Genomic DNA, 57671 nt, shown 5'->3' with positions numbered 1-57671 from the left:
GTGCACCTCACCCGACTTCACCTCCAGATCGAGGCCGTCGAGGGCGAGGACGTCGCCGAACTTCTTGGTGAGTCCGCGGACTGAGATCGCAAGGTCCATCGGTCGAGCATAGGTGCGCACCGATCCGCTGTCCGACTCAGTGCGCGACAGCGGTTCAGGGACGCGAATCGCGGATCCGCCCCAGCGCCTTACGCACGACTTCCGGATCGGACGTCTCCCAGAACGGAGGCAGCGAGGCTCGCAGATACCCGGCGTAGCGGGCGGTGGCGAGCCGTGGATCGAGGACGGCCACCACACCCTTGTCGTCGACGCTGCGCAGCAGACGCCCCACACCCTGGGCGAGCAGCAGCGCCGCGTGATTGGCTGCGACGGAAAGGAACCCGTTTCCCCCGCGCGACTCGACGGCCTTCTGCCGGGCGACCAGCAACGGATCGTCGGGGCGGGGGAAGGGGATGCGATCGAGGATCACGAGGCTCAGTGACGGGCCCGGCACGTCGACACCCTGCCACAGCGACAGCGTGCCGAACAGTGACGTCGGCTCGTCGCCGGCGAACGCCCGGACGAGGGCGCCCGTCGAGTCGTCGCCCTGACACAGGATCGGGGTGTCGAGCCGGTCGCGCATCGCCTCGGACGCGGCCTTGGCGGCCCGCATCGACGAGAACAATCCCAGCGTGCGCCCGCCCGCCGCCTCGACGAGTTCGGCGATCTCGTCGAGATACGTGGGGGAGAGGCCGTCCCGCCCCGGCGGCGGGAGTTGCTTCGCGATGTAGATGATGCCGGCGCGGGCGTGGTCGAACGGGGACCCGACGTCGAGGGCGTTCCATTTGAGCGTGCCCGAATCGGACGGCGCCTCGGAGCCGGTGGCCATGGCCGGATCGATCACGACGGACGATTCGGCGGGAAGTCCCCAGTTGACCGCCAGACCGTCGAACGACCCGCCCACGGTCAGCGTGGCGGATGTCAGGACCACCGTCGATTCGGCGAACAACCGGGACCGCAGCAGCCCGCCGACCGACAGCGGCGCCATCCGCACCACCCGCCGGATCGACCCGCGGTTGTCGTCGGCGGCCAGCCACACCACGTCATGACGCTTGGCCGGATCCGGCTCGTCGAAGGCACTGAGAACGCGGACGGCGCTGTCGTGAACCTCCTCGACCGAAGCGAGTGCGGTGTTGCGCGCCGCGGCGGCCTCCGGGTCGCTCAACGCCATACCGGGACGGGACGGGCCGATGGCCGTGCGCAGCGACCACGCGGCGTCGCGGACCGCGGCGAGTGCGGGGGCCGCGCCGGGCGGCAACGCCTCCCACCGTTCCGGCCGCAACTCCTCGAGCAGGGCGGCCCAGCCCTCGCCCGCGGCCTCGAGACGGTCCGCGTCCTGCTCCTCGACGAGCTTCGCGCAGCGCCGCGCCGCGGCACTGATCGTCGACGCCGCCAGCTCCGCGGTGGCGACGTTCGTCACCCGGTCGACCAGTTCGTGCGCCTCGTCGATGACCACGACGTCGTGTTCGGGGAGGATCGCGATTCCGGTGATGGCGTCGATGGCGAGCAGGGCGTGATTGGTGACGACCACGTCGACCTGCGAGGCTTCCGCGCGGGCGCGCTCCGCGAAGCAGTCCTCGCCGACCGGGCACCGGGACTTGCCCAGACATTCCCGGGCGGTGACGCTGACCTGGCGCCACGCCTTGTCGCTGACTCCCGGGGCCAGGTCGTCGCGGTCACCGGTCTCGGTGTCCGAGGACCACTCGGTGAGGCGCTGGACCTCCCGTCCGAGCCGCGACACCGCGAACGGATCGAACAGCTCGTCCGTGGGAGGCTCTTCGGCGGATCCGGTGTGGATCTTGTTCATGCACAGATAGTTGTTGCGGCCCTTGAGGATCGCGAAGTGCGGTCGCCGGCCGAGCGAACCCTCGAGTGCGTCCGCGAGCCGCGGCATGTCGCGGTCGATCAGCTGACGCTGCAGTGCGATGGTGGCCGTCGAGACGATGACCGTCTTCCCGCTCTGCACCGCGTGCCGGACGCTCGGCACCAGATAGGCGAGGGACTTGCCGGTGCCCGTCCCCGCCTGGACAGCCAGATGCTCCCCGGTGTCGATCGAATGCGCGACGGCGGAAGCCATGGTCAGCTGGTTGGATCGCTCGGCACCGCCCAGCGACCGCACCGCCGTGCGCAACAGCTCGGGGACGTTGGGGAGGTTTTCAGGCACCCGAGCAGGTTACTCGGGACCTACGTCAGAAATCGTCACGCGGTCCGAGGGGGTGTCCGCGGCGCGGCCCACGAGGCGCACACCGGCGGCCCGCATCGCGGTGATCGCGGCCTCGACGGTCGCGGGGGCGACGCCGGCGGTGAGGGGGAGGTGGACGCGCGTCGGGAACCCGGCGGCCACGGCGTCGAGTGCCGTCGCGACCACGCAGTGATCGGTGGCGATCCCCACGACGTCGACCTCGGTGACTCCGGCCGCACGCAGCCATTTCTCCAGGCTCTGGCCGTCGGAGTTCCTGCCCTCGAAGCCGGAGTAGGCCGCCGAGAACTCGCCCTTGGAGAACACCGATTCGATGCAGTTCAGGTCGAGATCGGGGTGGAAGTCCGCGCCGGACGTTCCCGATTTGCAGTGCACCGGCCAGGTGTCGACATAATCCGGTTCCTCGGAGAAATGGTGGCCCGGGTCAATGTGGTGGTCGATCGTGGCGGCGACGGCGTCGTACTCGTTTGCGGCCAGGAAGCGGCTGATCGCGGCCGCGACCGCGGAACCGCCCTCGACGGCGAGGGAGCCGCCCTCGCAGAAGTCGTTCTGGACGTCGACCACGAGCAGCGCCCGCCGGAGGTTGGTGTCAGAGATGTCGGTCATGGTGCCCTCCGGGATTCGGGTTCGGCGAAGCGCACGGGGATCGCGGGCTCGCCGTGGGAGAGCTTCAAGCCCTCCCACGGAAGGCTGACGAGGCCCGCCGCCAGGAGGGATCTGCTGTCCTCCAGGGTAGTCGTGTCGCAGACGGTCTCACCGCCCCGCACCAGCGGGACCAGCAGTTCCCGCGCCTCGAGGCCGACTGAACCGGGTGCATCCGAGTGCGCCGAGTACACGACTTCCTCCACCAGGGTTCCGGTGTCACGGGCGAATCGCAACGCCCGCTTGGTGCCGCCCCGAGACGCCTTGTTACTGCTCCTCTTCTCGACAGGGATGCCGTCCACCTCGACGAGTTTGTAGACCATTCCGGCGGTCGGCGCACCGGAGCCGACGACGACGGACGTGCCGACGCCGTAGACGTCGACGGGCTCGGCCCGCAACGCGGCGATCGCGTATTCGTCGAGGTCGCCGGAGACGACGATCTTCGTCCCGGTCGCACCCAGGTCGTCGAGTTGCCTGCGGACCTGCCGGGCCAGGACACCCAGATCACCGGAGTCGATCCGGACGCCCCCGAGTTCGGGTCCCGCGACCTCGACGGCAGTCTTGACACCCTCGGTGATGTCGTAGGTGTCGACGAGGAGTGTGGTTCCGACTCCGAGCGCCGCGACCTGCGCGCGGAACGCCGCTGCCTCGTCCGGCCCGTCCGGGGTGGTGTGCAACAGGGTGAACGCGTGCGCGCTGGTACCCGCACCGGGCACACCGTGCCTGCGGACCGCCTCCAGATTCGACGTGGCCGTGAAACCCGCCAGGTAGGCGGCGCGGGACGCCGCCACCGCGGATTCTTCGTGGGTGCGCCGCGACCCCATCTCGATCATGGGGCGTCCGTCGGCGGCGCTGACCATGCGTGCGGCGGCGGACGCGGTCGCGCTGTCGTGGTTGAGAATCGACAGACTCAGCGTCTCGAGCAGGACACATTCGGCGAACGTTCCACGGACGGAGAGGATCGGGGAGCCGGGAAAGTAGAAGTCGCCTTCGCGGTAGCCGTCGATGTCCCCGCTGAAGCGGTAGTCACGCAGCCATGCGACGGTCGCCTCGTCGAGGAAGCGGGACACGATCTCGAGTTCCGGCTCACCGAAGCGGAAGTTCGACAGCGCGGAAACGAGTCGGGCGGTGCCACCGACGACTCCGTACCGGCGGCCGTCGGGAAGCCGGCGGGCGAACACCTCGAAACTGCAGCGCCGGTGGGCGGAACCGTCGGCGAGGGCCGCCGACAGCATCGTCAACTCGTACTGGTCGGTGAACAAGGCGGTGCTGTCTCTGGACACCCGGCCACTGTAAGCCGCGGTGTCGCCCAATGGAGGAGCGTCGTACCCTGGTGTCATGGCTCATTGCTCGACGACAGCTCCATTCGTGGATGCCATGCCGGCATCGCCGCAGGTCACCCCTGCAGAGTCGGAGGTCGTCGAGATCGATGAAGCCAATGATCGTCCCTGGGTCACCGTCGTGTGGGACGATCCGGTGAATTTGATGCACTACGTCACCTACATTTTCCAGAAGCTCTTCGGGTACAGCAAAGCCAAGGCCACGGAATTGATGATGCAGGTCCATTCCGAGGGGAAGGCCGTGGTGTCGAGCGGCTCCCGGGACAAGGTCGAAAACGATGTACGCAAGCTGCACGCGGCGGGCCTGTGGGCCACGATGCAGCGCGACGGCAGCTAACTTTCCGTTCGGACAGTAAGGAACTCGGTACACGACGTGCGGATGTGGAGCAGGAAGAACTCGCTCGGCGGTGTGAAGCTGCGTTCGGAGATGGACGCGCACGAGGCCACGGTGCTGCGATCGCTGGTCGCCTCCGTCCTCGGCCTCCTCGAGGAGCGGGCCGCGTCCGCCCCGGAGGACGAACTCGCGGCGCTCACCGGCATGCGGACGGGCAACACGGCGGCACCCGACGAGGAGGTCCTCGCGCGGTTGCTGCCCGACTTCCACCGTCCCGACATGGACGCCCCGGACGACGACGAGATCCGCGCCGAATCGAAGGCCGACATCAACGGTGCGCTGCGTGGACTCCACGAACCGGAGATCATCGACGCCAAACTGGCGGCGGGCTCGGTCATTCTCCACACGGTGCCCGAGAACGGCGGCAAGGTGCTGCTCACGCCGGAGCAGGCCGACGCCTGGCTCAGCGCTCTCAACGACGTCCGGCTGGCGCTGGGCACCAACCTGGGCATCGACGCCGACACGCCCGACGAACTCGATCCCGCCGATCCGCGCGCACCGCACCTCGACATCTACCATTGGCTGACCTGGATGCAGGACTCGCTCGTTCAGGCACTCGCGCCGTGACGACCACGACGCCGGGCCGCACCGATTCGCTCGTCGATGTGGTGGGCCTGAGCGTCGGGCACCACCACGAACTCGACGCGGACGCCACGCTCGGAAGTGGTGCCGCCACCGGGTGCACGGTGGTCCTCGCGCCACACGGCGCGACCGGTGCGGTCGACGTCCGGGGCGGGGGACCGGGCACCCGGGAGACCGATCTCCTCGACCCCAGTCACAGCGTCCGGAAGGTTCACGCGATCGTCCTGACCGGCGGCAGCGCCTACGGACTCGCCGCCGCCGACGGCGTCATGCGATGGCTCGAGGAGCACGGTCACGGAATCGCCATGGGGGAGCCCGATCAGGTGGTTCCCATCGTCCCCGCCGCCGTGATCTTCGATCTGCCGGTCGGCGACTGGCGAACGCGTCCCACCGCCGAATTCGGTTACCGGGCAGCAGATTCTGCATCGCACACCGTGCTCTCCGGTTCGGTGGGCGCCGGGGTCGGGGCGCGTGCAGGCGCGCTCAAAGGCGGTGTCGGAACGGCGAGTGTCGTCGTCACGGACGGTCCGGCGAAGGGCATCACGGTGTCCGCCCTGATGGTGGCCAATCCCGTCGGAACAGTGTTCGACCCGGCGACCGGACTGCCCTGGGGTGTCGCCACCGTGGGCGCAGCCGCGTTCGGACTCAGACCCCCGGTTGCCGCCGAGGTGTCGGCGGCGCGCGAGCTGATCGCCAAGAGCACCGTCCTCAACACGACCATCGGGGTCGTCGCGACCGATGCCGTCCTGGGGAAGGCGGCGTTACGCCGCGTCGCCGTGGCCGGCCACGACGGGCTCGCCCGCGCGATCCGGCCGGCGCATTCGCCGCTCGACGGCGACACGATCTTCGCTCTCTCCACCGGTATCCACCCGGTTCACCACCCGGCGGGAGTGCCCGACGCGTTCCCGCCCGATCTGCCCGTCGTCGACGCCGTCTGCACCGCGGCCGCCGAGGTGGTGGAGAAGGCCATCGTCGACGCCGTCCTCAGCGCCACCCCCGTCGCGGGAATTCCCACCTACCGCGAACTGTTCCCCTCTGCACTGCGTTCCTGAGGTACCGGCCGGTCGGTGGCCGACTCGCCGGTGCGCACCTAGGATGGCGCTCACGGAGGTGGATGACGTGCTGGTGATTCGATCGGACTTCGTCGAGGCGATGGTGGCGCACGCGCGCGCCGACCACCCGGACGAGGCGTGCGGGGTCATCGCCGGGCCGGACGGCTCCGACCGCCCCGAACGGCACATTCCGATGATCAACGCCGAGCGTTCGCCGACGTTCTACCGATTCGACTCGGGTGAGCAATTGACGGTGTGGCGGGCGATGGACGACGCCGACGAGGTGCCCGTCGTGATCTACCACTCGCACACCGCCACCGAGGCGTACCCCAGCCGGACCGACATCTCCTTCGCGTCCGAACCGGACGCCCACTACGTACTGATCTCCACCCGCGACCCCGACGCCCACGAACTGCGCAGCTACCGCATCGTCGACGGTGTCGTCACCGAGGAACCCGTCGACGTGGTCCAGAGCTACAAGTTCGCCCACACCTCCATTGCAGACGTCCCCGACAAGTGACGGCGCCGTCCCTCGCGACGGGCCCACGGCAGGTAAGACACCCACATCCCGAGGAGCCGAGCATGGCTGTCACAGTTTCGATCCCGACCATCCTGCGTACCCACACCGGCGGTGAAAAGCGGGTGGAGGCAACAGGTCCCACACTTTCCGCCGTCATCGACGACCTCGACGGCAACTACGGCGGCATCAAGGACCGCCTGATCAACGACGGCCGTCTGCACCGCTTCGTCAACGTCTACGTCAACGACGAGGACGTCCGATTCTCGGGCGGACTCGACACCGAGGTGGCCGACGGGGACTCCGTGACGATCCTGCCCGCCGTCGCCGGAGGCTGATCGCGGTCGTGGCGCGGTTCGATTCGCTGATCGACACCCTCGGCGACACACCCCTCGTCGGGCTGCCACGCCTGTCGCCGAGTTGGAACGGCGCTACGCCGGTCCGCCTGTGGGCGAAGCTCGAAGACCGCAACCCCACCGGTTCGGTGAAGGATCGGCCCGCCCTCCGCATGATCGAGCAGGCCGAGAACGACGGCACCCTGACACCTGGGGCGACGATCCTCGAACCGACCAGCGGGAACACCGGAATCTCGCTTGCGATGGCCGCGAAACTCAAGGGCTACCACCTGATCTGCGTGATGCCCGAGAACACGTCCGTGGAACGCAGGCAACTGCTGACGATGTTCGGTGCGCAGATCATCGACTCACCCGCACGCGGTGGCTCGAATCAGGCTGTGGCCGTAGCGAAGGAGCTGTCCGCGGAGCACCCCGAGTGGGTGATGTTGTACCAGTACGGCAATCCCGCGAATGCGCTGGCCCACTACGAGACCACGGGCCCCGAGATCCTGCGCGACCTTCCCGAGATCACCCACTTCGTCGCGGGTCTCGGCACCACCGGAACCCTGATGGGGGTGGGACGCTACCTGCGCGAACACGTCGACGGCATCGAGATCGTGGCGGCCGAGCCCCGCTACGGGGAACTCGTGTACGGCCTCCGCAACATCGACGAGGGCTTCGTTCCCGAGTTGTACGACGAATCCGTCCTCACCTCGCGGTTCTCCGTCGGCCCCGCCGACGCCGTCCGCCGCACCCGGCAACTGATCGACAACGAGGGCATCTTCGCGGGCATCTCCACCGGCGCGATCCTCCACGCCGCGCTGGGGGTCGCGCGCAAGGCCGTCAAGGCCGAACGCGCGGCGAACATCGCGTTCATCGTCGCGGACGGCGGATGGAAATATCTGTCGACCGGCGCATACGGCGGTACGGTCGAGGAAGCAGAAGAAGCACTGGAAGGGCAGTTGTGGGCATGACGACAGGGGTGTGTGGATCATGACTTCGTCGTTCGATTCCTCGCGATTCGACTCGCCGGTGCCGAGGGGTGGCGCATCGCCGACCCCCTCGTCGAAGTCGAGGCCGTTGTGGCTGCAGTCCGCGATCCTCGTCGGCACCTTCACGATGCTGCTGTACGTCATCGAGATCGTCGACGTGCTGTCCGACGAGCGACTCGAACAGAATGGCGTCGAACCGCGCTCGATCGACGGGTTGTGGGGGATTCTGTTCGCCCCGGTCCTGCACGACGACTGGGCACACCTCGTCGCGAACACCGTCCCACTGCTGATCCTCGGGTTCCTCGTGCTGCTGTCGGGCATCGCCCGCGGCCTCGCCGCCACCGGGATCGTCTGGGTGGTCGGAGGTCTGGGCACCTGGTTGACCGGTGGCTCCTATTCCAACCACATCGGCGCCTCCGTCCTGATCTTCGGTTGGCTCGCCTACCTGCTGGTCCGCGGAATCTTCGCCCGCAGCCTCGGTCAGGTCCTCGTCGGTGTGGTGGTGTTCGTCGTCTACGGCAGTCTGCTGTGGGGTGTGCTACCGAGCGCACCCGGTGTGTCCTGGCAGGGGCATCTGTTCGGCGCCGTCGGCGGTGTCCTCGCGGCCTGGGTGCTCTCCGTGGACGCCAGGAAACAGCGGGCACAGAAAGCGCTGGGACCGCAGTCGTTCGGGTGAGCGGCCCCCGCGCGGCGAGTGTGCGTTCACCCGGCGTGTACGCCGCATCCGACCGCTGAGCGTGCGGCCTGCTGGTAGGCTCCTCGCGAGATCCGGGCACCCAGGAACTGCGTAGTTCAGAGCTGTCGACAGTGTCGTCACGGAGGGCCGGTGGAGGTGGTTCGAACTCGCGGGTTCGCGCACACACCGTGTCGCCGACGTCCGGGCGTCCCCAGCGGCGGATCTCCGTCGCCGCACCCCACCGCACCCTCAGGAGTTGATCATGGCTGTCACAGTTTCGACCCCCGACGTCGACGGCGAGTGTCCGTCCGTTCACTGTGTAGTCACGGAAGGCTGATCGCTGCCGTGGCAAGGTTCGATTCGTACATCGACACTCTCGGGAACACACCTCTGGTCGGCCTGCCCCGGCTGTCGCCACGCTGGAACGGCAGCAGCCCGGTGCGGTTGTGGGCCAAACTCGAGGATCACAATCCCACCGGTTCGATCAAGGATCGCCCGGCGCTACGAATGATCGAGCAAGCCGAACGGGACGGCCGTCTCACTCCAGGGGCGACGATTCTCGAATCGACCAGTGGCAACACCGGTATCTCTCTTGCGATGGCCGCCAAACTCAAGGGCTACCAGCTGATCTGCGTGATGCCCGAGAACACGTCGATGGAGCGCCGCCAGCTGCTGACGATGTTCGGCGCTCGGATCATCGACTCTCCGGCCGCGGGTGGTTCCAACGAGGCAGTCGCCGTCGCGATGCGGCTGTCGGACGAGAATCCGGACTGGGTACTGCTCTACCAGTACGGCAACCCGGCCAACGCGATGGCGCACTACGAGACCACAGGGCCGGAAATCCTGCGGGATCTTCCCGAGATCACCCACTTCGTAGCGGGGCTCGGCACCACCGGGACACTGATGGGTACGGGCCGGTTTCTCCGCGAGCACGTCGACGGCGTCGAGATCGTGGCCGCGGAACCACGCTTCGGGGAAATGGTGTGCGGCCTCCGCAACATCGACGAGGGATTCGTGCCCGAGCTGTACGACGAATCGGTACTCACCCGGCGATTCCGGGTACGTCACGCCGAGGCGATCGAGCGCACCCGCGAGCTGATCGACGTCGAGGGAATCTTCGCCGGCACCTCCACCGGCGCCAATCTCCATGCTGCACTCGATGTGGCGCGGTCCGCCGTCGAGACGGGGCAGCGGGCCGACATCGCGTTCGTGGTCGCCGACGCCGGATGGAAGTACCTCTCGACCGGCACCTACGACCCACAGGTCCAGGTCCTCGAAGAGGCATGGGAACGGTAGCGGGGGCGGATTCACGGTAGATCGGCATGGTCAGGTCACAGTTCCCCATCGGTTGTGAGGTCGACTCGCCAATTCCGTCGGAAGCTTTTTCCGAAACGGGTCGTCGTGGCAGCATGGCGGGTATGCGCATTACCGTCCTGGGGTGTTCAGGGAGCGTCTCCGGACCAGACTCACCTGCATCGGGTTATCTGTTGACCGCGCCGGACACACCGCCGCTGGTGCTCGACTTCGGACCCGGTGTGCTCGGTGCGCTTCAGCGGTTCGCCGATCCCGGCGAGGTATCCGTCCTCCTCAGTCACCTGCACGCGGACCACTGCCTCGACCTCCCCGGGCTGCTCGTCTGGCGTCGCTACCATCCGCACCCGCCGAAGGGTCGCGCACTCGTCTACGGCCCGTCCGACACCGCCCGCCGGATCGGCGTCGCGTCCGCGGAGTGCGGCGGCGACATCGACGACATCTCCGACACGATCGACCTGCACCACTGGACCGACGGTGAACCGGTCACGTTCGGCGACCTCACCATCACCGCGCGCCGGGTCAACCACCCGCCCGAGGCGTATGGGTTCCGCGTGACCAACGGCGCCGGGCGCACCCTCGTCTACACCGGCGACACCGGCATGTGCGAAGAAGTGATCGACCTCGCCCGCGGGGCCGACGTACTGCTCGCCGAGGCGTCGTGGACGCACAGCCCGGATCGGCCGGAAGGGATCCACCTCTCGGGCACCGAGGCCGGTCAGGTGGCACACCGCGCCGGTGTCGCCGAACTGCTGCTCACCCACATACCGCCGTGGACGTCCCGCGAAGACGTCATCGCCGAGGCCAAGGCCGAATTCTCCGGCCCCGTGCACGCAGTGTCCGCGGGCGGCGTCTACACCGTCTGAAGCCGTGTGCCCGCGCCCCACACGAGGGCGACTAGGCTCTCTGCCGTGACCACACGAGAAGACGGTAGGGCGGACGACGAACTCCGCGAGGTCAAGATCACCCGGGGCTTCACCACTCATCCCGCGGGATCGGTGCTGGTGGAATTCGGAAACACCCGGGTGATGTGCACGGCCAGTGTCGAGGACGGTGTTCCCCGCTGGCGTCAGGGCTCGGGACTCGGCTGGCTGACGGCCGAGTACGCCATGCTGCCCGCCGCCACCCACACCCGCAGCGGACGAGAGTCCGTCAAGGGCAAGGTCGGTGGGCGGACCCAGGAGATCAGCCGGCTGGTCGGGCGCTCCCTCCGCGCCTGCATCGACCTCGCCGCCATCGGTGAGAACACCATCGCCCTCGACTGCGACGTGCTGCAGGCCGACGGCGGAACCCGCACCGCCGCCATCACCGGCGCCTACGTGGCCCTCGTCGACGCGGTGACCTATCTCCGCGCCGCCGGCCGTCTCGCCGACCCCCAGCCGATCTCCTGCGGCATCGCCGCGGTGAGTGTGGGCGTCGTCGACGGCCGTGTACGTCTCGACCTGCCGTACGAGGAGGACTCGCGCGCCGAGGTCGACATGAACGTGGTGGCCACCGACACCGGCACCCTCGTCGAGATCCAGGGCACCGGCGAAGGCGCGACGTTCCCGCGGAGCACACTCGACAAACTGCTGGATTCCGCACTCGCAGGGTGCGAGCAGCTGTTCGAGATCCAGAAGTCCGCACTCGAACTGCCCTACCCCGGGGCGCTTCCGGAGCCGAAGGTCCCGGAGACGTCGAAGAAGAAGTTCGGGGGCTAGATCTTGCCGGAAACCACACGGGTGCTGGTGGCCAGCCGCAACGCGAAGAAACTTCGGGAACTGCATCGGGTGCTCGAGGCGGCCGGTGTCGACGGGATCGAACTGGTCGGGCTCGATGCCGTACCCGAATACCCCGAGGCCCCCGAAACGGGTGCGACGTTCGAGGAGAACGCCCTGGCGAAAGCGCGCGACGGCGCCGCCGCAACCGGATTGCCCTGTGTCGCAGACGATTCCGGAATCGAGGTGGATGCGCTGAACGGCATGCCCGGAATCCTGTCCGCACGGTGGTCGGGCACGCACGGAAACGATCCCGCGAACACCGCCCTGGTCCTGGCACAGCTCGGCGACGTGCCCGCCGATCGCCGGGGAGCGGCGTTCGTCTCGGCGTGCGCGCTCGTGGTGCCCGGCGGCGAAGAATCGGTGGTCCGTGGCGAATGGCGGGGGAGCATCGCCCGCGAGCCGGTCGGTGACGGCGGATTCGGGTACGACCCGGTCTTCGTGCCCGACGGAGACACCCGATCGGCCGCCCAGCTGTCACCCGAGGAGAAGGACGCGTCCTCGCACCGGGGGCGGGCACTCGTTCAGCTCGTCCCCGCCCTGGCGGCGCTCACCGGGCGCTGATCCTCGCTACGCTTCACGGGAGGAGGTGCGCATGTCGCCGATGATGGTGCCGCAGACACCGCTGGGCTGGCTGACCTACGTGATCGCGATGATCACCGGGCAGCCGGTCATCATGTGAAGGAGCCGACCGTCGGTCAGAGACCGAAGTCGCGGCGGACCTGCTTGGTCCGCTGGTGCTCCACGTAGAACGACAGGAACGGAATGGTGCCCGCGAGGAGCGTTCCGACCGTCCGGCCGGCGGGCCAGCGCACCTTGACCGCCAGGTCGAGCGTCACCAGTAGGTAGACGAAGTACACCCAGCCGTGGACCACGGCGATCCAGCTGGGCAGGTTGTCGACCTTGAAGATGTACTTGGCCACCATCTCTGCGGTGAGGACCAGCAGCCACACGCCGGTGGCGTAGGCGAGGACGCGGTAGCGCAGGAGCGCGGGGGCGATCTTCTTCTGCTTCGCGGTGTCTGCGACCGAACCGGCAGTCGTTTCGTCTTGGCCCGTGCTCACGTGGTGCTCCTATCGGTCTCGCGAGCGGACAGCTCGGCGAGGTACTGGTTGTACTGCGAAATCTGCCGGCTCTCGAGGTCGTCCGGATCGTCGTCCTCGGCCACCGAGGGGCGAGGGGGCAAGACGTCGGCCGGGATCTCCCGCAGTTCGGTGGGAGCATCCGGGACGTCGGTGGTGTCAGCCGGTTCGGCGTCCTCGAGTTGAACGAATCGCCGATAGGCGTAGACGAGGAACGCCGCGAACAGCGGCCACTGGAACGCGTATCCGAGGTTCTGGCCGGTCCCGCCCACCGCTTCGAAACGTGTCCACTGCCACCAGCCGAGTGCGAGGCACCCGACGGCCCCGACGACCACCAACAGGATCAGCGCGGGGCGGCGTTGCTTACGGTTACCGGACACGTAACGACGGTACCTGAATCGCTGAATGCGCTGCTAGGAGAGGTTGCGCCTATGGCGGCCGTCACAGCCGCCGCAGGCGCCCGACGAGCCGTCGATCCAAGCGAAACAGGGTCGCCGAAAAATCGGCAAAGAACCCGAGAAGTGCGCGAGGGGGGACTCGAACCCCCACGTCCTTTCGGACACCAGGACCTAAACCTGACGCGGCTGCCTAATTACGCCACTCGCGCGCGAAGCACAGACTACGCCATGAACAAGGCACCCCCCCGCAGCACATGTCAATCGGATCGCCGGCCCCGGTCGAGGCTCTTTCGCCCGGCCCACGATGGAGTCTGGCTGTGGCAGTTGGGGCACAGGAATCGAACTTCCTGCAAGCGGGAGTCCGATGGTTCTCCCCGTATGTGGTCGACATCCAGGATCAGTGGGAGTCCGCACCAGTCGTCACCGAGGCCGCAGAGAATTTCACGAGAATCTCCTCCCACGACATGCGATTGCGGGCAGGCTTGCCCTTGGTGTGTGCGCTCCGTTAAGGGGTCGGATCGATCCCGAACTTCGTGATCCGACGACTCGGGTGAGCTTGCATTCCGCCGGAAGGCCGTAGGCCGAGATAGCGGATGACGCGCGCCACGCTCGTCGATTCTGCGACCGCCCGCTCGAGCACCTCTCGCCCGTACTTCATCTCGCACCCGCCACCCGCCGCTGCGCGCGCTGGTACCGCCAGACGGCGTGGGTGAAGGTCGCAGGCGTGATCCCGAGCCGCGCTGCTGCTGCGGCGAGGAGGTCTTCGGCCTCCGCTGCCGACGGGGGTGTTTCGAGATCGAGTGCCTCGCCGAGGAAATCGCACACCAGTTGGTGAGATCCAGCGGTGCGGACTCCGAGCTGCATGGTGAAGCACTCCCAGGTGGCGCCACCGAACCCGGGCACTGCGACGAGGGCGTTCCGCTGGGCTTCGTCGTCGCGGAGATCCGCCGAGGTGGTGCAGCCCAGTTCGGTGAGCGAGCGTGCTGCCGAGGCGACGGCCTCGGCCTTGGTGGTGTAGTTCCCCGGTACTCGCTGCCGGTTGTTCAGGACGGCCAGGAGGTCTTCGGGTTCGTCGGCGTGCGCGGCGAGCGCTGTGAGGTCGTCGAGGGGTGCGGCCCGGTGATCGCGCCAGCGGGTGATGACGGCGCGGACCCCCGTGGTGGGCGTGCCGTACGTGGCGCGGGCGGAGAACGCGGCATCGAGCAGACCGGCTTCGATCTCGTGCGGCCAGCCCTCCGTCCAGTGCGGCCACGACTCTCGTGGCAGTTCGGTGGCGACGTGATCGAGTAGGGCGCGGACGTGGGCTGTGCTCATTTCTTCCCCCCGGAGAATGGCTGTCGGCTGTTCCTGGACTCGAACATTAGTGCGAGGGTCCGACAGGTTCGCTTTCGCTGGTCGCGGACCCGGATTCGGGGGCGTAGACCTGCATGAACCTGGGACTTCGTCAAGGTGGTAACAGATTGATAACGATTAATATGAGGCTTTCCTCAGGTTCTTGGACGTCCTCGCACCGCCCTCGTCCAGCACGGACGCGATCTACTCACCGGTTACTTCGCGGGAGATCTGTGAGGGACATCACGCGATATTTCTCCGATGCACGGCTGTGACACCCCGGCGGCTCGTGAACGTGAGGAAATCCTCATGATTCTGTGTCAACCTTGAGCAGCCCGGAAGAGCTGATCAGAGCCGATACAGCTGGCACACGATGCCGAGGGCGGCAGACACTATCCCCACCTCCCCCCAGAGGGGACCAGGAGAGGACATACGCGTGACGATTGACGACACGACACCCGCAGGAAACGGAAAAAACTCGAAGGGTTCGCGGCGCATCGGCGTAGACCGGGACGACACTCGGTCGTCGAGCAAGGGCACCCTGGTGGATCGTCTGCTCGGAGGTGAGCCGTACGCGCTCGCCTTCGGTGGTCAGGGCGCGCCCTGGCTGAGCTCGCTGGAGGAACTGAGCCGCGACAACGGACTCGAGCCGGCACTCACCACGATCGTCAACGACGCGGCCGACTACCTGGCCCCCGTGGCACAGGAACTCCTCGTCGTGCGCCCGGTCGGATTCGACCCCATCGCCTGGATCCTCGAGCAGGAACTCGCCGACGAAGAGGACGGCGCCCAGGCGGCCGGTCCCTCCGCGGCAGCGCTCACCTCGGCGGCGGTGTCTCTCCCCGGCGTCTTCCTCACTCAGATCGCAGCGCTGCGTGCGCTGGCAGCTCAGGGCCTCGATCCCGCGGTTACGGCTCCCGTGTCGGTGATCGGCCACTCCCAGGGACTCCTCGCCGCGGAGGCCGTTGCCACCTCGGGTCAGAAGGACGGCGAACTCCTCGCCCTCGCTCAGCTCATCGGTGCGGCTGCCGGCCTCGTCGGCCGTCGTCGCGGAGTGATCGCCGCCGCCGACTCCACCCCGATGCTGGCTGTCTCCAACGTCGACCCGGAACGACTCCGTCAGATCGTCGAGGAGCTCGCCGAGGGCCTCGAGCCCGAGCGTGCTGCCGTCCTCGGCATTCGTAACGCCCGTCGCCGCGTCGTGCTGTCCGGCCCGCCCGCCCAGCTGGCACGCGTCCAGCAGCGGTGCGAGCAGATCGAGGCCGACGAGGCCCGTGAGCGCGACGCCAAGAAGCGTGGCGGCTCCATCTTCGCGCCCGTCTTCGAGCCCCTCGCGGTCGAGATCGGCTTCCACCACCCCGCACTCGCGGAGACGATCGACATCGTCGGCCAGTGGGCCGTGCGCTGCGGTCTCGACGAAGAGAAGGCCCGCGCTCTCACGAGCGCCTGCCTCGTCGATCCCGTCGACTGGGTTGCCGCCGTCGACAGCACCCTCGAAGCCGGTGCCGCGTGGATCCTCGACCTCGGACCCGGTGACCTCCTCACCCGCATGACGTCGGCCAGTGTCCGCGGCCAGGGCGTCGGCATCGTCGCCGCCGCGACCCGTGGCGGTCACCGCAACCTGCTCACCCCGGGCGCAACCCCCGAGGTTCCCGCCGCGTGGACCGAGTTCCTCCCGAAGCCGGTGTCGCTGCCGGGCGGCCGCATCGGCGTCGAGACTGCATTCACGAAGCTGACCGGTCGTTCGCCGATCCTGCTCGCCGGCATGACCCCGACCACGGTCGACCCGAAGATCGTCGCCGCAGCAGCCAACGCAGGCCACTGGGCCGAGCTCGCCGGCGGTGGCCAGGTCACCGAGCAGATCTTCGCCGACAACGTCGAGAAGCTCACCGGGCTGCTCGAGCCGGGCCGCGCCGTGCAGTTCAACTCGATGTTCCTCGACCCCTACCTGTGGAAGCTCCACGTCGGTGGCAAGCGCCTCGTGCCGAAGGCCCGCGCCGCGGGTGCCCCGTTCGACGGTGTCGTCGTCACCGCCGGTATCCCCGAGCTCGAGGACGCCGTCTCGATCATCGGCGACCTCACCGATGCCGGCTTCAGCTACGTCGCGTTCAAGCCGGGCACGGTCGCGCAGATCCGCTCGGTCATCCGCATCGCCAACGAGGTTCCCTCGTTCCCCGTCATCGCCCACATCGAGGGCGGCCGCGCCGGTGGTCACCACTCGTGGGAAGACCTGGACGACCTGCTCCTCGATACCTACGCCGAGCTGCGTACCCGGCCGAACCTGGTCCTGTGCGTCGGCGGCGGCATCGGCACGCCCGAGCAGGCTGCCGACTACCTGACCGGCCGCTGGTCCGTGGCACACGGCTTCCCGGCCATGCCGCTGGACGGCATCCTGGTCGGCACCGCCGCCATGGCCACCCTCGAGGCGACCACCTCCGCCGAGGTCAAGCAGCTCCTCGTCGACACCCCCGGTACTCCGGACTGGGTCGGAGCAGGCACCGCCGAGGGCGGCATGGCCTCCGGTCGTAGCCAGCTCGGCGCCGACATCCACGAGATCGACAACGCCGCGTCCCGCACGGGCCGTCTGCTCGACGAGGTCGCCGGTGACGCCGACGCCGTCGCCGAGCGTCGCGACGAGATCATCGAGGCTCTGAACATCACGGCGAAGCCGTACTTCGGCGACGTCGCGACCATGACGTACGAGCAGTGGCTGCGCCGCTACCTCGAGCTGGCCGTCGGCATCGACGCGGCGAAGGCATTCGACTGCGGCACCGACCTCCAGGACGCCATCACCGAGGCCACCGCGAGCCCGTGGCTCGACATCACCTGGCGTGCGCGCTTCGGTGAGATGCTGCAGCGCACCGAGTCGCGTCTGCACCCGGTCGACCGTGGCCCCATCCCCACCCTGTTCGCCGACGACGCGATTCTCGAGCGTCCCGAGGCGGCCGTCTGCGCCCTGCAGGCGCAGTACCCCGACTACGCCACCACGGTTCTGCACCCCGCGGACGTCTCGTTCTTCGTCTCGCTGTGCAAGACCCCCGGCAAGCCGGTCAACTTCGTGCCCGTCGTCGACGGTGACGTCCGCCGCTGGTGGCGTTCCGACTCGCTGTGGCAGGCACACGATCCTCGCTACACGGCCGACCAGGTCTGCGTCATCCCCGGCACCGTCGCCGTCGCCGGCATCACGCGCGTCGACGAGCCTGTCGGCGAGCTGCTGGACCGCTTCGAGAAGGCCACGTACGACGAGCTGGTCACCGCCGGTGTCGCGCCGCTGTCGCTGCCCGCACGCCGTCACGCGGACATCGCCCGCGGCCTCCTCGACACCGTCCTGTCGGCTCCCGACATCCAGTGGGCCTCGCGCCTGACCCTGAACCCGGTTCGCCGGCTCGGTGACCTCGACAAGTGGTCGATCGAGTCCGACACCCTCGCGGTGCACGAGACCACCGGTGCCGAGCTGTCCGTCATCGACGACCAGCAGGTGCTCCTCACCGTCCCGCTGGTGGCAGCCAAGTCCGTCCAGATCACCATCACCGTGCCCGCGTCCGTCGCGGACGGTGGAGCTCCGGTGGTCACCGAGGCCGACGCCGAGAAGTCGATGACCGCACTCCTCGCGGTCGCGGCCGGTCAGGAACTGCCCGCCGTCAAGAACGGTGTCGCACGCCTCAACCTCGCCTGGACGCCCGACCTGGTCGCCGACCACGCCGGTGTCACCGGCTCGGGTCTGCCCACGACGCTGAGCGTCAGCGGCAAGGCCGTCCCGGACGTGGTCGTCGGCGCTTGCTGGCCGGCCGTGTTCGCCGTGCTCGGTAGTGCCAAGACCGAAGACTCGCTCTCCGTCATCGAGGGCATGCTCGACCTGGTCCACCTGGACCACAGCGTCGATTTCGTCGGCGAACTGCCGTCGGAGACCAGCATTCTCGTCGTCAAGGCCGAGGTCGCCTCGGTTCTCGACACCGACCTGGGCCGCGTCGTCGAGGTCAAGGTCGAGGTCGGCGCCATGCTCGGCGAGGGCCTGGACGCGCCTGCCGTCGTCACCCTGTCGGAGCGCTTCGCGATCCGCGGCCGCACCGGCAAGGGCGAACTGTCCGACCCGGCCCGCGCCGGTGGCTCGCTGAGTGACGAGGCCGTCGACACCCCGCGTCGTCGTCGCCGCGACACCACGATCGTCGCTCCCCGCAACATGGGCTCCTTCGCCCAGGTGTCGGGCGACCACAACCCGATCCACACCTCCGACAACGCGGCACTGCTCGCCGGCCTCGGCAGCCCGATCGTGCACGGCATGTGGCTCTCCGCCGCCGCCCAGCAGGTCGTCACCGCCGTGGATCCGGCCGAGACCAAGACGCCGCCGCGTCGTCTCACCGCCTGGACCGCACGCTTCCTGGGCATGGTTCGCCCGGGCGCCGAGATCGACGTCCGCGTCGACCGCATCGCGGTGGACCGTGGCGCCGAGATCGTCGAGGTCGGTTGCCGCATCGACGGTGAACTGGTGATGGTCGCAACGGGTCGCACCGCCGCCCCGAAGACCGTCTACGCGTTCCCCGGACAGGGCATCCAGCGTCCCGGCATGGGCCTCGACGCCCGCGCCCGCTCGAAGGCCGCCCGTGAGATCTGGGACCGCGCCGACAAGCACACCCGCAAGGCCCTCGGCTTCTCGATCCTCGCCGTGGTCCGCGACAACCCGACGGTCGTCAAGGCCCGTGGTGTCGAGCACAAGCACCCGGACGGTGTCCTGCACCTGACCCAGTTCACCCAGGTCGCGATGGCGACGCTCGGTGTGGCTCAGGTCGCCGAGCTCCGCGAATCCGGTGCCTTCGTCGAGGGTGCCCTGCTTGCAGGCCACTCGGTCGGTGAGTACAACGCTCTCGCCGCCGTCGCCGGTGTGCTGCCTCTCGAAGCTGTTCTCGAGGTGGTCTTCCAGCGTGGTTCCGCGATGCACGCACTCGTTCCCCGCGACGAGGCCGGCCGTTCCGACTACCGGATGGCTGCCATCCGCCCGTCGCAGATCGGTCTGGCCGACGACGACGTCGAGGCCTTCGTCGCCGGTGTCGCCGAGGCGACCGGTGAGTTCCTGCAGATCGTGAACCTGAACCTGCGTGGCTCGCAGTACGCCATCGCCGGTACGGTCGCCGGACTCAACGCGCTGGAGGTCGAAATCGACATCCGCCGTGAGGCTTTCGGTGGCAAGCGCGCCTACATCATGGTTCCGGGCATCGACGTTCCGTTCCACTCCACGGTGCTGCGTGGCGGTGTCGACGACTTCCGCGGCCGTCTCGAGGAACTGCTCCCCAAGGACATCGACCCGGCCATCCTGATCGGGCGGTACATCCCGAACCTGGTCCCCAAGCCGTTCTCCCTGAAGAAGGAGTTCGTGCAGGAGATCGCCGACCTGGTCCCGTCGAAGCCCCTCGACAAGGTGCTGAAGGACTTCGACTCCTGGGCGAAGAAGCCGGTCGAGCTCACCCGCGTGGTCCTCACCGAGCTCCTGGCCTGGCAGTTCGCCAGCCCGGTGCGCTGGATCGAGACGCAGGATCTGCTGTTCGCCGACGAGTCCGAAGGTGGACTGGGTGTCGAGCGGTTCGTGGAGATCGGTCTGGGCTCCGTCCCGACCGTCGCGAACCTCGCGTCGCAGACCCTGAAGCTGCCGGGCCGCTTCGGCTACCCGGTCGAGGTCCTCAACATCGAGCGTGAAGCGTCCATCGTGTACTCCACCGACGTCGATCCGGCGCCGGTCGAGGACGACGAGCCCGCAGCACCCGCAGCCGAGGCGCCCGCCGCATCGGCCGCACCCGCCGCGGCTCCGGCCCCGGCAGCCGCACCGTCCGGTGGACCGCGTCCCGACGACATCGCGTTCAAGGCCGCCGACGCCACCAAGGTCCTGATCAGCCTGTGGACCAAGCTCCGTCCCGATCAGGTCGGCCCCGTCGACACGATCGAGGCGCTGTGCGACGGCGTGTCCTCGCGGCGTAACCAGCTGCTCGTCGACCTCGGCTCCGAGCTCTCGCTCGGCGCGATCGACGGTGCCGCCGACGCCGACATGGGCTCGCTCGCCGGCACGGTCGACTCCCTGGCCCGCACGTACAAGCCGTTCGGCCCGGTGCTGTCCGACTCGATCAACGATCACCTCCGCAAGGTCTTCGGCCCCTCGGGTCGTCGTCCGGCGGCCATCGCGGACCGCGTGAAGAAGGTCTGGGAACTCGGCGACGGCTGGGCGTACCACGTCACCGCCGAGGTGGCGCTCGGAACCCGCGACGGTTCCAGCATCCGTGGCGGTGACCTCGGCGGCCTGGCCGGCGGCGGTCTCGCCGACGGCGCCGCAGTGGACGCCGTCATCGACAGCGCAGTGGCCGCAGTGGCCTCGCGCCGCGGGATCAGCGTCTCCCTGCCGTCCTCGGGTGGCGGAGCCGGTGGCACCGTCGACGCAGCCGCACTGGGCGAGTTCACCGAGCACATCACGGGCCGCGACGGCGTGCTGGCCTCGGCCGCCCGCCTCGTGCTCGAGCAGCTCGGCTTCGCAGGTGACACGGCGACGGCAGCGCAGCCGACCGACACCGAACTCGTCGACCTCGTGTCGGCGGAACTCGGTTCCGACTGGCCGCGACTGGTCGCTCCCGCGTTCGACGCCAAGCGGGCGGTGCTGCTCGACGACCGCTGGGCCAGTGCACGTGAGGATCTGGCTCGCCTGTGGATCGACGCGGCAGGCGTGGAGTCTCTCGAGATCGAAGGCTTCGCCGGTGCAGGCAAGTCCGTTGCGGCGCAGGCCGCATGGTGGCAGGCCCGTGCAACCGACGAGGGACGCACGGCTCTGGCCGAGAAGTACGGGCGTATCGCGGAGGCGGCAGTCGTCGTCACCGACGAGACCCCGGAATGGGCAGACCAGGTCGCCGTCGTCACCGGTGCCAGCAAGGGCTCCATCGCGGCTTCGGTCGCAGGCAAGCTCCTCGCCGGCGGCGCGACGGTCTTCGTGACCACCTCGCGTCTCGACGACAAGCGTCTCGGCTTCTACCGCGACCTCTACCGCCGCAATGCTCGCGCCGGTGCCGCCCTGTGGGTGGTCCCCGCGAACATGGCGTCCTACACGGACATCGACTCGCTCATCGAGTGGATCGGTGAGGCCCAGTACGAGACGGCCGGTGGATCGAAGAAGCTCGTCAAGGAAGCGGTCACCCCGACGCTGCTGTTCCCGTTCGCCGCGCCCCGCGTGGCAGGCGACCTCGCCGACGCCGGCGCCCGCGCCGAAATGGAGATGCGCGTTCTCCTGTGGTCGGTGGAGCGCCTCATCGGCGGACTGTCGAAGATCGGTTACGACCGTGACGTCGACACCCACCTGCACGTGGTCCTGCCCGGTTCCCCGAACCGCGGCCTGTTCGGTGGCGACGGTGCGTACGGCGAGGCCAAGGCCGCGCTCGACGCAGTGGTCGGCCGCTGGAAGGCCGAGCGCAACTGGGCCGAGCGCGTCACCCTGGTGCACGCTCTCATCGGCTGGGTCCGCGGAACCGGCCTCATGGGCGGCAACGACCCGCTGGTCGAGGCTGTCGAAGGCGCCGGAGTCCGTACCTGGTCCACCCAGGAGATGGCCACCGAGCTGCTGCAGTGGTGCGAGCCCGAGGCACGTCGCCTCGCCTCCACCGAGCCGCTCGCTGCCGATCTGACCGGTGGGCTCGCCCAGGCGAACCTGGATCTGCCCGCTCTTGCGAAGCAGGCTCAGGAAGCCGCGACCGCTGCGGCCGAGGCCGAAGAGGTCGACGAGCTCGACACCATCGCGGCTCTGCCCGCCCCGCCGCGGGTCTCCGCGTCGGTGGCACCGGCCTGGTCCGGCGTCACAGCGGCTCCGGAGGACCTCGTCGTCATCGTCGGTGCCGGTGAGCTCGGACCGTTCGGTTCCTCGCGTACCCGCTTCGAGATGGAGGTCGACGAAGAGCTTTCGGCGGCAGGCGTTCTCGAACTCGCCTGGAACACCGGACTCGTCGTGTGGGAGACCACGCCGTCCGCAGGCTGGTACGACGCCGAGACCGGGGAACTGGTTCCGGAGGCCGAGATCGCGGACAAGTACCACGACACGGTGGTCGAGCGCTGCGGCATCCGCCGCTACGCGGACGACGGCTCCATGGTCGAGAACACCGCACCGCTGCTCACGTCGGTCTTCCTCGACAAGGACCTGAGCTTCGTCGTCAGCACCGAGGCGGAGGCACTGGCCTTCGTCGAGGCCGACCCGGAGAACACGGTCGCGAGCCCGGTTCCGGACAGCGGTGACTGGCAGGTCACCCGCCGTGCGGGCACCGAGATCCGCGTCCCCCGCAAGATGAAGCTCACGCGCAGCGTGGGTGGTCAGATCCCGACCGGATTCGACGTCACCAAGTGGGGCATCCCCGCCGACATGGCCGATTCCGTCGACCGCGTGGGCCTGTGGAACATCGTCGCCACGGTGGACGCGTTCCTCACCGGTGGGTTCACGCCCAGCGAACTGCTGCGGTGGGTGCACCCCTCGCTGGTCGCCAACACCCAGGGCACCGGCATGGGCGGCATGACCTCCATGAGGTCGCTGTACATCGACACGCTGCTCGGCGAGAACCGGCCGAACGACATCCTGCAGGAAGCCCTGCCGAATGTGATTGCGGCGCACGTGGTCCAGTCCTACGTCGGCGGTTACGGCGCCATGGTCCACCCGGTTGCGGCGTGCGCCACGGCCGCGGTGTCCGTCGAGGAGGGCGTCGACAAGATCAAGCTCGGCAAGGCCCAGCTCGTGGTCGCCGGCGGGTTCGACGACCTCAGCGCGGAGGGCATCATCGGATTCGGTGACATGTCCGCCACGGCCAAGACCGACGACATGCGGGCCAAGGGCATCGACGACCGTCGATTCTCCCGGGCCAACGACCGTCGTCGCGGCGGGTTCGTCGAGTCGCAGGGTGGTGGCACGATCCTGCTGGCCCGCGGTGACCTGGCACTCGAGATGGGCCTGCCCGTCCTCGGTGTGGTCGCCTACGCCGGCTCGTTCGCGGACGGTGTCCACACGTCGATCCCGGCTCCCGGAATCGGTGCGCTCGGCGCGGGTCGTGGGGGAGCGGATTCGCAGCTCGCCCAGTCCCTCGGCAAGCTCGGTGTCAGTGCCGACGACATCTCGGTGATCTCCAAGCACGACACGTCCACCGCGGCCAACGACCCCAACGAGGCGGAGCTGCACGAGCGTCTCGCCGGGGCCCTGGGCCGCAGCGAAGGTGCACCGCTGTTCGTGGTCTCGCAGAAGAGCCTCACCGGACACGCCAAGGGTGGTGCCGCAGCATTCCAGCTGATCGGTCTCTGCCAGGTGCTGGACCAGGGCATCGTGCCGCCGAACCGCAGCCTCGACTGCGTCGACGAGAAGATGGCCGAGTTCGAACACCTCGTGTGGGCCCGGGAGCCGCTTCGCTTCGGCGAGCAGTTCCCGCTGAAGGCCGGTCTGCTGACCAGCCTCGGCTTCGGGCACGTGTCGGGCATGGTCGCGGTCGTGCACTCGCAGGCATTCGTCGAGGCCATCCCGGCCGACAAGCGTGAGGCGTACCTCGAGCAGGCACGCAAGCGCACCGTCGAGGGTCAGCGTCGTCTGGCGAAGGCCATGGTCGGTGGCGGCAGCCTGTACGAGCGTCCGGCGGATCGTCGCTTCGGCGGCGACAGCGTCCCGGCCGCAGCGTCCCGTCAGCTCGAGGCGGACGTCCTGCTCACCGAGGCCGCGCGCCTGGGAGCGGACGACGTGTACAGCTCGGGTCTGCCCGGCTGCAAGTAGGAACGACGGATGGGAGTTCTGGGGATCGGCTTCGATCTCGTGACGGTGTCGGAGTTCGCCGAGCAGCTGGACCGGCCAGGGACGGCAATGCTCGACAACTTCACACCGGGCGAGCGTCGGGACGCCGTGACCCGGAGCTCCGATCCGGCTAGGCATTTCGCCGCCCGGTGGGCTGCGAAGGAGGCAGTGATCAAGGCTTGGTCCACGTCTCTCTTCGCCAGCCCGCCGGTGCTGCCCGAGATGATCCACCACCTGATCGAGGTGGTGACGGATGCGTGGGGGCGACCGAGTATCCGCTTACGCGGAGACGTCGCCAAGCATCTGACCGATGTGAGGATTCACATCTCCCTCACACACGACGGAGACATGGCGGGCGCGTTCGCCGTCATCGAGTCCCTGTAGGCGCCTCCGGCGCTCGTGCGCCTTTCTGGTAGCTCAGGCAACCGGAAGGGCGCACAAGCGTGTAGCGGGCTAGGTGGAGCGCGATTCCTTCTCGGCGACCAGCAGGTACGCCACCATCAGTCGCTTGAGTTCGGCGACGGCGTCCGCGTGGCTCTGGTTGTCCTGCACCGAGAAATTGAGCATCGAATACACGACGTGGACGAGCACCTCGGCCATCATCGTGCGCCGCTCCCGCGACGTCTGCGGGGTGAGCGGTGCGAGCATCCGTGAGACCTGCTCCGCGAACGCCTTTTCGTGGATGGCCCCGGTGGCGCGCGTGGAGGGGGTTGACTGCATCGCCAGCCACACCTCCCGCCTCGACGGGTCGGACGTCCACAGGCCCGCCATGTGATCGACGAAGGAATTGAGGAACCGCAGCCAGTCGAGGGACGGGACCTCACCGTTGAACTGGGCGATCTCGTGCTGCACGCCGACGAGGTCCTGCCGGTTGAGCTCGCAGACGATCACGTACTTGTTCGCGAAGAACTGGTAGAGGGTGCCGATCGGGACGTCCGCGCGTGCGGCGACCTCCTCGCACGTGAACGATTCGAATCCCACGTCCACCAGCAACTCCCGCGATGCCGTGAGCAGTGCGTCGAACTTGCGGCGACTGCGTTCCTGGGTCGGACGTCTGCGGGGCAGCAGCTCCTGCGGGTCCGACTGCAGCTCCAACGCCGGGTCCACTCGGCGCGGCGCTTGCTTGCTGACTGAAGACTCCACCGCCCCAGGCTATCCGTCTTTCGTCCGGATTCCGAAGATCCCTCCCGGTGACGCGTCAGGTTTCACCTGGCGGAGACGACTCATCGAGCCGTTCTCCGCGTGAACAATGTGATCGCCCACAAGTAGCCGGCGCAGGCGATTCCGACACACCACAACACCGCGATCAGAGCTGTGTCGTCGACGGGTGTGCCGAGCAGCAGGCCACGGACCGTTTCGATCACCGGCGTGACGGGCTGGTTCTCGGCGAAGGCGTGTAGCCAGCTCGGCATCGTGTCGGTGGGAACGAACGCGCTGCTGACGTAGGGGAGGAAGAGCAGGAAGAAGGTGAACCCGTTGGCGGCTTCCTCGGTGCCGGCGAGGAGCCCGAGCGCCGTCGCCAGCCAGGAGATGGCGAGGATGAACAGGGCGACGATCGCGAGTGCGGCCAGCCACTGTATCGGGCCTGCGGTGGGCCGGAATCCCATGATCATCGCGACGCCGATCACGACGAGGGACGTGAGGAGATTGCGGATGACACTGGACGCGACATGGCCGAACAGGAACGCCGAACGTGCGATGGGCATGGACCGGAATCGGTCGACGATGCCGTGCACCATGTCGCCGGTGACGCTCACCGCCGTCTGTGAGGATCCGAAACCGGCGCAGAGCAGGATGATTCCGGGCACCACGTAGTCGAGGTAGCCGGTGGCGGTCTTCATGGCTCCGCCGAAGACGTACACGAACAACAGCAGCAGCATCACCGGAAGGGCGACGCCCATGATCATCGTGTCCGGGCTGCGGAGCAGGCGCGTCAGGCTGCGGCCGGTCATCGCCGCGAAGTCGTCGAGGGGGCGTGGCCGCGTGTTCGGGATCATCGGGCGGCGGCCTCGTTCCGGATCGGGGAAGCGTTCGAGTTGTGGGTGAGAGCGAAGAAGACGTCGTCGAGATCGGGGGAGTGGAGCGAGAGCTTGTCGACGGTGACGCTCTGGTCGTCGATTCGTCCGAGCAGCGTCTTCAGCTGGCCGATGCTGCCGTCGGTCGGGACCTGAACGGCCAGGCGGTCGGCGTCGAGGACGGCGTCGTCGAAGGCCTGGGCGACGTCGTGCAGTTCGGACGGCCGGGTGAACGTGAGCTCGAGGTGACCGCCGGGCACGAGTCGTTTCAGCTCGTCGGGAGTGCCCTCGGCCACGACCCTGCCGCCGTCGAGGACGGCGACCCGGTCTGCCAGCCGGTCGGCTTCCTCGAGGTATTGGGTGGTCAGGAAGAGGGTGACGCCGCCGTCGACCAGTCTTCGGATCATCTCCCACATGGACTGCCGGCCGCGCGGGTCGAGACCGGTGGTCGGTTCGTCGAGGAAGATGACGTCGGGCCGCGAGATGAGGCTCATCGCCAGATCGAGGCGCCGGGTCATCCCACCCGAGTACGTCCCTGCGCGGCGGGTTCTCGCGTCCACCAGGTCGAACTGCTCGAGTAGCTCGCGGGCGCGCCGCTTGCCCTCCGCGCGGCCGAGGTGGCTCAGCCGGGCCATGAGCCGGAGGTTCTCCTCGCCGGTGAGAAGGTCGTCGACCGCCGCGTACTGCCCGGTGAGGCTGATCTTCCGCCGCACTCCCTGGGGGTCGCGGCGAAGGTCGTGCCCGGCGACGTGCACGGTGCCCGCGTCAGGCGGTGTCAGGGTCGACAGGATGCGGACCATCGTCGTCTTCCCCGCACCGTTGGCGCCGAGGAGCGCGAACACGCTGCCTGGCGGCACGTCGAGGTCGACTCCGTCGAGGACGGTGACGTCTCCGTATGCCTTGCGTAAACCGGTGACCGAGAGGGCCGACGCGCAAAACTGCGTATCTCGTATACTCATGGTGTGCAGAGTACGCAGTTTTAGGATGAGCGCAAGACCCCGACGAAGTGGACACGTGCATGCCCCGACCGAACGAAACCCCCGACGACCCCACCGTGACCCTGCCCAAGGCCGTCCGGCTGGCCTGGGGGATCGAGGAACCGGGGACCCGCGGCCCCCGGAAGGGGCTGAGTCTCGAGCGGGTGGTCGACGCCGCCATCGAGGTGGCGGACGCCGAAGGGCTCGCGGGTCTGTCCATGAGCCGGGTCGCCAAGCAACTCGGGTTCACCACCATGTCGCTGTACCGCTACGTGGACAGCAAGGACGACCTGGTGGAGTTGATGGCCGATCGGGCAATCGGTGAGCCCCGCGGACTCGTCGTGACGGGGGGCTGGCGGGACCGACTCGAATCGTGGGCGCTGGGCGAGTACCGGGCGGTCCGGGCGCACGCGTGGTGGCCGGAGGTGACCATCTCCGCGCCTCCGACGGGCCCCAACAATCTCGCGTGGCTGGAGGCCGGTCTGCAGTCGCTGGCCGACACCGGCCTGAGCGAGGACCGGAAGCTGCAAGTGGTGCTGAATGTTTCGCTGTTCGTGATCGGGCGGGCGCGGTTCGCGCTGGACCTGGAACGGTCGGCGAAGGTGGAGCAGGTCGACTACGCCCGGATGCTCCCGCTACTGCTCGACGAGAAGCGGTTTCCCGCACTGCGGGCGGCGATCGCGGGGGGTGCGTTCGATGCCGGCGACGCCGACGACGCGCACTGGCTCGAACACGACTTCCGATTCGGCCTCGACCGGATGCTCGACGGCATCGAACGGCTCACGGGCGGCTGACGAGTCGCAGCCGCCCGGGCGTCGATCAGACGGACAGGTCGCGGCGCAGTTTCGCGACGTGGCCGGTGGCGCGGACGTTGTACTGGGCGACTTCGATCTTGCCGTCCTCGTCGACGAGGAACGTGGAGCGGATGACGCCCTGCACCGTCTTGCCGTACATCTTCTTCTCACCGAACGCGCCCCAGGCCTCGAGTGTGGCCTTGTCGGGATCGGACAGGAGGGGGAAGGTCAGTTCCTCGTTGTCACGGAACTTGGCCAGCTTCGCCGGCTTGTCGGGCGAGATGCCGATCACGTCCAGGCCTGCGCCTTTCAGGTCGGCGAGGTTGTCTCGGAAGTCGCAGGCCTGTTTGGTGCAGCCCGGCGTGCTCGCCGCCGGGTAGAAGTACACGACGACCTTGCGGCCGCGGTAGTCGGCGAGCGACACGTCGTTGCCGTCGGCGTCGGGCAGCGTGAAGGCGGGTGCGGTGTCTCCGGGGGCGAGTCTGTTGTTGTCGGTCACGAGAAGTCAGGCTACCGGGAAGGGGTGGACGTGGCCCGAAGCGTGATCGGGGGAGACGGAGTCGCAGGTCGGGAGTTCTCGTCTACGGTTGACGCAAGTGTGGGATCGTCGCGGTAGCGTCGCTCTCGCTGATCGAACCAGTCGAACAAGTTGGAGGACACGTGCCCAGGGACACCGAGAGCATCGAGCGTGAGATCGAGAACGCGCGCAATCAGCTCGCGAGCACTCTCGACGAATTGACGGTCCGCACCAACCCGAAGCGTCTCGTGGAGAACACGAAGCGCACGCTGATCGCGAAGCTGAACGAGCCGGCGGTCAAGTACGGACTGATCGCCGTCGGTGCGGTGGCAGGGCTCCTGGTGCTCCGCAAAGCGTTGCGCTGAACGACCCTCGTTGGCGACGGGCCGTCGGATGTGAAGTTCGTAGTGACTTCACGTTCCGGCGGCCCGTTCGTCATCTGACCGCCTGCGCGGTGCGTTGAGATGGTGACACGAGAAAGGCCCCCATCCTCGTGAGAGGATGGGGGCCTTCGTGCAAGTGCGCCCACAGGGACTCGAACCCCGGACCCAGTGATTAAGAGTCACTTGCTCTACCAACTGAGCTATAGGCGCTCGCTCTTGCGAGACAGAACATTAGCGGGTCGCTTCTCGGGAATGCAAATCGCCTGGTGGCGACTGCCCGCGGCGACCCGATCCACACGGTGGCGCGTAACAAGAGCGCCGCTGGTCACGATTGATATTCGAACGTTATTGAGCGGCTCGGCGCTTGGTTGGAACCGGTCTCCAGTGGCTGGCATCATTGGAGACCACACGGTCTCGACGTGCTGATTCGTCTTGCGAAGGCGAGAGACGTGCCGGCTTGAACGTGAATTCGGAGCGAGGACGTGAAGTGGGGTTATCCATGGGTGTGGGGCGTGGCGGGCGCGTGCGTGCGCAATCGGTGAGATCCGTCTCGAAGACGGCGACGGTTGTGGCGGCATCACTCGTATTCGCATTGTCGATCGCAGGGTGCACCGTCTCCGGTGCCGACAGCGTCACGTCGGAAGGTGAGGCGCCGATCGATTCCAATCCGGTCACCGAACTCATCAAGCCGAAGCTGACGGCGTCGGCCGTCGATGGTGCAGTGGGATTCTCACCCGGACAGCCGGTGACGGTGACGGTGGCCGACGGCACGCTGGCGGCGGTCACCATGCTCAACCCGGAGGGCGAGTCGGTCGACGGCGCCATCGCTCCCGACGGGTTGTCCTGGGTCAACACGGAGCCGCTGGGTTACGACAAGGAGTACCGGCTCGAGGTGAAGGCGAACGGACTCGGTGGCGGCACCACCTCGACTTCGGCGTTCACGACCAGCGCGCCCGGCAACGTCACCAAGCCGTACGTGATGCCGTCGGAGGGCGATGTGGTGGGTATCGGTCAGCCGATCGCGGTCCAGTTCGACGAGAACATCCCGGACCGCAAGGCCGCGGAGGCCGGCATCACCGTCACGACGAATCCGCCCGTCGAGGGCGCGTTCTACTGGGTGAACAACCGTGAGGTGCGGTGGCGTCCGCAGAGTTACTGGGCCCCCGGCACCGCCGTGGACGTCAAGGTCGCCGTGTACGGCCGTGATCTCGGTGACGGACTGTTCGGCCAGGAGGACGTCCACACGGCCTTCACCATCGGCGACGCTGTGATCGCGACAGCGGACGACAACACCAAGCAGGTGACGTTCGAGCGCAACGGCGAAGTGATCATGACGATGCCCACATCGATGGGTAAAGACGACACACCCACCGACAACGGCGTCTACATCATCGGCGACCGGTTCGCGAACCTCGTCATGGACTCGTCCACCTACGGCGTACCGGTCAACTCCCCACAGGGATACAAGACGCCCGTCGACTGGGCCACGCGAATGTCCTACAGCGGCATCTTCTTCCACTCGGCGCCGTGGTCGGTGGGGCAGCAGGGCTACTCGAACGCGAGCCACGGCTGCCTGAACCTCAGCCCGTCCAACGCGAAGTGGGTGTACGACAACACGAAGCGCGGCGACATCGTGATCGTCAAGAACACGCTGGGCGGCACGCTGTCGGGCACGGACGGCCTCGGGGACTGGAACATCCCGTGGGATGTCTGGAAGGCAGGCAACGCCAACGCCTGACGGCAGGCGTCAGACCAATCGCAAAGAGGAAAGCCCCCGGCCGAGGCCGGGGGCTTTCCGTTTGGGGTGAGTGACGGGACTCGAACCCGCGACAGCCAGGATCACAACCTGGTGCTCTACCAACTGAACTACACTCACCATGTGCTTCAGGCACCGCCCGGGGGCAGTAACTTCGGCGAGGAAGATACTAGCGCGTCCGGTGCCCGAGAAGCCAATCGGTATCTCAGGCGGGCCCGAGTTCCTCGACAACTGCGGCGATGTCGCTGGTAGACGGTCCGGGCTCGGGCACGAACGCCGTCCTCCGGTAGTACTTCAGCTCCCGGATCGACTCCTTGATGTCGGCCAGGGCGCGGTGGGCGAGACCTTTTTCGGGCTGACCGAAGTAGATCCGCGGGTACCAGCGCCGGGACAACTCCTTGATGGAGCTCACGTCGATCATCCGGTAGTGCAGGTAGGTGTCGAGGTCCGGCATGTCGCGGGCGATGAATCCGCGGTCGGTTGCGATCGAGTTACCTGCGAGCGGCGCCGTCCCGGCGACCGGCACGTGCTCGCGGATGTAGGCGAGCACCTGCTGCTCGGCCTCGGCGAGCGTGACCGTGGACTTCCGGACCTCGTCGGTCAGCCCCGAGTTCTCGTGCATCGTGGTCACCACGTCGGGCATGGCCGCGAGCGCGTCGTCGTCGGCGTGGATGACGATGTCGACACCCTCACCGAGCACGTTCAGCTCGCTGTCCGTGACCAGAGCTGCGATCTCGATCAGCTTGTCGGTACCGAGCCGGAGCCCGGTCATTTCACAGTCGATCCACACAAGTTTGTCCTGCACCAGGAACACAGTAGTCACGTGGGTCACGGGATAAGGTCTGCGGTGGACACTTTCTCCCGACGTGCGTGATCCGAGGAGGGCTTGGATGACCCAGCAATCGCAGGACGGCGGCGCGACCTCGACCCCGGCGGAACGGGCGGCGGCCGCGAGGGCGGCAGCTGCGGAAGCGGCCAGGATCGCGGCGGAGGCCGCGGCAGCGGCAGAGGCGGCGGAGCAGGAAGCCCGGGACGCGGAGGCTGCGGAGAACCGTGCTCCCGCAGGCGTCGCCGGCCCCTCTGGTGCCGCCGCGGACATCGCGGCCGGATACTCCTCGGAGGGTGCGGCTCTGGAGCTGGGCACCGTGGTTCTCGACGGCGCCGTGGATCGGACGGCCCGGGTGCGTATCCCCCTCGCGACGGTCAACCGGCACGGACTCGTCGCCGGCGCCACCGGGACGGGAAAGACGAAGACGCTGCAGGGTATTGCCGAGCAATTGTCGGCTGCAGGGGTTCCCGTGGTGATGGCCGACGTGAAGGGCGACCTGTCGGGCCTGTCACAGCCGGGTGAGGCGGGCGACAAGATCACGGCCCGAGCGGCCGAGACGGGTGACGACGGGTGGCGGCCGGCAGGGTCCCCGGTCGAATTCCTCTCGCTGGGAACCGAAGGCCTGGGCATTCCCGTCCGCGCGACCATCACGGCGTTCGGGCCGATCCTGCTCGCCAAGGTTCTCGGGCTCAACGAGACTCAGGAATCCACGCTGGGGCTGATCTTCCACTGGGCGGACGTTCAGGGGCTCGCCCTGCTCGACCTGAAGGATCTGCGATCGGTCATCGCGCATCTCACCAGCGACGAGGGCAAGGCCGATCTGAAGGGCATCGGAGGCGTGTCCCCGGCCACCGCAGGTGTGATCCTCAGGGCCCTCGTCAATCTCGAAGCCGACGGCGGCGACACGTTCTTCGGGGAACCGGAGCTCGAGACCGAGGACCTGCTCCGGGTGATCGACGGCAAGGGCGTGATCACGTTGTTCGAGTTGGGCGCGCAGGCCGCGCGTCCGGCGTTGTTCTCCACCTTCCTGATGTGGGTGCTGGCCGACCTGTTCCAGACGTTGCCCGAGGAAGGCGATCTCGACAAACCCAAGCTCGTCTTCATCTTCGACGAGGCGCACCTGCTCTTCGCGGACGCGTCGAAGGCGTTCCTGCAGCAGGTGGAACAGACCGTGAAGCTCATCCGCTCCAAGGGCGTCGGGGTCTTCTTCTGCACCCAGTTGCCGACGGACGTCCCGAATGCGGTGCTGTCGCAGCTCGGCGCGCGAATTCAGCACGCGCTGCGCGCCTTCACCCCCGACGACCAGAAGGCGCTGACAAAAACGGTACGGACGTACCCGACCACCGTGAACTACGACCTCGAGAAGGCTCTCACCTCACTGGGCATCGGTGAGGCGATCGTCACGGTCCTGTCGGAACGGGGCGCGCCGACGCCGGTGGCGTGGACGCGGATTCGGCCTCCCCGCTCGCTGATGGACACCATCGGCAACGACGCGATCACGGCGGCGTCGTCGTCGAGCCCCTTGTCGGGCAAGTACCGGCAGACCGTCGACCGGGAATCGGCGTACGAGAAGCTGACGGCGAAGGTCGCCGGAGCGCCGGCCTCGGAACCGGGCCTCGACCTGCCCCCGCTGCCCGACCTGCCGCCACCCCCGCCCGCACGACCGGAGGGTCCGAACATGGCCGAGCAGATTCTCGGGAACTCCGCGGTGAAGAGTTTCCTCCGCTCGGCCGCGTCGGCCGCCGGACGCGAGATCTCCCGCAGCATCTTCGGGACGGGCAAACGTCGCAGGCGCTAGAAACGCTGGGCGAATGTACCTTTCAGCGCCCCGGCAGGGGTGAACGGTACATTCACCCGGGGGTCATCCGCCCAGCTTCTTGTAGAACGTTCCGACGATCGGGGCGACCACCGCACGCGGGCTGTACTGCCCGGCAACGGACATCGCCTTACTGATGATGCCGGGCACGACGCGCATCTTGTTGTCGGCCAGACCGTCGAGCGACACCTTGGCGGTGTATTCGCTGGAGATCCACAGGAAGTCGGGTACCAGCCTGTCCACGATCGACGCGTCCGCCGGATCGGGCTCCTCGGTGCGGACCGGGCCGGGTGCGAGCAGCGTGACGTTTACTCCCGTCCCCTTGAGTTCGCCGCGCAGCGACTCGGAGAACGTGTTGACGAACGCCTTGCTGGCCGCATAGGTGGCGTTGTGGGGGATGGGCATGTTGCCTGCCGCGGAGCCGACCATGAGGATGGCGCCGGACTTGCGCTCGAGCATCCCGGGCAACACCGCGAGGGTCAGGTCGTGCACGGCAACGGCGTTGAGTTCCACCTGGGCTCGCTCGTACGCGGGATCGAGTCCGGCGACGGGGCCGAACGTGGCGATGCCCGCGTTGTTGCACAGGACGCTGATCTCGCGTCCGGCCAGTTCGGCGACGAGGGTGGCCCGCGCGTCGCGATCCGACAGATCGCACGCGCGTACGTCGACCTCGACGCCGAACTTGTCACGCAGGGTCCCGGCGAGTGACTCCATCACCTCGCCGCGACGCGCGACGAGGATCAGGGAGTGTCCCCGGGAGGCCAGATCGGTGGCCAGCGCCTCGCCGATTCCGGACGAGGCGCCGGTCACGACGGCGCGGGCACTGGGAGTGGGGTTCGGCAAGCTCACGGTCAGCAGCGTAGTGCGTCAGATGCGAGCCGCGAGCCGGGTGCCCTGCTCGATGGCGCGCTTGGCGTCGAGCTCGGCTGCGACGTCGGCGCCGCCGATGACGTGGGTGGTGACGCCGGCGACGGTCAGTTCGTCGACGAGGTCACGCACCGATTCCTGACCTGCGCAGATCACGACGTTGTCGACGGCGAGGGTGCGGGGCTTCTCGCGCTTGGCGCCGAACGTGATGTGCAGGCCGTCGTCGTCGATGCGCTCGTAGTTGACCCCGGACAGTTCCTGCACACCCTTGTTCTTCAGCGCTGCCCGGTGAACCCAGCCCGTGGTCTTCGCGAGTCCGGCGCCGATCCGGCCGCTCTTGCGCTGCAGCAGGTACACCTCACGCGGCGACGGTTCGGGAATGGGTGTGGTGAGGGCGCCCGCCGCCGCCTCGGGTTCGGTGACACCCCACTCCTGCTTCCACTCCTTCAGGTCGAGCGTCGGGGAGTGCTCGTGGGTGAGGAACTCGCTGACGTCGACGCCGATCCCGCCGGCTCCGATCACCGCGACCGACTGCCCGACGGGCTTGCCGCCCCGCACGACCTCCGGATACGTGAGCACCTTCGGGTGGTCGATGCCCGGAATGGACGGCACGCGTGGCGTCACCCCGGTCGCGACGATCACCTCGTCGTATTCGCCGACCAGCTCCGTCGCGGTGACGCGGCGGTCGAGCCGGACGTCGACACCGGCGAGCGGAAGCTGGCGGTTGTAGTACCGGATCGTCTCCGCGAACTCCTCCTTGCCGGGAATCTTGCGGGCGATGCCGAACTGGCCGCCGATCTCCGAATCCGCCTCGAACAGGGTCACCGAGTGGCCGCGCTGTGCGAGGCCGAGCGCCGCGGACAGTCCGGCGGGTCCGGCGCCGACGACGGCGACGCGCTTCGCGGCCCGGGTGGGGGAGAGTGTCAGTTCCGTCTCCCGGCCCGCACGGGGATTCAGCAGGCACGACACGTGCTTGCGGACGAAGGCGTGGTCGAGGCAGGCCTGGTTGCACGCGATGCACGTGTTGATCTCGTCGGGGGTGCCCGCTTCGGCTTTGCGCACCCAGTCGGGATCGGCGAGCATCGGGCGCGCCATCGAGATGAGCTGCGCGTCACCGCGGGTCAGGATTTCCTCGGCGACCTCCGGCATGTTGATCCGGTTCGACGCGGCCACGGGGATGCTCACGTGCTTCTCGAGCTTGCCGGTGATGTCGGCGAACGCGGCCCGCGGCACCGACGTCACGATCGTGGGAACACGGGATTCGTGCCAGCCGATGTCGGTGTTGATGATGGTCGCTCCCGCGGCCTCCACTTCCTGTGCCAGCGCGACGATCTCGTCCCACGTCTGACCGCCCTCGACGAGGTCGGCCATCGACAGGCGGAAGATGATGATGAAGTTCGGGCCCACCGCCTTGCGAGTGCGGCGGACGATCTCGACGGCCATCCGCCTGCGGTTCTCGGGAGTGCCGCCCCACGTGTCGGTGCGCTTGTTGGTGCGCTCGCACAGGAACTGGTTGATGAAGTAGCCTTCGCCGCCCATGATCTCGACGCCGTCGTAGTTCGCCTGCTGCGCGAGCCGGGCGCAGCGGACGAAGTTGCGGATCTGCCAGCGGACGCCGCGGCCGGTGAGTTTGCGGGGCCGGAACGGGTTGATCGGGGCCTTGATCGACGAGGCGGAGACGCTGAACGGCTGGTAGCTGTACCGGCCGGCGTGCAGGATCTGCAGGGCGATCTTGCCGCCCTCGTCGTGCACCGCCTTCGTGATCGCGCGGTGCCTGCGGGCCTCGACACGGTTGGTGAGCTTGGCGCCGAACGGCAGCAGCCAGCCCGTCCGGTTGGGCGCGTATCCGCCGGTGACGATCAGCGCGACACCTCCGCGGGCACGCTCGGCGAAGTACTCGGCCAGACGGGGTACGTCCTTGGCGCGATCTTCGAGCCCGGTGTGGATGGAGCCCATGATCACCCGGTTCTTCAGCGTCGTGAAACCGAGGTCGAGGGGAGCGAGGAGCTGAGGGAACTGAGTCATTGGCGGCGTGTCCTTACTGTGCGAGCGCGTCGAGTACTTCTTGGCACCAGTCGGTGAACCCCTCTTCGACGCGGATTCCGCCGCGCAGGACGAGGTACTGGTGCAGGGCTGCGCCGGAGAGCTGGTCCGGTGCGGGAAAGTCGCGTTTTTCGATCATGCGGTAGACCTCGAGCCGGGCGGCGTGGCCGTCGCGGTGGCGAGCGACCTCGGCGGTGAGTGCGGCGATGTCACCGTGCTGAGCGGCGCGGATCTTCACTGCCAGCTCGTTGCGCAGGTGGTTGGGCTCGGTAGGTTCGGCGATCCAGCGCTCGAGTTCCGCGCGCCCGGCCGCGCTGACCCGGTACACCTTCTTATCGGGCCGGCCGTCCTGCGCCACGACCTCGGCGTCGACCCATCCGGACTCGTCCATGCGTTTGAGGACGCGGTAGATCTGCTGGTGGGTGGCGCTCTGGAAGAAGCCGATGGATTTGTCGAACCGGCGCGCCAATTCGTACCCCGAGCCGGAGTGCTCGGTCAGGGAGACGAGGAGCGCATGTTCGAGTGCCACGAACCGAAGTATGTATGCAACGAGGTGCGTATGCAACTGAGTGCACACTTAGTTCTTCCGTCCGAACGGGACGCTCGTCGCGTCAGACCGCACGAACTTCCCGTTCGCTCGCATAGGCTCGCGGACATGAGCACCGACGTTCGTCCGCCTGCCGGGATCGGCGAGGCCGCGACGCGCAGACAGGTTGTCGCGTGGGGGTTGTGGGACTGGGGTTCGGCCGCCTTCAACGCCGTGATCCTCACGTTCGTCTTCTCCGTGTACCTGACGGACGCCGTGGGGGAGGACCTGCCGGGGTCGATCTCCGCGAGCACGTGGCTGGGGTGGTCGCTGGGCATCGCCGGGTTCCTCATCGCCGTGCTCGCCCCCGTCACCGGTCAGCGATTCGACGCTGCAGGACGACGCAAGTGGGCGCTCGGCGTCCTGACGTTCGCGACGGTCGGGTGCATGGCGGCGATGTTCTTCGTCCGCGACTCGTATCAGTACCTGTGGCTCGGGCTGGTGCTGCTGGCCGCGGGTTCGGTGATCTTCGAACTGGCCGGCGTCCCGTACAACGCGATGCTCAGGCAGGTGTCGACGCCGGCGAACATCGGGAGGGTGTCCGGGTTCGGCTGGGCGATGGGCTATTTCGGTGGGATCGTGCTGCTGCTGCTGTGTTACTTCGGATTCATATCCGGTGACGGCGACAACCGGGGATTCCTCGGGCTCACCACCGACGGCGGCCTGAACATCCGGATGGTGGCGCTGCTCGCCGCCGTCTGGTTCGCGGTCTTCGCGATTCCTGTGCTGCTGAAGGTCCCCGAGCTACCCCGCCCGCACGTGGATCCGGGTGCCGACAAGGCCGGCTTCGTCGAGTCGTACCGGGTGCTGTGGCGCGATCTGCGCGACCTCTGGGTCGCCGACCGGCGCACCGTGTACTTCCTGGTGGCGAGTGCGTTGTTCCGCGACGGACTGGCCGGGGTCTTCACGTTCGGCGCCGTCCTCGCCGTCAACGTCTACGGCATCAGCGCGGGTGACGTGCTGCTGTTCGGTGTCGCGGCCAACGTCGTCTCCGCGCTCGGCGCGCTCACCGCCGGCCGGTTCGACGACCGGATCGGACCCAAGACGGTGATCATGACGTCCCTGATCGCGATGATCGTCGTCGGTGTCGTACTGACGGCCGTCTCCGGACCGGCCATGTTCTGGATCTTCGGACTGCTGCTGTGCCTGTTCGTCGGTCCCGCGCAGTCGTCGGCGCGCACATTCCTGGCCCGGATCACCCCGCCCGGCCGGGAGGGCCAGATGTTCGGTCTGTACGCGACCACCGGTCGCGCGGTGTCGTTCCTCTCGCCCACCCTCTTCGGATTGTTCGCCTGGTGGTTCGCGGCAGATCGGGCCGGGATCATCGGCCTGGTCATCGTGCTCGGGATCGGGCTCGCCGCACTGACGATGGTGAAGGCGCCCGAGCGCGACTAGCGCCTCGCGCGATTGTCGTCGATCCGGAGCTTCTCCGGGAACAGCCGCCGCTGCGTCAGCCAGCCCGCCGCCGCCACGACGATCCAGATCAGCGTTGCGAAGAACTGCTGGCTGCCCTCGTTCGGGTCTTCGAGGAAACTGAGCGCCCCGATGGCCAGGCCGAGCCCGGTCAGCACCAAGCTGGCGCCGCCGAGCGCGGTGAGCCACAACAATGCCCGGGCCCGATACCGGTCGGCGATGAAACCACAGGCGACGGCGAGTGCGACGATCACGATTCCGCTGAGCAGCCAGCTGGCGTCGTCAGGTTGCAGAACACGACTGAGTTTGGCGCCGACCACCGCGCCCGCGATGCCTCCGATGAAGAATGCGGCGAATTTGAAGATCAAAGTGGTGGCCACCCACACCACGACCGCGCCGATCGCCGCGACCAGGAACGTCGTCCCGAGCGACAGCGACAGCAGGTCGGCCAGGAGCCAGCCGAGGCCGAATCCCGAGGCGAGAACGGCGACGTGGAGTGAACCGACACCGGCGAAGCACAGAACGGCGCCGACCAGAAGGATTGCGATGCCACTCATGGTGCCCTCCCAGGGTGCACGAGACGAGTAGTGCCATCAAACCAGAACGGACGCCCCGTCGAGGGGAACAGCGGATTTCAGTTCGGTGTGGTTCCGGCGCGAGTGAGGATCGCGTCCGCGAGTGCGTCGGGACGCTGCTCCGGGATCCAGTGCGTGGCATCGTCGAGCACGACGAATTCGTACGGCGCATCGACGAACTCGCCGCACCGCTCGGCTCCCGCACGCCCCAGCGCCTGGTCGCCGGTGCTCCAGACGTAGGTCGTGGGAACGGTGACGGCGGGTGTTTCCGCGAAGTCGCTCGTCATGGCGCGGTACCAGTTCAGCGCGGCGGTCAGCGCGCCCGGTTCGCTGAGCAGCGCGACGTGCCGATCGACGAGGGCAGGCGCGACGACGTCACCGAACATCGCATGCAGCGAGCGCGCGTTGTCGTCGAGGAGGACCCGCTCGGCCTTGCCTTCCATCCTCAGCAGGCGGATGTAGGAGGAGCGTTCCTTCTGATCGGCGTCCTCGCGCAACGCCCAGCCGAACGCGCCGGGATGTGGCACCGAGACGGCGGTGAGCGAGGTGATCCGGTCGGGGTGCCTGGCCGCGACGACCCACGCGACGGCGGCTCCCCAGTCGTGGCCGACGAGATGAGCCGAGTCGAGGCCGAGCGCGTCGAGGAGTCCGACGACGTCCGCGACGAGGTGGTCGATCCGGTAGGAGTCGACTCCGTCGGGTCGCGCACCGGGCGAGTATCCGCGCTGGTTCGGCGCGTACGTCCGCAGACCGGACTCGTTCAGCAGGGCGCTGACGGGTTCCCACGACGCGGCGCTCTCCGGAAACCCGTGCAGCAGAACGACGGGGGCGCCGTCGGCCGGACCGCTGATCGTGACGTCGAACGTCAGGTCGCCGAGGGTGATGTGCGCGTGTTCCGAGGTTGACAGCATGCCCCCACCGTACGGCGAGAGTGCGACTACTTTCCGGGATTCCACCCGCTCATGCCGAGCATGATCAGGCGTAGTTGCCGTTCGGCGCGCGCGACCACCTCGGCCTCGCTTCGGCTTCCGGGACGATCGGCCTCGAGCAGATCGACGACGACGGCGAACATGGTGGACACGATCAGGTCGGCCGCCATCTCCAGGTCGTCGTGGTCCCAGGACTGCAGACCGTCGATGCGGGACAGATCCACCGTGAGTTCGCTGACGAACAGTGTCATCTCGGTCGCGATCGCACGGCGAATTTCGGGGACGCCGCCGTAGCGTTCGCGGCTGAGGAACCGGAACTGCGCCTCGTGGGTGCGGACCTGTCGCACGAGGATGTCGAGTGATGCGCCGGCGCTCTTGGTGCTCGGCGTGCGCCGGGCGTCGCGGAGCATCTGGCGCAGGATTCGCATGCCCTCCTCGACGAGCACCACACCGAGTTCCTCGATGGACGCGAAGTGGCGGTAGAACGCGGTGGGCACGATTCCCGCGGTGCGGGCGATCTCGCGCAGGCTCACGCCGGCGAAACTGCGATCCGCCATGAGTTCGAGCGTGCCGTCGAGAAGGGCCTTCCTCGTGCGCTCCTTGCGGGCTGCCCTGCTCTCCGGTTCGGCGCCGGTCGACTGACTCACGGCTGTGAGTGTATTCGTGGCGGTGCCGACACCCGTCATCTCCGGGTGCTCGTACTCGTCGTCCGGCATGCAAATCCGATCCCTGCCCCGAGTGTGCGTGCGGTCACATTCCGATTGACAACTTCCTGTCCCTCTCTGTCACACTATTGTCAGTGTACAACCGTGCACTCAAATGGAGGAGGCCGACGTGTCAGTTGCCCACACCAGTCGTCCGGCGGAGGAACGCAGGTTCTCACTGCTGTCGTTGTTCGAGGCGATGGCCACTCCGCACCAGCTCGACCGCTACCTCGAACTCGTCACTCCCATGGTCACCGTGCGCGACCTGCGCGCCGAAGTGGTCGAGGTCCGGCGGTCCACCGCCGACACCGTCACCCTCACGCTGCGCCCCACCCGGCAGTGGCGCGGATTCCGTGCGGGGCAGTTCGTGCAGGTGGGCGTCGTGATCGACGGGGTTCGGCACACCCGGTGCTACTCACCGGCCAATGCACAGGCGTCCACCGACGGGCTCGTCGAGCTGACGGTCAAGGCGCATCCCGAGGGTCTGGTCTCGCAGTACCTGCACGCGCACGCGAGCCCCGGTCTTGTGCTCGACCTGTCCCAGGCGGCGGGAGAATTCACCCTTCCGTCTCCTCGCCCTCGCCGGGTCCTGCTGGTGAGCGGAGGCAGCGGAATCACCCCGGTTCTGTCGATGCTGCGCACCCTCGTCGACGAGCAGCACTTCGGGAGCATCACTTTTCTGCACTACGCGTACACCGAAAACGACGTCGCATACCTCGACGAGCTGCGTGCACTCGCGGCCGCGAACGCCAATGTCTCCCTCGTGTTGGCGTACACCGATCAGGAGACCGGCGGCCATCTCCACGGGTTCTTCGGCCAGGAGCACCTCGACGCCGTGGCGCCCTGGTACGCGGACGCCGAAACCTTCCTGTGCGGCCCGCCCGGACTGATGCGTGGCGTCCGCGAGGTGTACCGCGAACTCGGCATCGAGGACCGTCTCCACACCGAGGAATTCGCTCCCGCCGCAGCCCCGGCGGAGGGTGAGGCCGGTGGTGCGGTGTCCTTCACCGCCAGCGGCGTCACCGCGGACAATTCTGGAGCGACGCTGCTCGAACAGGCCGAGGCCGCCGGGCTCCATCCCGAGTACGGCTGCCGGATGGGCATCTGTTTCTCCTGCACCACGGTGAAGAAGTCGGGGTGCACCAAGAACGTCCGCACCGGCGACACCGACACCGATCCGGACAAGGCGATCCAGCTGTGCGTCTCGGTTCCGGTGGGCGACGTCGCCCTCGACATCTGACTTTCACTCGACATTCAACGTTTGGAGACCGACATGTTTGGACTCTCGCTCTCGTTCCTCCCGTTCGTCGACGGCTCCGACGGTTCCCGCAACGACGCCCCGGTGGTGCTCAGTCACGACCAGGTCGAAGAGATCGGCCGGGAACTGGACGCCCTCCGCGACCGGACGGTTGCGGACCTCGGCGCCGAGGACCGCGAATACATCTACAAGATCATCAAGGCACAGAGGGGATTCGAGGTCGCCGGCCGCGGGCTGATGTACCTCGGATTCTTCCCACCGGCCTGGATTGCCGGGGTCGGGGCACTCGGGGTGTCGAAGATTCTCGACAACATGGAGATCGGCCACAACGTCATGCACGGCCAGTACGACTGGATGCGTGAACCGGGCCTGAACTCCCGCGTGTTCGAATGGGACACCGTCTGCCCGGCCGATCAGTGGAAGCATTCCCACAACTACATGCACCACACGTACACCAACATCCTCGGCCGGGACCGGGACATCGGCTACGGCATCCTGCGGATCGACGAGGCGCAGAAGTGGAACCCCTACTACCTGGGGAACCCGGTCTACGCCTTCTTCCTGATGATGCTGTTCGAGTGGGGCGTCATGATGCACGACCTGGAAGCGGAGAACGTGATCCAGGGCAAGCGCAAGTGGCACGACGTCAAGCCGTTGCTGAAGGGCTGGTGGCGCAAGGCCGGTCGGCAGGTGCTCAAGGACTACGTGATCTTCCCCGCGCTCACCGGGCCGCTGTTCGTCCCCACACTGCTCGGCAACGTGACCGCCAACCTGATCCGCAACGTGTGGGCGTACTCCATCATCTTCTGCGGCCATTTCCCCACCGGCGTGCAGAGTTTCACCGAGGACGAGACCGCGGAGGAAACCCGCGGCGAGTGGTACGTCCGGCAGATGCTCGGCAGCGCGAACATCGAGGGGAGCCCGCTGTTCCACATCATGTCCGGCAACCTGTCGCACCAGATCGAGCACCATCTGTTCCCGGACCTGCCCGCCCACCGGTACCCGGAGATGGCGCCCGTCGTGAAAGCGCTGTGCGAGAAGCACGGCCTGCCCTACAACACCGGTGGCTTCTTCAAGCAGATCGGTTCGGTGTGGGGGAAGATCTTCACGTTCGCACTGCCGCCCGGTCTCGTCTCGTCCGACACCCCTCCCGGTGTTATCGTCGAGCGGCAGAAGACTGCAGCCTGAGAGGCGAAACACATGGTGGGGAAGTTCGAGCGGCGCAAGGACACCGTGCAGGAACTGACGGAGTCCGCGGCCACGCACGTCGGCCAGATCGCGACGATCATCGCGGGCGCCGTCCGGGACGTCACCCGGGAGATCGGTGACTGGGTGTCCGACGGAATCGAGATGCGCGAGGCCGCGAAGAAGGCCCGCGACGACGAGGGTGACGCCGAGCCGGTCGACTGAGTAAGCCGACCGGGCATTTCGCCCCAGGGTAGAGATCAGGCCGCCGAGGGTGTGTTCATTGCACCCTCGGCGGCCTTTCTGGGTGCAGGGCTCCGGCCGATGCCGAGTGCAGCACGAAGACCGCCCCCCGAAAGGAACTCATGTTTCCCACCACGATCTCCACCACGGCGCGTATCGCGCTCGCCGGTTTTGCGGCCCTTGCCATCTCGCTGACCGGTGCCGCCGGCATGGCGGCGGCCAAGCCGATCTGCGAGACCGGCTGTTCTCAGCCCCTGCCCACCAAGACTCCCCGGCCCGACGTCAAGCAGATGTGCTGGGTCGAGTGGGGTCAGACGCAGTGTCAGGTGAGCTGACGCGTTCGCGCCGTCGAACGGTGGGGTACGTCCGGCGACGGTCGTGCCCCACCCGTCGTTCGGCTAGATGACGCCGAGCGAGATCATGGCGTCGGCCACCTTCACGAAGCCGGCGATGTTCGCGCCGTGCACGTAGTCGCCCGGCATGCCGTACTCGGCGGCGGTGGCCACGGTGCGCTCGTGGATGCCGCGCATGATCCCGGCCAGCCGTTCGTCGGTGTATTCGAACCCCCACGAGTCGCGGGATGCGTTCTGCTGCATCTCCAGTGCCGACGTGGCGACACCGCCCGCGTTGGCCGCCTTGCCCGGGGCGAACGCCACCGCGGCATCGCGGAACACCTGGACGCCCTGCGGGGTCGTGGGCATGTTCGCGCCCTCGGCCACCGCCTGGACTCCGTTCGTGACCAGCGTCTTGGCGGCCGCTTCGTCGAGTTCGTTCTGGGTGGCGCAGGGGAGCGCGACGTCGCACGGCACGTCCCAGATGGAGCCGTTCGGCACGAACCGGGCGTGCGGCACCGTGTCCGCGTATTCGCTGATCCGTCCGCGCCGCACCTCCTTGATCTCCTTCAGGAGCTCGAGGTCGATGCCCTTCTCGTCGACGAGGTATCCGGAGGAATCGGAGCTCGCGATCGCGATTCCACCGAGCTGGTGCACCTTCTCGATCGCATAGATCGCGACGTTTCCGGAGCCGGAGACGACGACGGTCTTGCGGTCGAGCGAGCTGTTCGCGGCCTTCAACATCTCGGCGACGAAGTAGGCGACGCCGTACCCCGTGGCCTCGCGACGCACCTGGGAGCCGCCCCAGGTGAGTCCCTTACCGGTGAGGACCCCCGACTCGTAGGAGTTGGTGAGGCGCTTGTACTGGCCGAACAGGTAGCCGATCTCGCGCCCGCCGACGCCGATGTCACCTGCCGGGACGTCGGTGTACTCGCCGATGTGGCGATGCAGCTCGGTCATGAACGACTGGCAGAACCGCATGATCTCGGCCTCCGAGCGACCCTTGGGGTCGAAGTCGGAGCCACCCTTACCGCCGCCGATCGGAAGTCCGGTGAGGGCGTTCTTGAAGATCTGCTCGAAGCCGAGGAACTTCACGATCCCCAGATTCACGCTGGGATGAAACCGCAGGCCGCCCTTGTAGGGGCCGAGCACGCTGTTGTACTGCACGCGGAAACCGCGGTTGACGTGCACGTTGCCGGAGTCGTCGACCCACGGCACCCGGAAGATGATCTGACGCTCGGGCTCGCACAGCCGCTCGATTAATCCGGAGTCGGCGTAGTGGGGATGGTGGTCGAGCACGACTTGGAGCGATTCGAAGACCTCGGCGGCTGCCTGGTGGAACTCGGGTTCGCCGGCGTTCCGCAGGCGGACCTGCTCGTAGATCTCTGCTACCTGGTCGCGCGTTGACACAGACCCACCTGCCTGACGTGTGAGGAATTCGTTACCCGACGTTTACTTTGGAAACTATAGACCTGGTGTCAGGCGTCCTGTATCGGGCCGGGCGGAGAGGTCACGACTTCCGCGGCGGTGTGCGGGAATGCATTGCGACAGAGGTGTTCTCGACCGCCTCGCCGCAGTGCGCGCAGCGGTGTTCCAGCTCCAGTGAGTGCCCGCATTCGTGCACGAGCACCGACGGGGCCTCGTCCACAGCCCACTTGCTGCCCCATTGGAACAACGAGAGCAGCAGCGGTCGCAGGTCCTCGCCCGCCGGGGTGAGGTGGTACTCGAAACGGGGAGGGTGCTCGGAGTACTGCCTGCGTTCGATGACGCCGACCTCCTCGAGCTTGCGCAGTCGCGCGGTGAGGATGTCGCGCGAGACGCCGATGTACCCGGCAATCCGGTCGAAGCGGTGCACCCCGTAGCTCAGTTCGCGGATCACCAGCATGGACCAGCGGTCGCCGATCAGTTCCATGGTGGCGGCGATCGCGCAGGGTCTCGGCGTCAGTGGCATGCGGTCCATGACTATCTCGGGTGTCGCTCGCTCGGTGTCGCCGTTGTTCATGCACTCCATCATAGAGGGTTGTGTTTTCCAACTGATAGGGATTACTGTCGTGAACGTAGTTAGTTGGAAAAGCAGACTTACTCACCCGAAGGGGTCGTCATGACCACGATTCAAGATCGAACGGTGCTGGTCACCGGAGCCGGCCGCGGGCTCGGACGTGCTTCGTCGCCGAGGCGCTCGCGCGAGGAGCGCGAACGGTCTACGCGTCGGCGCGTGATACGTCGACGATCGAGGAGCATCCGCGGGTCGTGCCCGTCGAACTGGACGTCACGAACCCCGAATCGGTCTACGCCGCAGCGGAGCACGTCGGGGACCTCGGCGTCCTGATCAACAACGCCGGCATCCTCATCGGCGAGTCGCCGCTCACGGGTGATCTCGACGGGATGCGCCGCGAACTCGAAACCAACCTCTACGGCCCGCTCAACGTCACACGCGCGCTCGCACCGATCATCGCCGCCAACGGGGGCGGCGCGATCCTCAACGTGCACTCCGTCCTGTCCTGGCTGGCCATCGGCGGCTCGTACAGCGTCTCGAAGGCCGCCCTGTGGAGCGCCACCAACGCGATGCGCGCCGAACTCGCGGCGCAGAACATCCAGGTGGTCGGGCTGCACCTCGGGTACATGGACACCGACATGACGAGCGGTCTGGACGTGCCGAAGATCTCCGCGGCCGAGGTCGCGCGACTGGCCTTCGGCGGCATCGAGTCCGGCGCCCGCGAAGTCCTCGCCGACGACACCACCCGCGCCGTCAAGGCGGCACTGTCGGGCGACCTCGACGTCCTCTATCCGCAGTCGGTTAGGCAGGGGGCCGCATAGTGAGCGAGTTCGGAAGCGGCGCGGTGTCGACCGTCGAGGGCGTGGCGGACGCGGAGTGGGGAGAGGTGCGATCGAGGACGGTCGAATGGCGCGACCCGGCAGGTCCGGCGCGGAAAGCGCGAGAACTCGACGGCCTCGGCTACCTGCGGGCGATCCTCGGCGGCGACATTCCCGCACCCCCGATCGCGAGCCTGATGAACCTGCGGTTCCTCGAGGCCGAACCCGGAAGGGTCATCTTCGCGCTGGACCCCGACGAGTCGCAGTACAACCCGATCGGCGCCATCCACGGCGGCGCCGTGTGCACCCTGCTCGATTCGGTCGCCGGATGCGCCGTGCACACCACGTTGCCCGCCGGGTGGGGCTACACCTCGGTCGAGATCAAGGTCAACTACATCCGCGGGGCGACCAGGGACTCCGGGGTCCTCACGGCCAGCGGCGTCGTGAAGAAGGCGGGTCGCCGGATCGCGTTCGCGGAAGGAGAGGTCACCGACTCGCAGGGCCGTCTCGTCGCCACCGCGAGCAGCACCCTGCTGGTGTTCGAGGTTCCGCCGGGGAGCTGACACCGGATGTGCGAGTAGGGGCAGCTGAACGCGGGAACCCGCCACTCGCGGAGGATGGTGGCGGGTCCCGGTGCACCGTTGCCCCGTCGGGTTGGGGCGATGCGCGAACAAGACTAATTGGTCGGTTTGTTACGCGCGAGTACGGGGCTCCGGGTACGGACGAGGGGCGCAATACCTATCGGACGGTCGTGCAGGATGGTGCCGATCGAACCCGCCCACCGACCCACCGAAGTTTGATGTACTGATTTTCGTCCTCATCAGCGTCATCCCCACAGCGGTCAAGGAAGGCAACCCATGGGCACGATCACCACCCAGGATGGCACGGAGATCTTCTACAAGGACTGGGGAACCGGTCAACCCATCGTCTTCAGCCACGGCTGGCCGCTGTCGGCCGACGACTGGGACACCCAGATGCTCTTCTTCCTCCAGCACGGCTATCGCGTCATCGCCCACGATCGCCGCGGTCACGGGCGGTCCACCCAGACCGGCGACGGGCACGACATGGACCACTACGCCGACGACCTCGCAGAGTTGACGGCGCATCTCGACCTCCAGAACGCCATCCACGTCGGCCATTCGACGGGCGGCGGCGAGGTGGTGCACTATCTCGCGCGGCACGGGGAGAACCGGGTGTCGAAGGCTGCACTGATCAGCGCAGTACCGCCGCTGATGGTGAAGACGGAGGCGAACCCGGGCGGCCTTCCCAAGGACGTCTTCGACGATCTGCAGGCACAACTCGCCGCCAATCGCTCGAAGTTCTATCGCGATCTGCCGTCGGGGCCGTTCTACGGATTCAACCGACCGGGCGTGGAATCGTCGGAGGCGATCATCGAGAACTGGTGGCGCCAAGGGATGATGGGCGGGGCCAAGGCCCACTACGACGGCATCGTCGCCTTCTCGCAGACCGATTTCACCGAGGATCTGAAGAAGATCACGGTGCCGGTGCTGGTGATGCACAGCGAAGACGACCAGATCGTTCCCTACGCCGACGCCGGCCCACTGTCCGCGAAGCTCCTCGCGAACGGGACGCTGAAGACGTACACGGACTTCCCGCACGGCATGCCCACCACACAGGCGGAGACGATCAACGCCGACCTGCTGGCGTTCCTGAAGGACTGACGCCGACCCCCGATTCCTGTTCGTCCAGGTGATCGGGGGTTTTCTCCGGCCGGCGCTCCGTCGAATGAGTGCCCCCGGCAGGATTCGAACCTGCGACCAAGAGATTAGAAGGCTCTTGCTCTATCCCCTGAGCTACGGAGGCGCGCAGCAAATATTACCTGCCGCCTCGAGCGCTCCGACCGGGGCTGTGGTGTGCGCGTCACGAGCCCAGGACGGCCGCCGAGAGCAGAAGTCCCGCCAGGACGAGCTCCACCACGAAGTAGAACCACACGGGGTAGAAGCGGGTCGGCCGGTCGGCGACGGCCGACACGATCCGGCCGAATGCCATCCCCAGCAGGGCGACGGCCACCGTCACCGCGGCGACGGATCGGATGCCGTGGATGTCGAAAGCCGCGAAGAACAGCAGGCCCGCCACCGCGACACCGAAGCCGCCGTAGACCGCGCGCACCTCGGCGCGAGAGGTCGCCGAATCCGCTGACAGGCCGAACGGGGCGACCAGTCGGGCCGGCGCGGCGAGACCGTAGACGCCCATGCCCGCGAAGAACAGCGCCACCGCGATAATCAGAACCTCAGACATCTCAGCCTCTCGTTCCCTCGGGACAGGTTCCTGTCGACGGTAGCCGGAACGGCGACGGACCCTCGCGTCTCCGACGGCCTGTCGTAGGTCCTACCCTTGATGTATGGCTACACCCCAGCTCGCGGCGTCCGACCCGGCATCGAAACCCCCGCATCGCGCCGATTCGACCGCCCTGTTCGTCGTCGGCGGACTCATCGCCGGCCTGGTTGCGGCAATCGTCGTCGGACTTTCCGCTGCTCAGGCGCTCGTGCTGCTGGGAATTCCGGATCCCGGACCGATCACCACCTACGGACTGCCTGCGATGCGCGCCGTGTCGGAGATCGCTGCCGTCATCACCATCGGATCGCTGCTGCTCGCGGCGTTCTTCGTGCCGCCGCAGAAGTCCGGTGTCCTGGACGTGGACGGCTACCGCGCGGTGCGGACGGCGTCGTACGCCGCGATCGTGTGGGCCGCGACCGCCCTCGTCCTGGTCCCGTTGACGCTGTCGGACACGTCCGGGCAACCCTTCGCCGAGGCGGTCAAACCGGCCAACATCTTCAACTCGATCGATCAGGTCGAACTCGCCGGCGCCTGGCGCTGGACCGCGATCATTGCGATCGTCCTCGCGATCGCGTCCCGGCTCGTGCTGCGCTGGTGGTGGACGCCGATCCTGCTGGTCGTCGGCATCCTCGGACTGATGCCGCTCGCGTTGACGGGTCACTCGTCGTCGGGTGGTTCGCACGACATGGCGACGAACAGTCTGATCCTCCACCTCGTCGCGGCCTCGCTGTGGGCGGGCGGTCTGTTCGCACTCCTCGCCCATGCCCGCAGGCGCGGCGCCTACACCGATGTGGCGGCGCGCCGGTTCTCCGCGGTCGCGACGGTCTGCTTCGTCGTCATGGCGGTCAGTGGTGTGGTGAACGCGCTCGTTCGCGTCCAGATCGGTGACCTCGTCGACACGACGTACGGACGCCTGGTGGTCGCGAAGATCGTGGCGCTCGTCATCCTGGGCGTCTTCGGCTGGGCACAGCGTCGACGGGCCCTGCCCGCGCTGCAGAAGGATCCGGCCAGCCGCGGCAATTTGATCCGTTTCGCCGGCGCGGAGGCCATGGTCTTCGCCGCCACGATCGGTCTCGCCGTCGGGCTCGGTCGCACACCCCCGCCGCCTCCGACCGCGGCGCCCACCCTCACGGAGGTGGAACTCGGCTACAACCTGGCGGGGCCGCCGACGTTCGCCCGGCTGATGCTGGACTGGCGATTCGACCTCCTCTACGGCACCGCCGCGATCGTGCTGGCCGTGGTCTACGCGCTCGGATTGCGCAAACTCCGTCGTCGCGGCGACAGCTGGCCGGTCGGCCGGACCGTCGCGTGGATGTGCGGATGCGTCGTTCTCCTCCTCGCGACGTCCTCGGGTGTCGGGCGCTACTCACCGGCCGTGTTCAGCGTGCACATGGGTGCGCACATGGCGCTGTCGATGCTGGCCCCGGTGCTGCTGGTGCTCGGCGCACCGATCACGCTGGCCCTGCGCAGCCTCGATCCGGCGGGCAAGAACGGTGTTCCGGGTCTGCGTGAGTGGATCCTGACTGCGCTGCACAGCCCGTTCTCCCGGTTCATCACGCACCCCGTCGTCGCGGCGGTGCTGTTCGTGGGCGGGTTCTATGCCCTGTACCTCGGCGGGATCTTCGAGGCCGCCGTCGACTCGCACTCCGCGCACGTCCTGATGAACCTGCACTTCCTGCTGAGTGGTTACCTCTTCTACTGGGTCGCGATCGGCATCGACCCGTCGCCCCGCAAACTGCAGCCGGTGACGAAGCTCGCGATGGTGTTCGGTTCCCTGCCGTTCCACGCGTTCTTCGGTGTGGCGTTGATGAGCATGGGCGCTGTGATGGGCGAGTGGTACTACCGATCGCTGGGACTGGGCTGGAATGCCGACCTGGTGGGAGACCAGCAACTGGGCGGCAGCATCGCCTGGGCTACCGGTGAGATCCCGCTGGTGCTGGTCATGATGGCCCTGCTGATCCAGTGGTCCCGCAGCGACGGCCGCACGGCGCGGCGGGTCGACCGGGCAGCCGACCGGGACGACGACGCCGACCTGGCAGCGCACAATGCGATGTTCGCGGAACTGGCGCGACGGGACCGAGAAACCGGACACTGACCGCTAGCACGCGGTTCCGACACGTTCGCAGCTTCGGCGCCCGTGCCGGCCGCTCTGTCCACACCCCCTCCGTTTCTCCACAGATTTCGGATGCCGGCCCGCCATCGCGCTGCGAGACGGCACGCTGTGAGTCACGGCACCTTGCCGCACTCACAGGGGGTAGAGCGAAATGTACGAAACACACGGCACCGTCGTCGGAACGGTCATCACCAGCCCGGTCACCCGGTCGAATGCGGCCGGTGACGAGTTCCTCAGTTTCCGGATGGCGAGCACTGTCCGGCGCCGCGATCACGCGACGGGCGAGTGGCGCGACGCGAGCACGCTCTACCTCACGGTGACCTGCAGGCGGAGGCTGATGGCCGGCGTCGTCCAGTCGATGGCGAAGGGGGATCCGGTCATCGTGACCGGTGAGTTGCGCACCACGGAGTACACGACGCGGGACGGTATCGCCCGCTCCGACCTGGAGCTGAGCGCGACCGCGATCGGACCGGATCTCGCCCGGTGCACGGTCGTGCTCGAGCGCGCGGCCAGAACCGGGGACGCGGACGCGGCGACCCCGGCGACGGAACAGGTCGCCACCCGGTCCCTCGTCGCATAGCGCACCAGCGGGTATCGGCGCCGACCCCGTGCTCCCGGCGCCGAGGCCCGCGGCTTCTCCCCGCGAAGCCCCGATCACGTCCTCGACCCTCCGCGATGTGGGTTCATCGCACTTCACCATTAGGCTGGCCCCATGGCTGAGTTCATTTACACGATGTTGTAGAGGACCCTATACACAGGTCGTTCGTGTTGTCAATGGTCAGCGCATTTTTTCCTGCATAGAAAGGATTTTAGGGTTTAGATCGAAGGGGTGTCTCCGGCACAAATGGCAGTAGTGTTCGGGGGCGGTCGGGGGATTTGCGGGAGTCCCCCGCACCTATAGACTCACGGAATGGGTTCCATCCAGCGCCGCACCTACACGGAGGGCAAAGCCCCTCGGTACGTGGCACGCGTGCGCGTCGGCGGCAAGGAGATGTCGAAGAGCTTCGCGAAACAGGGCGATGCACGCGAGTGGATACGCCAACGTGAAGGACTCAGCCCTACCGGCACCCGCATGGACAACCGCATGCTCTCGGTGGTGCTGAAGGCGCACATTGAGCAGTCCGCTACGGCGTCGACTCGTGGGGTACGGACTCACTTGGCGGCTAACCTCGGGAACCTCGAATACAAGAAGCTGGCGGATGTGACCGCTGACGACGTGCGGGAGTGGCGCGCCACGCTGGCCGAGGGCAGGCCCTGGGCGGATGGCAAGCCACTGTCCAACAGCAGCATCAGGACTCTGCTAGGCACGCTCTCAGCGCTGTTTAACGATGCTGTGGCGCAGGGGCAGCTGGTTCGCAATCCTGTGTCTCACGTGAGGCGTAGGAGCCCTGCAAATCAGGCGGTTGAGCCGCACCAGGTGCTGAAGGTGGAGCAAGTCCGGTCGCTGATCGATGCCGCTGATGAGCCGTACGCAACGATGATCGAATTCGGGGCTACGAGTGGTCTCCGCGCCGGCGAACTTGCGGGCTTGCGTGTGCGTTCAATCGACTTCGCCCGCAGGGTTGTGGATGTGACCGAGCAAGCCGATGGGCATCACACGGCATTCGGTTGGAGGGCGCTGAAGTCTGAGAAGTCTCGGCGCACGGTCCCTCTACCGGATTCCACGTTGGACGCGGTGAGGGCGCATCTGGAACGGCATGACTACGAGTCGCATACGCCGTTGTTCAGGGCGGCGCAGGGCGGGCAGTGGTCGAGCGCGCACGTTGCGAAGGTGTGGCGTGGTGTGGCCGCAGACGCGGGTGTTGAGAATCACTCATGGCATAGTCTGAGGCACTTCTATGCGTCGGCTCTGATCCAGTCGGGTGCGTCGGTAACCACAGTTCAGCAGCGGTTGGGGCATGCTTCGCCGATGGTGACGTTGGCGGTGTACTCGCATCTGTGGCCCGGTGAGGACGCGAAGACGAGAGCAGTGTTCGACAACCTTCTGTAGCTAGGTGTGGGGGAATTGTCAGTCCCCCTCCTGCACAGTTCATCGCATGAGAGTTTCTGTCGAGAATGTGATGTGCGACACGCCGGAGTGGTCACGAACCCCAGATCAGCCGGGATGATGACCAGCAACTTTCATCAAACTTACTCACAACATCTCGGGTTAAGTGTTTCCGTCGGCCACTAGGTGTAAAACTATGTGTGCATTACCGGCATTGACGGAATAGCGCAAGTAATGGAGAATACCAAATTGGCAACTGTAGTGGCAGATTTCTGGACGACAAAAGACCTTGCGAATCGGTGGGTAATCTCTGAGAGGCAAGTTCGGGATATGGCCGCAGCCCGTGAAATTCCGGCGTTGCGAGTGGGCAAGCTTTGGCGTTTCCCCGTGACCCGCATCGAGGCTTGGGAACGTTCAAACCAGCGCTAAATAGTTCTTTGCTAGCCGTCCCACCGATTCGTATTCTCGGGCGACGTTAAAACAAATCCGCTGTCTGGCGGTCGTGTCCGGATTCTCGGCCCGTATAGGTCTATTTGTTGTGCAATTTTGAGGCTCTCAGTTGAACGCTGGGGGCCTAATAGTGATGCCTGGATAGGCAGGAAGGGGTGTAATGACTTCTGACGAAATCGAAGCGTATCAGCGCGCCCGCGAGTTCAAGGTTATGGACGAGGCCGAGGCTAAGGAATCGCTTGGACAGTGGGGTAGTCGTTTAGTGATGTTTCGTGAAGCTGGTCTAGTCCCAGCGCAGCCGGTACGGCATCCCGGGGGGTATATCGGCCACATGTACGTCCAACGAAACCTGCGTGAGCACGTTTTCGGTTGGTTGACGGAGGACGAAGCGCAACGGATCACAGGCCGCAACGCACGGACCCTTCGTAGGTGGAGGCAGGATGGGCTAGTGGAGGCCCGCCCGTTTGGTCGATCGTGGGTGTACCGCAAGACGTCGCTCAGGACTGCGTATGACGAGATGGTGCAGAACATGCAAGCATCCCGAGAATTGCGCTCCTGACTTGCGTGTGGCCGCGAAACATCTTGCCGTTCTTAGAATGTAATTAGGTGTTGCGCTTCCGAGCGTTGCACCGATTCTTTTTACTCGGGCTGTTATCCGCCCGGTACTTAGCCCTCACCTAGTTCGCCCCCATTGAAGGAGTTTTGTCATGGCTGCTGCCAACCCTGCAGTGCTATCCGCCGCCGGCCGTTTGCGCGCTGCACAGATGCATGGCTTCCCCGATGACGTTGTTGCTCGTAGGCGTCAGGAGGTCGTGTTGGCCAGGGCTCAGCACTTGCTGAGGTCGTCTGGTGTCCTGCCCTTGGAAGAGGGACTTATCGCAGAACTGGTCGCCGCAGCGCGAGGTGCCCACTGAACGTGGTCGCAAAACCGATCAGGAGAAACGCAATGGACGACCGCCCGTACATCTCGAATTCGTTCGTAATCGCTGAGCGCTATTCACACAACCTCAACGCGAACCTGTTTCGCATCATCTTCAGTCAATCGAGCAAAGAGTTCACCCTGAACTTTACGGAATTGCAGCGTTTGGGCGACGCGGTTGATGACGCACTCGCTAAGTACCAAAAATAGGACCCGCTTCACCTTCGACCCCTCTTATACGTAACAGAGTGCCGCAACGTGTGCGGACGATTCAGACCGCTGAGCTGAAGGAACCAATTGAAAATTCAAAGCATCGCGGACGCAAAGCGTATCGCTGATAGCGCCATGACTATGGCGGACGTACTCAGTACCGATCCGAATGAACCACCAGGGATTAGTCCCGAACCGGACATACTCCTAGACGGTTGGTCGAATAGTCGGCCAAAACCCCCGTGGGTAGTTGACGCGGAGATGAACGGCCACACAATCGACTGGTCGAATTTCGTGGACCTTCACCGTAAGTTCGGTAATGAGTCGCGGGAACCGGGCGGGAACCGCACACCCAAAACTGGGCGATCTAAACCCTCTGACCTGCAAGAACCCGCGGTTCCCGGTTCCGTACCCCCGCTGCGGGAACCGGGAACCGCGAAGTATGTGGACATTGGGGCACTCCTCGACGGTTCCGGGTTGGAATCGCTGAAACCAGTCGTCCTCAAACGCAACGATGGATGCAGACTCTTCTACGCCGGTCAGGTCAACAACGTGTTCGGTGACCCCGAGAGCGGAAAGACGTGGGTGTGTCTGGCCGCAGTCGTTGAAGCACTCCACGCCGGCCTGCGTTCCCTAATCATCGACCTGGACCACAACGGCGCTGTTGCGACCATCGCGCGACTAGTTGCGTTGGGTGCTCCTGAAGTGGCATTGCGAGACCAGACCCGCTTCAGGTACATCGAACCCGAGGATCACCTTGAACTCCTGGAAGTCGTCGGGGACATGGGCATATGGGAGCCCACCGTTGCCGTTGTCGACTCCATTGGCGAGTTGTTGCCGCTGTTTGGGTTCAACTCCAACTCGGCTGACGACTTCACCTCGGTGCATACCCGGGTTCTGAAGCCGCTGGCACGTTCCGGCGCATGTGTCCTTGCAGTGGATCACTTGGCTAAGGGGCAAGACTCGCGCACACAGGGGCCTGGTGGCACTGCTGCAAAACGGCGCGCTATCGGTGGTGTGTCGATGCGGGTAAAGGTCAAAGAACCGTTCACGCCGGGTAAGGGCGGTTCAGCATACTTGTCTGTGAACAAGGACAGGCACGGTGGTCTGCGTCAGCATTGTCCTACTGGTGATCCGGAGCCGTCTGCTGGGCTGTTTGTCCTCTATGCGTTTACCGATGGCATCTTGGAATGGGAAGTCAAGGCACCTGACGGGACCAGCGCCCCCGCCGATGCGGTTCCCTCCGATGACTTGGCGGCGATAGCTGCACTAGACCCCCCACCTGCGACGGTTGAGGACGCTCGTCAGCGTTTGGGCTGGCAGAAGCAACGTGCGGGAAGGGCTCTGAAGGCTTGGCGGGAGAAGGGGGCCTCGGTTCCCGGTTCCCGCAGCGGGGGTACGGAACCGGGAACCGCCGATGAGTGATTGCGGTTCGTACGTCGAACGTCAGTCAGCCAACCTTGTGATCAGGGGCAAGTTGCGGCCGGGGCAAATCCCGCGCTGCCGCCTCCCGCACAGGCCGTCATCCGAACCCTGCTGTCTCAGCGATGGGGATTCGTACCGCCACTGGGATTCCAGGACGTGTACGGGCGTGCCAAAGGCACCGATCAACTTGATTTCCGATTTCACCTAATCCTGATTTCCGAACGGGCATTGCTTCCATCCACGGAGGCGATGCCCGTTCCCCGTTCCAAGGAGAACCGTGGAACTTGATTTACGTGTGGTCGTAGCGTCCACACCATCAGTGGTAGCCGAACTCCGAAGCATGGTTTCGTCCCGTGCCGCTCGAACCGGTGAGCGGGTGAATACCGGCAACAAGCCGGGTTCAAGTTCACCGTTGCCCATGATTCCGATGACCGCAGCGGATACCGAGGTGGCCTACCTGCATAGCTGGGCTGGCTGGTCTGGTGTCGATCTGATCGGGCTGGGGCGCCTGTATCGCGTGAACGGGTTCGTCTGCGGCCTGATTAGCGATGATCTGACCCCGGTCCGTGAACTGACCCGTCGTGTACTTGCCGCAATGGATTCGCCGACGTGGGTGGAGCCGGAAGGCATGCGCGAGAACCTATGTGAGCTTCGGGCCATTCACATGAAGCGTTGGCCGGAAGTGTCGGACACGGTTTGGCAGGTGGTGCTACGTGAGGCTGCCTGAACTCTGGGTGGGTGGCGACGAAGCCGCACGGATCGTAAAGCGCACAACCCGCACCATCCGATCCTGGGCGCACGACGGGCACGTCCGATACCGCACCACACCAACTGGTCGTGAGTACGAAGCCGGCTCACTCCTCCAAGCGAAGAAGGCTGCACAAGCCCGCTACGACAACCGCCCCATCATCGCTGGCCCTGGACGGGCACGGAAGGAAACACAGTGACTGATCGACCGCCGCTCAAATATGGTGGCCAACTCAACTACAACCCGCGCGACCGGAAATCGTTCCGCGCCGCTGAACCCTGCATTCAGCCTGGTTGCGAACAGCCAACTAGGTCAGCGCAACGGCGTTGCTTCGCGCACCGCCGCACCATCGAAGTCTCGATCACCGACAGTTCCCTGAATATCGCTGGTATCACGCTGGCCCCTGATGCTGCACGCCTTGTCGCTGACCGTATCCACGATCTGGCCGACGTACTTGAATCCCGAGGAGTAACACCGTGACTGAACCGCAGTACCCGCCCGAATGGGATACACGCCCACAGAAGGTTGAAGAGGCACCTGAACGGGACTATCCGAGCGCCTGGACGAGACCGCAAGACCGGGTGAGCCCCTCAACGGCACCAGCCAAACCAGTGGCCGCTGCCCGAGACAAGTTGGAAGAAAGTGATCAAATTGACCACTTTTCGGAGCGTGGCCAACAGCAACTCGACACGCTTTACCGCGCAGTCGGCAAACCAGAACTAGCGGACCGATCCGCCCACCCATTCGCAATTGACTGAAAGCAGAACCAACATGACGAAGACCTTCAACCTCGCCCACGGCGTCACCATCAGCACCTGCCGCGGATTCCTCGCCAACCTCACCGCACTCGGTATCGAAGCACCTGCCGAACTCACCAATATTCTGGCTTCCTGGGATGACCTGCGGAACTTCACCAACGCCCCCGACACCACCGCCGAGGAAATCAAGGCGCACGCAGCAGCCGGGACACTCACCGAGAAGAAACTCGCCGACCTCGCCAAGCGCGGTGCCGACGAAGCCGCACGCCGCCAGTACGTCAGCCAGCTCACCGGAAACGAAGT

The 57671-nt window shown here is 66.8% G+C and carries 55 protein-coding genes, 4 tRNA genes and 1 pseudogene (2 of these 60 cut by a window edge); 35 read left to right on the top strand and 25 right to left on the bottom strand.

All coding sequences use genetic code 11. The annotated features are described in order from the left end of the window. The 4 genes in view from DTA22_RS19705 to DTA22_RS19690 are tightly spaced (at most 55 nt apart) and all read right to left on the bottom strand, a layout consistent with a single transcriptional unit that may run on beyond the window. Positions 1-99, bottom strand: partial view of an ABC transporter ATP-binding protein gene (locus DTA22_RS19705; RefSeq protein WP_037236446.1) — the 5' end (the start) only. 822 nt of this gene lie to the left of the window's left edge; only the first 99 of its 921 coding nucleotides appear in the window; it begins with the start codon at positions 97-99; its stop codon lies beyond the left edge, outside the window. 55 nt (positions 100-154) lie between these two features. Further along, positions 155-2203: an ATP-dependent DNA helicase gene (locus DTA22_RS19700; RefSeq protein WP_005262018.1), complete on the bottom strand. Its 2049-nt coding sequence runs from the start codon at positions 2201-2203 to the stop codon at positions 155-157. A 9-nt stretch (positions 2204-2212) separates the two neighbouring features. Next, a complete protein-coding gene (locus DTA22_RS19695) occupies positions 2213-2845 on the bottom strand; it encodes an isochorismatase family protein (protein WP_112300643.1) in 633 nt (210 codons plus the stop codon). After that, positions 2842-4221 (bottom strand): nicotinate phosphoribosyltransferase, encoded by a 1380-nt coding sequence (locus DTA22_RS19690; protein WP_112300642.1) that lies wholly within the window; start codon positions 4219-4221, stop codon positions 2842-2844. The genes DTA22_RS19695 and DTA22_RS19690 overlap by 4 nt, the downstream gene beginning before the upstream one ends. On the opposite strand from DTA22_RS19690, the gene clpS reads away from it, so the two are divergent. The 11 genes from clpS to rdgB all read left to right on the top strand — a co-directional run bounded on the left by clpS (position 4220) and on the right by rdgB (position 12401). Then, complete coding sequence (gene clpS, locus DTA22_RS19685) at positions 4220-4558, top strand: ATP-dependent Clp protease adapter ClpS (protein ID WP_037236437.1); 339 nt, start codon at positions 4220-4222, stop codon at positions 4556-4558. The genes DTA22_RS19690 and clpS overlap by 2 nt on opposite strands. A 36-nt stretch (positions 4559-4594) precedes the next feature. Continuing rightward, complete coding sequence (aosR, locus tag DTA22_RS19680; protein WP_037236435.1) at positions 4595-5182, top strand: oxidative stress transcriptional regulator AosR; 588 nt, start codon at positions 4595-4597, stop codon at positions 5180-5182. Next, the gene (locus DTA22_RS19675; protein ID WP_112300641.1) at positions 5179-6249 is read left to right on the top strand and encodes a P1 family peptidase; all 1071 of its coding nucleotides are present in this window, start codon (positions 5179-5181) and stop codon (positions 6247-6249) included. The genes aosR and DTA22_RS19675 overlap by 4 nt, the downstream gene beginning before the upstream one ends. 100 nt (positions 6250-6349) lie before the next feature. After that, positions 6350-6769, top strand: a complete 420-nt coding sequence (locus DTA22_RS19670; protein ID WP_255221607.1) for a M67 family metallopeptidase — start codon at positions 6350-6352, stop codon at positions 6767-6769. Positions 6770-6831: 62 nt separating this feature from the next. Beyond that, entirely contained in the window at positions 6832-7104 is a 273-nt protein-coding gene (locus DTA22_RS19665) for a MoaD family protein (protein ID WP_009474135.1), read from the top strand. Between the two features lie 8 nt (positions 7105-7112). Further along, a complete protein-coding gene (locus DTA22_RS19660) occupies positions 7113-8075 on the top strand; it encodes a PLP-dependent cysteine synthase family protein (RefSeq protein WP_037236431.1) in 963 nt (320 codons plus the stop codon). A 19-nt stretch (positions 8076-8094) separates the two neighbouring features. Then, entirely contained in the window at positions 8095-8769 is a 675-nt protein-coding gene (locus DTA22_RS19655; RefSeq protein ID WP_370183294.1) for a rhomboid family intramembrane serine protease, read from the top strand. Positions 8770-9114: 345 nt separating this feature from the next. Continuing rightward, positions 9115-10065, top strand: coding sequence for a PLP-dependent cysteine synthase family protein (locus DTA22_RS19650; RefSeq protein WP_112300638.1), 951 nt, complete (start codon positions 9115-9117; stop codon positions 10063-10065). Between the two features lie 122 nt (positions 10066-10187). Further along, complete coding sequence (locus DTA22_RS19645) at positions 10188-10946, top strand: cyclic nucleotide-degrading phosphodiesterase (RefSeq protein WP_176582586.1); 759 nt, start codon at positions 10188-10190, stop codon at positions 10944-10946. A 45-nt stretch (positions 10947-10991) separates the two neighbouring features. After that, positions 10992-11780, top strand: coding sequence for a ribonuclease PH (gene rph, locus DTA22_RS19640; RefSeq protein WP_112300636.1), 789 nt, complete (start codon positions 10992-10994; stop codon positions 11778-11780). A 3-nt stretch (positions 11781-11783) separates the two neighbouring features. Beyond that, positions 11784-12401 carry an RdgB/HAM1 family non-canonical purine NTP pyrophosphatase gene (gene rdgB, locus DTA22_RS19635; protein WP_112300635.1) on the top strand — a complete coding sequence of 206 codons (618 nt, stop codon included), beginning with the start codon at positions 11784-11786 and terminating at the stop codon, positions 12399-12401. 134 nt (positions 12402-12535) lie between these two features. Here the strand turns inward: rdgB and DTA22_RS19630 are convergent, their stop codons facing one another. The 4 genes from DTA22_RS19630 to DTA22_RS19610 form a co-directional block, all read right to left on the bottom strand. Further along, positions 12536-12901, bottom strand: coding sequence for a DUF3817 domain-containing protein (locus DTA22_RS19630; RefSeq protein WP_037236425.1), 366 nt, complete (start codon positions 12899-12901; stop codon positions 12536-12538). Beyond that, positions 12898-13299 carry a transcriptional regulator gene (locus DTA22_RS19625; RefSeq protein ID WP_112300634.1) on the bottom strand — a complete coding sequence of 134 codons (402 nt, stop codon included), beginning with the start codon at positions 13297-13299 and terminating at the stop codon, positions 12898-12900. The genes DTA22_RS19630 and DTA22_RS19625 overlap by 4 nt, the downstream gene beginning before the upstream one ends. A 142-nt stretch (positions 13300-13441) precedes the next feature. Beyond that, a tRNA-Leu gene (locus DTA22_RS19620) sits at positions 13442-13526 on the bottom strand. 445 nt (positions 13527-13971) lie between these two features. Next, complete coding sequence (locus DTA22_RS19610; RefSeq protein WP_112300633.1) at positions 13972-14631, bottom strand: hypothetical protein; 660 nt, start codon at positions 14629-14631, stop codon at positions 13972-13974. Between the two features lie 454 nt (positions 14632-15085). Here DTA22_RS19610 and DTA22_RS19605 point away from each other — a divergent pair, with 454 nt between their 5' ends. Further along, positions 15086-24406 (top strand): type I polyketide synthase, encoded by a 9321-nt coding sequence (locus DTA22_RS19605; RefSeq protein WP_112300632.1) that lies wholly within the window; start codon positions 15086-15088, stop codon positions 24404-24406. Positions 24407-24415: 9 nt separating this feature from the next. Continuing rightward, on the top strand, positions 24416-24808 hold the full coding sequence (acpS, locus tag DTA22_RS19600) for a holo-ACP synthase AcpS (RefSeq protein ID WP_037236411.1): 393 nt from the start codon (positions 24416-24418) through the stop codon (positions 24806-24808). A 69-nt stretch (positions 24809-24877) separates the two neighbouring features. Here acpS and DTA22_RS19595 read toward each other — a convergent pair whose 3' ends face one another. From DTA22_RS19595 to DTA22_RS19585, 3 genes are all read right to left on the bottom strand, one after another. Then, positions 24878-25567: a TetR family transcriptional regulator gene (locus DTA22_RS19595; protein WP_005248286.1), complete on the bottom strand. Its 690-nt coding sequence runs from the start codon at positions 25565-25567 to the stop codon at positions 24878-24880. Between the two features lie 80 nt (positions 25568-25647). Continuing rightward, positions 25648-26421: an ABC transporter permease gene (locus tag DTA22_RS19590; RefSeq protein ID WP_112300631.1), complete on the bottom strand. Its 774-nt coding sequence runs from the start codon at positions 26419-26421 to the stop codon at positions 25648-25650. Beyond that, complete coding sequence (locus DTA22_RS19585) at positions 26418-27398, bottom strand: daunorubicin resistance protein DrrA family ABC transporter ATP-binding protein (RefSeq protein WP_037236405.1); 981 nt, start codon at positions 27396-27398, stop codon at positions 26418-26420. Before DTA22_RS19585 ends, DTA22_RS19590 begins: the two co-directional genes overlap by 4 nt. Positions 27399-27457: 59 nt before the next feature. Between DTA22_RS19585 and DTA22_RS19580 the strand changes: the two genes are divergently transcribed. Beyond that, a complete protein-coding gene (locus DTA22_RS19580; protein WP_052033397.1) occupies positions 27458-28210 on the top strand; it encodes a TetR/AcrR family transcriptional regulator in 753 nt (250 codons plus the stop codon). A gap of 25 nt (positions 28211-28235) precedes the next feature. On the opposite strand, the gene bcp is transcribed toward DTA22_RS19580, so the two are convergent. Then, positions 28236-28709 (bottom strand): thioredoxin-dependent thiol peroxidase, encoded by a 474-nt coding sequence (bcp, locus tag DTA22_RS19575; RefSeq protein ID WP_112300630.1) that lies wholly within the window; start codon positions 28707-28709, stop codon positions 28236-28238. A 161-nt stretch (positions 28710-28870) separates the two neighbouring features. Here bcp and DTA22_RS19570 point away from each other — a divergent pair, with 161 nt between their 5' ends. Next, complete coding sequence (locus DTA22_RS19570; protein WP_037236402.1) at positions 28871-29092, top strand: DUF3618 domain-containing protein; 222 nt, start codon at positions 28871-28873, stop codon at positions 29090-29092. A gap of 155 nt (positions 29093-29247) precedes the next feature. Here the strand turns inward: DTA22_RS19570 and DTA22_RS19565 are convergent. Further along, positions 29248-29320, bottom strand: a tRNA-Lys gene (locus DTA22_RS19565). Between the two features lie 289 nt (positions 29321-29609). Here DTA22_RS19565 and DTA22_RS19560 point away from each other — a divergent pair. Further along, positions 29610-30848, top strand: a complete 1239-nt coding sequence (locus tag DTA22_RS19560; RefSeq protein ID WP_037236399.1) for a L,D-transpeptidase — start codon at positions 29610-29612, stop codon at positions 30846-30848. Positions 30849-30910: 62 nt separating this feature from the next. Here the strand turns inward: DTA22_RS19560 and DTA22_RS19555 are convergent. Beyond that, positions 30911-30986: transfer RNA gene (locus tag DTA22_RS19555), tRNA-His, on the bottom strand. 85 nt (positions 30987-31071) lie between these two features. Then, entirely contained in the window at positions 31072-31671 is a 600-nt protein-coding gene (gene orn / locus DTA22_RS19550) for an oligoribonuclease (protein WP_112300652.1), read from the bottom strand. Positions 31672-31756: 85 nt separating this feature from the next. Between orn and DTA22_RS19545 the strand changes: the two genes are divergently transcribed. Beyond that, the gene (locus DTA22_RS19545) at positions 31757-33493 is read left to right on the top strand and encodes a helicase HerA-like domain-containing protein (protein ID WP_037236398.1); all 1737 of its coding nucleotides are present in this window, start codon (positions 31757-31759) and stop codon (positions 33491-33493) included. 63 nt (positions 33494-33556) lie between these two features. On the opposite strand, the gene cmrA is transcribed toward DTA22_RS19545, so the two are convergent. From cmrA to DTA22_RS19530, 3 genes are read right to left on the bottom strand one after another with little or no spacing between them, the layout of a single operon-like run. After that, the gene (cmrA, locus tag DTA22_RS19540; RefSeq protein WP_037236396.1) at positions 33557-34360 is read right to left on the bottom strand and encodes a mycolate reductase; all 804 of its coding nucleotides are present in this window, start codon (positions 34358-34360) and stop codon (positions 33557-33559) included. An 18-nt stretch (positions 34361-34378) separates the two neighbouring features. Next, positions 34379-36403: an NADPH-dependent 2,4-dienoyl-CoA reductase gene (locus tag DTA22_RS19535; protein ID WP_112300629.1), complete on the bottom strand. Its 2025-nt coding sequence runs from the start codon at positions 36401-36403 to the stop codon at positions 34379-34381. A 13-nt stretch (positions 36404-36416) separates the two neighbouring features. Then, entirely contained in the window at positions 36417-36950 is a 534-nt protein-coding gene (locus tag DTA22_RS19530) for a PadR family transcriptional regulator (protein WP_112300628.1), read from the bottom strand. A gap of 126 nt (positions 36951-37076) precedes the next feature. Between DTA22_RS19530 and DTA22_RS19525 the strand changes: the two genes are divergently transcribed. Continuing rightward, a complete protein-coding gene (locus tag DTA22_RS19525; RefSeq protein ID WP_037236391.1) occupies positions 37077-38402 on the top strand; it encodes an MFS transporter in 1326 nt (441 codons plus the stop codon). Here DTA22_RS19525 and DTA22_RS19520 read toward each other — a convergent pair. From DTA22_RS19520 to DTA22_RS19510, 3 genes are all read right to left on the bottom strand, one after another. Beyond that, a complete protein-coding gene (locus DTA22_RS19520) occupies positions 38399-38977 on the bottom strand; it encodes a hypothetical protein (protein ID WP_037236389.1) in 579 nt (192 codons plus the stop codon). The two genes, DTA22_RS19525 and DTA22_RS19520, sit on opposite strands and share 4 nt — an antisense overlap. Positions 38978-39054: 77 nt before the next feature. Then, a complete protein-coding gene (locus DTA22_RS19515; RefSeq protein ID WP_037236386.1) occupies positions 39055-39906 on the bottom strand; it encodes an alpha/beta fold hydrolase in 852 nt (283 codons plus the stop codon). A gap of 26 nt (positions 39907-39932) precedes the next feature. Further along, positions 39933-40640, bottom strand: a complete 708-nt coding sequence (locus DTA22_RS19510; RefSeq protein ID WP_012688349.1) for a TetR family transcriptional regulator — start codon at positions 40638-40640, stop codon at positions 39933-39935. 118 nt (positions 40641-40758) lie between these two features. Here DTA22_RS19510 and DTA22_RS19505 point away from each other — a divergent pair, with 118 nt between their 5' ends. The 4 genes from DTA22_RS19505 (at position 40759) to DTA22_RS19490 (ending at position 43649) form a co-directional block, all read left to right on the top strand. Continuing rightward, on the top strand, positions 40759-41868 hold the full coding sequence (locus tag DTA22_RS19505; RefSeq protein ID WP_112300651.1) for a ferredoxin reductase: 1110 nt from the start codon (positions 40759-40761) through the stop codon (positions 41866-41868). A 33-nt stretch (positions 41869-41901) separates the two neighbouring features. Beyond that, positions 41902-43074 carry a fatty acid desaturase family protein gene (locus DTA22_RS19500; RefSeq protein ID WP_037236384.1) on the top strand — a complete coding sequence of 391 codons (1173 nt, stop codon included), beginning with the start codon at positions 41902-41904 and terminating at the stop codon, positions 43072-43074. 12 nt (positions 43075-43086) lie between these two features. Next, on the top strand, positions 43087-43296 hold the full coding sequence (locus DTA22_RS19495; protein WP_037236382.1) for a hypothetical protein: 210 nt from the start codon (positions 43087-43089) through the stop codon (positions 43294-43296). A gap of 140 nt (positions 43297-43436) precedes the next feature. Further along, the gene (locus tag DTA22_RS19490; RefSeq protein ID WP_112300627.1) at positions 43437-43649 is read left to right on the top strand and encodes a hypothetical protein; all 213 of its coding nucleotides are present in this window, start codon (positions 43437-43439) and stop codon (positions 43647-43649) included. Positions 43650-43712: 63 nt separating this feature from the next. Here the strand turns inward: DTA22_RS19490 and gdhA are convergent, their stop codons facing one another. Next, positions 43713-45056 carry an NADP-specific glutamate dehydrogenase gene (gdhA, locus tag DTA22_RS19485; RefSeq protein WP_112300626.1) on the bottom strand — a complete coding sequence of 448 codons (1344 nt, stop codon included), beginning with the start codon at positions 45054-45056 and terminating at the stop codon, positions 43713-43715. 100 nt (positions 45057-45156) lie between these two features. Further along, positions 45157-45660, bottom strand: coding sequence for a winged helix-turn-helix transcriptional regulator (locus tag DTA22_RS19480; protein WP_112300625.1), 504 nt, complete (start codon positions 45658-45660; stop codon positions 45157-45159). Between the two features lie 87 nt (positions 45661-45747). On the opposite strand from DTA22_RS19480, the pseudogene DTA22_RS19475 reads away from it, so the two are divergent. The 3 genes and pseudogenes from DTA22_RS19475 to DTA22_RS19465 all read left to right on the top strand — a co-directional run bounded on the left by DTA22_RS19475 (position 45748) and on the right by DTA22_RS19465 (position 48142). Next, positions 45748-46463: pseudogene (locus tag DTA22_RS19475) on the top strand (SDR family oxidoreductase). Further along, positions 46463-47023 carry a PaaI family thioesterase gene (locus DTA22_RS19470; RefSeq protein ID WP_112300624.1) on the top strand — a complete coding sequence of 187 codons (561 nt, stop codon included), beginning with the start codon at positions 46463-46465 and terminating at the stop codon, positions 47021-47023. The pseudogene DTA22_RS19475 and the gene DTA22_RS19470 overlap by 1 nt, the downstream one beginning before the upstream one ends. 294 nt (positions 47024-47317) lie before the next feature. Next, positions 47318-48142 (top strand): alpha/beta fold hydrolase, encoded by an 825-nt coding sequence (locus tag DTA22_RS19465; RefSeq protein WP_037236370.1) that lies wholly within the window; start codon positions 47318-47320, stop codon positions 48140-48142. 69 nt (positions 48143-48211) lie between these two features. Here DTA22_RS19465 and DTA22_RS19460 read toward each other — a convergent pair. Continuing rightward, positions 48212-48284: transfer RNA gene (locus DTA22_RS19460), tRNA-Arg, on the bottom strand. A gap of 57 nt (positions 48285-48341) precedes the next feature. Further along, positions 48342-48719: a DUF4345 domain-containing protein gene (locus tag DTA22_RS19455; RefSeq protein WP_037236368.1), complete on the bottom strand. Its 378-nt coding sequence runs from the start codon at positions 48717-48719 to the stop codon at positions 48342-48344. 103 nt (positions 48720-48822) lie between these two features. Between DTA22_RS19455 and DTA22_RS19450 the strand changes: the two genes are divergently transcribed. From DTA22_RS19450 to DTA22_RS19410, 10 genes are all read left to right on the top strand, one after another. After that, positions 48823-50853 carry a cytochrome c oxidase assembly protein gene (locus DTA22_RS19450; RefSeq protein ID WP_037236366.1) on the top strand — a complete coding sequence of 677 codons (2031 nt, stop codon included), beginning with the start codon at positions 48823-48825 and terminating at the stop codon, positions 50851-50853. A 169-nt stretch (positions 50854-51022) separates the two neighbouring features. Further along, entirely contained in the window at positions 51023-51451 is a 429-nt protein-coding gene (locus DTA22_RS19445) for a single-stranded DNA-binding protein (protein WP_037236364.1), read from the top strand. 330 nt (positions 51452-51781) lie between these two features. Further along, positions 51782-52861, top strand: a complete 1080-nt coding sequence (locus DTA22_RS19440; RefSeq protein WP_112300623.1) for a tyrosine-type recombinase/integrase — start codon at positions 51782-51784, stop codon at positions 52859-52861. A 231-nt stretch (positions 52862-53092) separates the two neighbouring features. Continuing rightward, the gene (locus tag DTA22_RS37180; protein WP_112300622.1) at positions 53093-53287 is read left to right on the top strand and encodes a helix-turn-helix domain-containing protein; all 195 of its coding nucleotides are present in this window, start codon (positions 53093-53095) and stop codon (positions 53285-53287) included. Positions 53288-53468: 181 nt separating this feature from the next. Beyond that, on the top strand, positions 53469-53867 hold the full coding sequence (locus DTA22_RS37175; protein ID WP_112300621.1) for a helix-turn-helix domain-containing protein: 399 nt from the start codon (positions 53469-53471) through the stop codon (positions 53865-53867). Positions 53868-54254: 387 nt separating this feature from the next. Then, on the top strand, positions 54255-54437 hold the full coding sequence (locus DTA22_RS19425; RefSeq protein WP_112300620.1) for a hypothetical protein: 183 nt from the start codon (positions 54255-54257) through the stop codon (positions 54435-54437). Between the two features lie 477 nt (positions 54438-54914). Next, complete coding sequence (locus tag DTA22_RS19420) at positions 54915-55862, top strand: P-loop NTPase family protein (RefSeq protein WP_218027718.1); 948 nt, start codon at positions 54915-54917, stop codon at positions 55860-55862. 277 nt (positions 55863-56139) lie between these two features. Next, positions 56140-56589, top strand: coding sequence for a hypothetical protein (locus DTA22_RS19415; protein WP_146777778.1), 450 nt, complete (start codon positions 56140-56142; stop codon positions 56587-56589). 216 nt (positions 56590-56805) lie between these two features. Further along, on the top strand, positions 56806-57090 hold the full coding sequence (locus DTA22_RS35940; protein WP_146777777.1) for a hypothetical protein: 285 nt from the start codon (positions 56806-56808) through the stop codon (positions 57088-57090). Positions 57091-57381: 291 nt separating this feature from the next. Further along, positions 57382-57671: the 5' portion of a hypothetical protein gene (locus tag DTA22_RS19410; RefSeq protein WP_112300618.1), read on the top strand. Its footprint extends 583 nt past the window's final position; the window shows 290 of its 873 coding nt (coding positions 1-290); its start codon is at positions 57382-57384; its stop codon lies off the right edge, out of view.

It is taken from the genome of Rhodococcus wratislaviensis (assembly GCF_900455735.1).
In the GTDB taxonomy this organism is placed as follows: Bacteria; Actinomycetota; Actinomycetes; order Mycobacteriales; family Mycobacteriaceae; genus Rhodococcus_F; species Rhodococcus_F wratislaviensis.
The sequence above is the reverse complement of the archived record's forward strand: the minus strand, read 5'-3'. Positions and strand labels throughout refer to the sequence as shown.

Coding starts and splice junctions, on each gene's coding strand:
- DTA22_RS19455 (WP_037236368.1), bottom strand. CDS start 48,719: ATGTCTGAGGTTCTGATTATCGCGGTGGCGCTGTTCTTCGCGGGCATG.
- DTA22_RS19465 (WP_037236370.1), top strand. CDS start 47,318: ATGGGCACGATCACCACCCAGGATGGCACGGAGATCTTCTACAAGGAC.
- clpS (WP_037236437.1), top strand. CDS start 4,220: ATGGCTCATTGCTCGACGACAGCTCCATTCGTGGATGCCATGCCGGCA.
- DTA22_RS19520 (WP_037236389.1), bottom strand. CDS start 38,977: ATGAGTGGCATCGCAATCCTTCTGGTCGGCGCCGTTCTGTGCTTCGCC.
- DTA22_RS19425 (WP_112300620.1), top strand. CDS start 54,255: ATGGACGACCGCCCGTACATCTCGAATTCGTTCGTAATCGCTGAGCGC.
- DTA22_RS37180 (WP_112300622.1), top strand. CDS start 53,093: ATGGAGAATACCAAATTGGCAACTGTAGTGGCAGATTTCTGGACGACA.
- acpS (WP_037236411.1), top strand. CDS start 24,416: ATGGGAGTTCTGGGGATCGGCTTCGATCTCGTGACGGTGTCGGAGTTC.
- DTA22_RS19500 (WP_037236384.1), top strand. CDS start 41,902: ATGTTTGGACTCTCGCTCTCGTTCCTCCCGTTCGTCGACGGCTCCGAC.
- DTA22_RS19490 (WP_112300627.1), top strand. CDS start 43,437: ATGTTTCCCACCACGATCTCCACCACGGCGCGTATCGCGCTCGCCGGT.
- DTA22_RS19440 (WP_112300623.1), top strand. CDS start 51,782: ATGGGTTCCATCCAGCGCCGCACCTACACGGAGGGCAAAGCCCCTCGG.
- DTA22_RS19695 (WP_112300643.1), bottom strand. CDS start 2,845: ATGACCGACATCTCTGACACCAACCTCCGGCGGGCGCTGCTCGTGGTC.
- DTA22_RS19545 (WP_037236398.1), top strand. CDS start 31,757: ATGACCCAGCAATCGCAGGACGGCGGCGCGACCTCGACCCCGGCGGAA.
- DTA22_RS19665 (WP_009474135.1), top strand. CDS start 6,832: ATGGCTGTCACAGTTTCGATCCCGACCATCCTGCGTACCCACACCGGC.
- DTA22_RS19690 (WP_112300642.1), bottom strand. CDS start 4,221: ATGACACCAGGGTACGACGCTCCTCCATTGGGCGACACCGCGGCTTAC.
- DTA22_RS19480 (WP_112300625.1), bottom strand. CDS start 45,660: ATGATGGAGTGCATGAACAACGGCGACACCGAGCGAGCGACACCCGAG.
- DTA22_RS19560 (WP_037236399.1), top strand. CDS start 29,610: ATGGGTGTGGGGCGTGGCGGGCGCGTGCGTGCGCAATCGGTGAGATCC.
- DTA22_RS19450 (WP_037236366.1), top strand. CDS start 48,823: ATGGCTACACCCCAGCTCGCGGCGTCCGACCCGGCATCGAAACCCCCG.
- DTA22_RS19580 (WP_052033397.1), top strand. CDS start 27,458: ATGCCCCGACCGAACGAAACCCCCGACGACCCCACCGTGACCCTGCCC.
- DTA22_RS19655 (WP_370183294.1), top strand. CDS start 8,095: ATGACTTCGTCGTTCGATTCCTCGCGATTCGACTCGCCGGTGCCGAGG.
- DTA22_RS19445 (WP_037236364.1), top strand. CDS start 51,023: ATGTACGAAACACACGGCACCGTCGTCGGAACGGTCATCACCAGCCCG.
- DTA22_RS19670 (WP_255221607.1), top strand. CDS start 6,350: ATGGTGGCGCACGCGCGCGCCGACCACCCGGACGAGGCGTGCGGGGTC.
- DTA22_RS19610 (WP_112300633.1), bottom strand. CDS start 14,631: ATGAGCACAGCCCACGTCCGCGCCCTACTCGATCACGTCGCCACCGAA.
- DTA22_RS19645 (WP_176582586.1), top strand. CDS start 10,188: ATGCGCATTACCGTCCTGGGGTGTTCAGGGAGCGTCTCCGGACCAGAC.
- DTA22_RS19515 (WP_037236386.1), bottom strand. CDS start 39,906: ATGCTGTCAACCTCGGAACACGCGCACATCACCCTCGGCGACCTGACG.
- DTA22_RS19585 (WP_037236405.1), bottom strand. CDS start 27,398: ATGAGTATACGAGATACGCAGTTTTGCGCGTCGGCCCTCTCGGTCACC.
- DTA22_RS19495 (WP_037236382.1), top strand. CDS start 43,087: ATGGTGGGGAAGTTCGAGCGGCGCAAGGACACCGTGCAGGAACTGACG.
- DTA22_RS37175 (WP_112300621.1), top strand. CDS start 53,469: ATGACTTCTGACGAAATCGAAGCGTATCAGCGCGCCCGCGAGTTCAAG.
- DTA22_RS19535 (WP_112300629.1), bottom strand. CDS start 36,403: ATGACTCAGTTCCCTCAGCTCCTCGCTCCCCTCGACCTCGGTTTCACG.
- DTA22_RS19525 (WP_037236391.1), top strand. CDS start 37,077: ATGAGCACCGACGTTCGTCCGCCTGCCGGGATCGGCGAGGCCGCGACG.
- DTA22_RS19510 (WP_012688349.1), bottom strand. CDS start 40,640: ATGCCGGACGACGAGTACGAGCACCCGGAGATGACGGGTGTCGGCACC.
- DTA22_RS19590 (WP_112300631.1), bottom strand. CDS start 26,421: ATGATCCCGAACACGCGGCCACGCCCCCTCGACGACTTCGCGGCGATG.